Source organism: Anabaena sp. AL93 (genome assembly GCF_001672085.1).
In the GTDB taxonomy this organism is placed as follows: Bacteria; Cyanobacteriota; Cyanobacteriia; order Cyanobacteriales; family Nostocaceae; genus Dolichospermum; species Dolichospermum heterosporum.
The window spans coordinates 1-56,640 of the sequence record NZ_LJOU01000018.1 but is presented as its reverse complement, the minus strand read 5'-3'; the positions used below and the strand labels follow the sequence as shown (position 1 = coordinate 56,640).

Genomic DNA, 56,640 nt, shown 5'->3' with positions numbered 1-56,640 from the left:
ATAAAGAGTAACACCGCTGGAGTGGGCATCGTAACAGATGGAACTGATCAAGGTACTAAATTTTTACGCCGTCGATTTGATAGTGACAAGTGTGAATATATTGTTGATATTGAGGTTTACTCTCAACCAGATGCTTTGTCTAGTTTAAAGCTGAACACAGTTGATGATGATATTACTACTTCTAGTAGGCTGCTAATGTTATCGGAGCGTGTTGAGAATGTTTTCTTTGAAATTCATAGCCACATAAGAGATATTGACGGATTTCATCCAGATGAAGCACTTGATGAGGTATGCAAAATCCTATATGTAAAATTATATGACGAGGAAATGACAAAACCTAATGAAGTCTATCGTTTACAGAAGGTTTTATATGGCTCAACTGAGGAATTTGCCGCAGTCATTAGAGGCTTATATATGGAGGCAACTGAATACGATACACGAGTCTTTAGCCTTAAAATTCCAGCTTATCAACGTTCACGTGGGGTATTTAATACAAAATTACGCCTTTCTAGTCCAGCTTTAGTAAAAATTGTAGAAGTTCTTCAAAATTACGATATTAGCCATTCTGACACCGATGTTAAGGGGCGTGCATTTCAAAAAGTTATAAATCCTGTCATACGTGCTGGTATGGGTCAATATTTCACACCTGACCCAGTAGTACGATTCATGGTTAATATAACTCGTCCCCAGATTTCTGATTTGATACTTGATCCATTTTGTGGATCTGCCCATTTCTTGACAGCTTGTTTGCAGTTCGTAAGAAGCCAAAATAGATCTGGCGCAGAAAAATCTTTACATGAATTTGCTTTTGGCAAGTTACATGGTATTGAAAAAAGTGACCGAATGGTTCGCGTTGCGATGACTGATATGCGACTTCAAGGTGACGGGCATAGCAATATCAGATGTACAGATGCGCTATTAGAATTTTCAAATTATCCTGATTTAAAATCAAGTTCATTTGACCTGATCTTGACTAATCCGCCATTTGGCTCAGTGCTTGGATCAGATGCCATTTCTCAAATAGGAGAATCTTGTCTTTCTAAAGGGAGAAAGACCTGTCAATTAGAAGTTTTAGGAATTGAGAGAAGCATTAAATTTTTAAGACCAAGTGGGCGAATTGGAATCGTTTTACCTGATGGAATTTTTGCTAATCGGAGTTCTAAATATGTTCGTGACTGGTTGCAAGAGGAGGCTAAAATACGTGCTGTTATAAGTCTTCCTGTTGAGACATTCTCTCCATTTGGAGCAAACATTAAAACCAGCATTCTTATTGCTCGTAAGTGGCGTAAAGATGAAAAGAAAAATCAAGACTATTCTATTTTTATAGCTCGAATTGATGATGTTGGATATGACGCATCTGGACGAGCTAGAAATACTTCAGATTTTGGCAAGGTGGTTGAAGAATATGAATACTTTCTCTTAAAAGAAGGATGGTAAGTTATGTGGATTGGAAAAGCTTCGATATCTGATTTTCAGAAAAAATCTTGTTGGAAAGTTGAGTTTTTTTGTAATGAAGGAACTAGTATTTCTAATAGCATATTTGAATTGGTATCGCTTCAAGAAATTGTAACTGAGCGTAAGGAAACATTGAATCCTCAAGCAAGTCCAGACAAGCTTTTAAATTATATAGGGCTTGAAAACGTTCAATCCTTAACAGGGGATCTAATTGACTTTCGTTCAAAATATGGAAAAGAGATTCGTTCAAGATCAAAGGTTTTCCAAAAGGGGGATATTCTTTACGGTAGGCTTAGACCATATTTGAATAAGGTGTATTTAGTTGAGGAATTCATTTCGGAAGGAATTTGCTCAGGTGAATTTTATGTTTTAAAGCCGAATACCAATAAGGTTTTACCAAATTTTTTAAGGGCTATTCTTGCATCACAATATGTTCAACAGTATGTTCAGAACCTACAAACTGGGTCTGCACTCCCTCGTCTTCAACTTCAAGATTTACTAGAAATAGAGATACCCTTACCTCTGATCGAAATACAGCAAGAGTATGAAGAGTTTTTAATTCAAGAAAACTCGTACAGACGAAAATTATCAATTGAATTATCTGAACTTCCGCAAAAAATTGTAGATACTGTTGTTCATGCTCTTGAACATGGTGAAAAACCATGTAAGGTTTTAGTAGAAAAACTATAAAATCAACCTAAGTTTCTCTCGATACTCTGGATATTTTTCTCTGATTGAGCTAATAATTTCTACCTTGTTAAGTCCTTTGGTTTGTATTCCTAAATCTTGTGCAATAGCCTTCCACTCGTTTAATAAATATTGATTAGCTTCTTCATCAGGATAATTTCTGTGAGTAAACGAAATATAAGCATTGTCCTTTAGATTCATCCGCTAAAATATTCATTGATTTAGCTTCAATTCGTAATAGCTCGCCAGTTCGTGTGTCCGAATCCCAATCAGAATCTTTTAAGACACAGGCAAAGTCATTGTAGCCATGATCGGAAAACCAACCCAATTCATAAGCATAGGACTCAGGATCAACTGTTGACAAAACTTTGTTGGTGTGGAAACCCCAGAGAGCTTCCAGAAGAGAACCCATTCCGCTGCCCCTTCTACCTCCTCTCGTTTTTAGGAGAAAACGAGACATTTGATTGATTCGCTTACACGCCATAGGAGTTGCTTTTATGATTGCAATGGCGGCATTCTCAGGTGTCACTATAAACTCACTCGTAATTTAGCAGTAGTATTTTACAACAAAAGTGTTAAGTAGACGTGAACCTGAGATATAAGATATAAGATATAAGTAAGTACGATTCGTTCTGGAGAAACTCAGTTTTTTGGGCGGATTTCAGGCTTTAGTAGAGTAACTCTTATATTGTATGCCTATGCCATAGAGGTGACTTTCTAGCTTAGGCATCCAGGTAGCTTGGAGAGAAAAAAATTATAGGCGATCGCCTATGGTAATGGAGTGGGCGATCGCTCTCATCATTAGTATAATCCCCCACTCAAAACAAACTCAACTGCTTTCCCACATCACCTTGAGGCTCAACAACCGAAAGTAACTCATCTCGTTTTTTAGCCATCAACTCCAAATAATACCCACTGGAATAGCTTTCAGAATTAGTCAGTCCCCGAACTCCTTGATAAAACGTCACAACATCCCCAGTAAGTAGGTTGGCGTTGAAAATTGTCGTTATGGCAAGGCAAAAGGCAAGAGGCAAGAGGCAAGAGTGAAGAGGGTTTAGGCGATTTTACATTTCTTTACACAGTTTGGTTTTATTGTGTTCACCTACTTATTACCCAGAACCAAAAGAGCCTTTTCACCCTTCTTAATTTTCCGAGTAACCTGTAACTGTTCCACAGGAAAATCACCAGAACGAATAACCTTGGTTAATTCTTTGAGTCTGAGTCGTTCCCTGGTGAGATAATCGAGAATACTTAATCCCACTCGTTGCGTATTTGGAGATGTCTACTTTATCTGTATTTATCCTGTTTATCCTTTCATCTTTTTTGTCTGAATCAGGATGTCCAGGATTTAAGGATTTACAGGATTTAATTACGATTATGTGCATCTTCATCCAGAATTGGTATAAGCTGAGAAACATTTAATTTGCATAATTAAAACAGGCAGGATGCCTGTTCCACAAGAGTTTTAGTTGTGAGCAATATACAATCTAAATGTCCAACAGCTTATTCATCCTGTTCATCCTTTAATCCTGGTTATCCTGATTCTGACATTTTTATTTATGGTTTCTTCGCTTTTTGAGATTTTGTTTTATTATGGGCAACTAACTGGGGATATTGATCTTGCATTTCTAAAAGTTCGGGAACAGTCACAAATTCATAACCCTGTTTCCGAAACCTGCTAATGATTTCTGGTAAGGCTTTGACAGTGTGAGAGCGATCGCCACCACCATCGTGCATTAACACAATACCCCCTGGTTTAGCTTCCCTAAAGATGTTATTAATTAGTCTTGGCACACCCGGACGTGAATAGTCCATAGAATCAGACGACCACATAATAACAGCATATTTATTACTTTTAGCATAAGCCGCTACTCCATTCCTCATGTTTCCTCCTGGTGGACGAAACAGACTGGTTTTTATACCAGTAGTCTTATAAATTATGTCTGTTGTATTAGCAACTTCGTAAGCTGCTGTCTGTGCATTCATGTGATGATACCAATGATGCCAAGTATGATTAGCAATAATATGACCATCTGTAACTACCCGTTTTGTTAAATCTGGATAGTTTTTGACATTTTGTCCAACAACAAAAAATGTTCCCTTAATATTATTTTTCTTGAGAATATCTAATACTTTGGCGGTGCTACTAGGCCAAGGTCCGTCATCAAACGTTAGGGCAATAACTTTGTTTCCTGGGGGAAGTTTAGCCTCGCTAATGACAATCCCTTGAAAGTTAGATGGTACATCAGTGGAAACCCCTTTGGCTTGTGCTTCTTGTTGCCAAGTGGTAAGCATTTCTGTTTTAAATTCCTCTAACCGCTGCTGAGTTTTCACATTAGCTGCAATATCTTTATTTTTAACAATTACACCTTGACTTTGAGCATCAGAGATTTTCGCTTTGAATAAAATCATCAAAGCAATGCTTAAAGTGCCAGTTAGTCCAAGTATTGCAATTAATATTCCCTGCTTTCCAAAAAAAGACTTATTATTTTCCACAGTGTAACTCCTTCAAGGGACGAGCAACCATTGATGGCAGTGATAGCTCTGACGGTAGGTTATAACACATTTTTCTAAAAATTGAGGTAGTTTACCATACTCTGAAGTATGATGTCCTTGGTATTCATGTATATTCTGCTGATTGAACTCATGATTCACTATTAAAGAAAAAATAATTTTTTCCTCAATGCCATGAGTAGTTAGATGATAATTAACTGAAGATAGTTTCTCATTTATGAACGAGATTTAGTAGTTACATTAGCTACTAATCTAACCTTGAGTGGATATACTTTTATCATAGATTGATAACTTTTCCATAATAGTGGATTTAGCAGAAAAAATTAACATTTGTTCTGTTAAGTTGATTTTTTCCAAATCACTAATATCACTCCAGTGACAATCAAACCTAGTCCAAAAACACGGGTTAGAGAAATAGGTTCTTTTAAAACAAAGTAACCTAGTAATACAGAAAATATATAACCAATGGATACAGCAGGGGCAGCAACGCTGAGATTGATTCTGGTTAGGAGTAATATATAGGTTACTGCACCAATACCATAACAGGTTAATCCTAATAAAACTTCTGGTATGGTGATCATGTTGAGAATGAGATTAATAATGTTTCCTATATGAACTTTACCTAATTTAATCGCCCCCATTTTCAAAAAAAATTGTCCTGCTACACTAATAAGAACTGATATTAGCAGTAAACTAAATTCTGGTATTGACACTGATATTGCCTTAATTTTATTGATAACGGTGATTGGTGGGATGAAATACAATGGAGGGCGCAGACCCTGCGCCCCTAGGTTTTTGAGATTTAAAACTATTGAATAGTATTATTTTTTTTAAGTCAACATTTTAGTTTTTTGTAAAGCCTCCACTTTCTTTTAATGTATAAAGAGGACGACCTTTCACTTCTTCATATATTCTGCCAATATATTCACCTAAAATACCAATACAAACTAATTGGACTGAACCCAAGAAAAACATGGAAATTGTAATTAATGTGTAACCAATTAAGTGAGAGACTGGGGCAAAGATTCGCCAATAAAGGACTAATACTATCATAATCATAGCAATCGTAGCTGAGATAATACCTAAGTAGGTTGCCAGTCGTAAGGGAACTGTAGAGAAAGAGATAATACCATCAATTGCCAGGGATAAAGATTTACCAAAAGTATATTTTACATCTCCTGCAAACCGAGGGTTTCTTTCAAAAAGTACAGAGGTTTGTCGAAAACCTACCCAAGCACGTAACCCGCGAACATAACGGTTGCGTTCTGGCATAGAATTCAAGATATCTACTACTTGTCTATCCATTAAGCAAAAATCGCCTGTATCTACAGGAATATCAACTTTAGCCAAGCGTCGAAGCAGACGATAAAAAAGGTATGCCGTTAAGCGTTTTAGCCAACCTTCCTTTTGACGGGATATGCGTTGAGCGTATACTACTTGGTATTCTTGATGCCATTTTTCGATCATTGTTAAAATTAATTCTGGTGGATCTTGAAGATCGGCATCCATAACAATGATACATTTACCTTGGACAAAGTTCAAACCGGCGGTAACGGCGATTTGATGCCCAAAATTCCGGGCGAGACTGAGGTAATGGACTCGATGATCACGGTGATGTAATTCGCGCATCATACTCAAAGAGCGATCGCGGCTACCATCATCAATTAAAATTAATTCCACATCACCGTCTAACTGTTCCATAACATCATGTAAACGGCGATACATCTCCATAATATTTTCTTCTTCGTTATAAATGGGGATAACTAGGGAGTAGATGGGCTGATTGATCATGATAAAATTTATTGAAAATTTAATTGCCTGAAAATAAAAATATAATGAATTATTCCTCTTATCTAAAAATCAATAAAGACTATATCATACTATTAACCATCTGGTTAATAGGATTAATGATAGATAGAACATGGTTTTTCTTAGATGAATCTATTCCAGCTTATGATCAAAGCGCACATTTAACGGGAGCATTACATCATTATCGGATTTTTCAAAACTTAAATATCTTATCAGGTGATTGGTGGTTATCTCTATGGCAATTAACCCCTAGTTATCGCGCTCCTTTTGTATATATTTGTACTGTACCCTTTTTAGTATTGTTTGGTAAGGGTCATGATCAAGCAAGTTTAGTCAATTTGGTATATACAGCGGTAATTATTTTATCAGTATATCATTTAGGGAATTATTTATTTCAAAACCGAAAAATTGGCATCACAGCCAGCATATTTTGCTTGTTATTTCCTATTATGGGAATTATCCGCACAGATTATTTATTAGATTATGGTTTAACGGCTATTGTCATAGCTACTTTCACAGTTTTAACAATTTGGAAAGATAGTTATAGTGGGTTTTTATCATGGATATTAACTCTCTTACTAGGGATAGGAATAGGGTTAATCATGTTATCTAAACCCACAGGTTTTATTTTTATTCTCATTCCTAGTATCTGCACATTAATTATTTTTATCAGCAAACGTAAATTTATTAAACTAATTCAAACAGGATTATCTTTAATTTTAGCTTGGTTGATTGCTGGTTCTTGGTATAGTGTAAATTGGTTAACTATTATTACTTCTGCCTTAAATGCTAATCATGTGGGAATAGGAGAAGGTGATCCATCTGCAACAACAATTGCTGGTTGGTTATATTATCCGCAAGCTATTCCTGAAACAGTTGGTTTTCCGATATTATTTGTAAGTATTGGTATTTTCTTAATTTATCTGTTTAAACGTCGGGTTACTCAAAATGTATTGCCAGATAATTTATCAAAATCCGCGTTAACTTGGTTATTTATTTCTCTAATTAGTAGTTATATAATTTGTTCCTTGGGGACAAATAAAGATATTAGATTTATTCTGCCTTGTTTTCCGGTAATTAGTTTAATTTTGGCTTACTTCTTTAACTTGATTGACAATATCTGGTTTAATAAATTAAGATTAGCAACTTTTGTATTAAGTGGGATAATTTTACTCAATAATTTATTCCCCTTACCCCTAATTCAAGCATGGGGAGGAAAACATTTACCAAATGATGAGAGTAAAAAATATCCCCTTGCGGAATTAATGGAGAAAATCAATCAAACTACTCCATATTTAAGAACAACTTTGGGAGTAATTCCAGTTTCTACACCCCAAGTTAATGAATTTACTTTAGATTATTTCGGGACATTAGCTGATTTTCGCATTTATGGAAGAAAATTAACTATGAAATTATCTCAGGTAAATCAGGATTTACAGTATTTATCGTGGTATGTCACCAAAGATAATGAACCAGATGAACCAGGAGAAAAGGGAGAAACCAAACGCAAATTAAAATCTTTAGTAGAATCTGATCCTGAGTTAAAATTACAGAATGATTGGGTATTACCTCATGGTGATAAATTACGATTATATCATCGCAAAAATCCTCATGTAGTTGTTGAAAAATTAAATGTTGATAATAAGCCACTTGCTTTAGAAAAAGTAATAATTGCTAATGAAGTAATTACAAATCAAAATAACTCAGTTACCTATGAAATTACAGGTTCATGGGATGAATTGCAAAATGGTTTGTTACTGTTGAAATGGCAAAATGGACAATCAGCTTGGTATCATGATCATGCGATCGCACTGGGTAATTTATATTGTGGTATAAAATGTCATCCTCAAGGAAATTTTCGAGTAATTGAGAATCTCGCTACATTTATTCCCCAGGAATTACCGCTAGGAAAATATCAACTATCCGCACTATATTTAGATAAAATTAATGGCAAAATTACACCTTTAAATATTCCTAATATAATTGTTAATGTTACAGATACAGGAAAACTAGAAAAAACACCACCTTTAGATTTAGTTTCCCGAATGTCACAATTGGCAGTAGACTTACAACAGGGAAAATTAGATAATATCTTTGTGCAAATAGATAATTTTAATCAATATGATCCTACTCAAGATTATTTAAAACAAATTGAATTTGCCGCTAATTATTACCTAGAGAATGAACCAAATAATCTGAATTGGCGTTATACTTTGGTTTTATCACAACTTTTACAGCGCAAAGCACCGGAATTAATTCAGAATTTAACAGAATTAACTAAATATGATCGTCACAATCCCTATACTTGGCTTTATTTAGCATTTGTTTATTTGTATGACTTTCAACCCAAACAAGCCGAAAAGCAGTTGATAATAGCAGAAAAATTAAAACCAGATATACCAGAATTAAAGACTTTAAAAACAGTTACAAATATCATGAAATTTCTCCCATTAATTCATTTATAAAATATGAGTCATAAACAATGGTTTTTAGGTTTATTGGTAGCATCTTTAATTTTATCGCTAATAGGTTTGGGTAATTTACCTTTACGAGATTGGGATGAAGGTACTTATGCTATAGTTGCCAGGGAAATTTATCGCACTGGTAACTGGATTTATCCGACTATCCAAGGAGATCCTTTTTTATTAAAACCACCTTTGATGCAATGGTTTATTGCTGTTTGCTATCATATCGGAGGAGTGCAAGAATTTACTACCAGATTTCCGGGAGCATTTTTAACAGCTTTAGGAGTACCTTTACTTTATTTAATTGGACGTTTAGCTTTTATAAAAAATTTACCAGCTTTATTTTCAGCTTTGGTTTATTTAACATTATTGCCTGTAGTCCGTCATGGTAGACTAGCAATGTTAGATGGAATGACTGTTTCCTTTTTCTTGTTATTGTTATTTTGCATTCTCAAAGCCCGTCATGATAGAAAATATGCTGTTGGTATCGGATTTTGTTTGGGTTTAATTACTCTGACAAAGGGAATGTTAGTAGTAGTTTTAGCAGTAATAGCAGGTTTATTTATCATTGCTAATAAACAATTAGCTATATTAAAAAATCCATTTCTATGGATAGGAATGTTATTAGGTAATTTACCGGCTATTGCTTGGTATTTTGCCCAATGGCAACATTATGGTAATATTTTCTTAGAAGTGCATTTTCAATCCCAAGCTTTTGACAGACTGGGAAAAGCTGTGGAAGGTAATACTGGTCCGATTTGGTATTATTTACTGGAAGTGATCAAATATGGTTTTCCCTGGTTGTTATTTTTGCCAGGAGGTTTATATTTAAGTTGGAAAAATCGTCATACTGCTTGGGGTTGTTTAACTCTCATTGGTACAATTGTTTATTTTGCCATAGTTTCTTTAATGAGTACCAAATTACCCTGGTATATTATGCCCATATATCCATTTTTAGCTTTAGCAATTGGGGCTAATTTAAGTTACATTTGGCAGGAGGAGAAGTTTAAAACCAGATTTTTGACGGGATTTTTTGCATTTTTAGTTATTGTCGGTTTAGCAGGTTGCATTTATTTTAGTATATTCGATAAACAGCCATTGTTAATTGTAATGAGTGTTGTTTTAGCAATGACTATGGGGATGACATCATGGTTCGTTAATCAGCATAACCGTCAATTTATCCCGGTTTTATTTGCGGGAATGTATTTAGTTTTAGGAATGTTGATGAGTTCTCAATCGTGGATATGGGAGTTAAATGAAAAATTCCCTGTTCTACCAGTGGCAGCGTTAATTAGAGATAATGTGCCACCTGGAACACAAATTTATACTTCTTTTCCTGATAGTCGTCCTAGTTTAGATTTTTATAGTGATTGTAAAATTATTCCTATATCTATGGCAGATTTAAAAGATAAGTTTGCTGATAAATCTTATTTATTATTGGGTCAGGATACTTTGCAGAAAATTAATTTAAATCAAATTAAGGTTATGGGAGAAGCTAATGGTTTTAAATTGGTAGATACAAATTAATGCTAATTAATATACAGGTAGGACTTGCTGAAAAACAGTGTACACACAAGTTATCGAATCACCATTATTCCTCGAATTACCCCACCCTAACCCTCCCCTTTACAAGGGGAGGGAACTAATTTTTCCGGTTTCCCCCCAAAGCATCGGGGGATTAAGGGGGGTAATTTAACTTGTGTGTACACGATAGCCTTTATAAAGGGAGGATTAGGGAGGGGTAAAACATTTGATAAGTAATTGGACAAAAATATTTACAGTCATTGCGAGCGAAGGGAAGCAATCACAACCCTTGGAATTGCTTCATTTCACTTCGTTCCCTATGGCTAACGCCACGCTGCGCTTACGCAATGACATTGTGTAATTAATTCTGTCTCACTACTTACAGCAATCATGACTTTTCAAACACCCTCTAAATGTCTTGGCTGGTGCGCCTATTTTTTCTGAAAATATTGCTGCGTATTCGCCATCAAATTCGCTTGTCTGTAATAGTACGGGATAAAATCGGAAATTTTTCTAAATTTTCAGCAATTACCGCCATAATCAAAGACTTTGAGAAAGCTTTAGACAGATTATGATGGAAGTTTAGGGCTTGATGAAAAAGGTGATAATCACTCATGACTACCGAAAACAATCTAGCCATTGTGGACTGGGAACCCCATCATCCACCTGCTGACTTAATATTTGATGATGGTGAAGTCTTGGAATCAAATAGACACCGGATTGCGATGAATGTCCTCATTCGGTCATTGCAGCAGCTTTGGTCTGACCGCAATGATTATTTTACTGGGGGCAATATGTTTATTTACTACAGCAGTAGCCAAATTCGTAATCGTGAGTTTCGCGGTCCCGATTTTTTTGCTGTTCTCAATGTTGATGGTAGTAACCCTCGACAAGGTTGGGTAGTTTGGGAAGAAAATGGTCGCTATCCTGATGTGATTGTGGAATTAATGTCACGGTCTACATCAGGAATAGATAAGGGAATTAAAAAAGACCTTTATGAACAGACTTTCCATACCTCCGATTATTTTGTCTATGACCCATTTGATGCTAATTCTTTACAAGGATGGCATTTAGATCATGAACAACAGTATCAGCCATTAAGACCAAATGAAAATGGTTGGCTATGGTGTAGACGTTTGGGTTTATGGTTGGGAACTTGGGAAGGAACTATAGATAGGGAAACTGCGATTTGGGTGCGGTTTTATGATGTTGCGGGCAATCTAGTTTTATTACCAGAGGAGGCAGCTAAATCACGAGAGGAGGAAGCTCAAGCAAAAGCAGCTAGGTTAGCTGCCAGATTACGAGAATTAGGTGAAAATCCAGATATGTTGTAATCGTTAGGTTTCCCAAATCCCCGACTTCTCAAGACAAATCACAATTTCTGGAGACGATTACAACAGAAGTCGGGGATCTTAATTTTTGTCTAGTCAGTCCAATTAACTAGAAGCACTAGTATAAAAACGGAGAGCAAACCGCCAAAACTGGGTAGAAATGAAAAACAATATCAAAGCTAATAATCCTGCACCCAGCAACCAGGTAAGTTGAATTTGACCTAACATAGTTTGGGCGGGAACTGTAGTTAAAAAAGCTACTGGTACTATGAAAGTGAAGAAGAAGCGATAGGCAGCCGGATAACCTGTAATTGGGTATCTTCCAGCCTCTAAAAACCCTCTTAATACTTCAGTAATATTATATATCTTTACAAACCAAATACTAGTTGCTCCTAGTATAAACCACAGGCTATAAAGAATAACTAAACCACAAGTTAACGGAAAGATACTCAATAAGTATTTATCAATACCTAAGTTAAGTTTTGTACCAGCATAGACAATGATCAATAGTCCAAAGATTAAATCTGGTATTCCCCAGGGGGAAATGGTATGAAGAGATAACCAAAACTGACTACGAATAGGTTTTAATAATACGAAGTCTAAAGTCCCTTCTTGGACATGACGCACAATCCGATTTAAGTTGGGAGCGAGAAAGGTGGCAGCAAAGCCTTGTAATAGTGTGAAAATTCCTAAAACTACTAAAGCTGATTCCCATGACCAACCCGAAAAAGTGTAACCTGTACGGTAGAACAGGAATAAACTAAAGATACCACCCACTAAATTGCCTAAGCTACTAATAGCATAAATGATAAAATTGATACGATATTCCATTTCTGCGGAAATGGCAGCACTCCAAAATAATCTCAACACTTTTAAATATCTTGGCATTTTTCGTCTCTACCCCAATAGGTAAGTAGGTTGGCGTTGAAAATTGTGGTTATACTGAAAACGGTTAATAGTTTAACCAAATACGAAACCCCTCTGGTAAACCTCTCCAGTATTAAATGTTATTCCTTTTCCCTCTCCTCTTAGGAGAGGGTTAGGGAGAGGTGCAAAGGAGAGGCTTTGAACTTGTTCTTTGTATGATAAAAAAGTCCAGCTTCTAGCCGTTTTGAGTATATAGCAAGGCAAGAGGCAAGATTGAAGAAGCTTTAGGCGATTTTACGTTTCTTTACACAGTTTGGTTTTATTGTGTTCACCTACTTAAATATAGGACTCCTATTTGATTTTTGATAGCTTGCGTGGCGTAGCCATACAAAACTCGGTACACCTTCATATTCTCAAATCCTCTTGCATGATTGCCTCTTGCCTTCCTACGCAGGAAAATATGGCTAACGCCACGCTATGCCTGATGCCTCCGGCACGCTACCGCGAACGGCACACTACGTGAACGCTATCAGGAATCAAACCGGAGTCCTATATAAAGTAACTTTATATGAACTTAATATTATTTTTTATTTTTATAAATTTATGAACGCTAAAATGTTGAATGCAACTTCTTAAGCAAATCCGATTTTATGCACTTTAATTTACCGGAACTAATTAAATCGTTGGGTTATTTTGGAGTATGGGGAATTATCTTTGCTGAATCTGGTTTATTGATTGGCTTTTTTCTGCCCGGTGATAGTTTATTATTTACAGCGGGATTTGTTGCTTCTCAGAACTTGCTGAATATTTGGGTGCTGATTTTTGGTGCGTTTGTTTGTGCTGTATTGGGTGATAATGTCGGTTATTTTACTGGACATAAATTTGGGAGAAAGTTATTTGATAAGGATGATTCTTGGTTATTTCATAAAAAACATATTGTGAAAACTCAAGATTTTTATGAAAAGCATGGTAAAAAAACAATTGTTTTAGCTAGATTTATGCCAATCGTTAGAACTTTTGCACCGATTGTAGCAGGTGTTGGAGCTATGCACTATCGGTCTTTTATGTCTTATAACTTAATTGGTGGCTTTGTTTGGACATTTGGTATTACTTTGTTAGGGTTTTTCTTAGGAAAATCTTTACCAGCGGAACAATTAGATAAGTATCTATTACCAATAATTGGCTTAATTGTTGTTGTTTCTTTATTACCTTCGATTATTCATGTAATTAAGGAAAACAGAGCTAATAAAGGATAAAATATTTTGTTTTGATTACAGTTTACCAATCTCTATTCCCAAATGTACCCAAAAACTGGTAGCGTCAAACAAGGAAAATATTTTTTGTGGATGTTACGATTTGAAAACACGTTCTAATTATTGGCAACTTTTACCCTATATCCGCACCCAATGGCAACCTATTGCTAAGGGTTTTGTAGGGATTTTGGGATATGTACTGGCAACTTTAACCCTGATTAATGTCGCGGGTAAGTTGGCAGTTCCCTTCGGGAATGGTAATGTATTAGCGATCGCTCAATTAGCCGGAATCAGTGCTGCTATCTTTCTTGTGCGCGGCTTTTTTCAGTCTGTACAAGATTTATACATGGCTAAGGCAGCGTTAAGAATCGCTTTTTATCTCCGGCAACAGGTTTATACTCATTTACAAAAACTCAATCTCAGCTATTTTGAAACTGCTAAAGCTGGAGATTTATCTTATCGTCTCACGGAAGATGTTGACAGGGTTGGAGAAGTTATTAATAAGCTTTTTCATGATTTTACTCCCTGTGCTTTACAGTTAATTGCTATTCCCATTTACATGATTTATTTAAATTGGCAACTTACCCTAGCGACGGTAATTGTTGCGCCAATTATGGGAATTTTAATTGGTTGGTTTGGGGAACGTTTACGGAAATATTCTCTCAAAAGTCAAAGTCGTATTTCTGATTTATCAGCTATTTTAACGGAAGTTTTTAGCGGGATTCGATTAATTCAAGCTTTTGCTGCGGAAAAATACGAAATTGATAGATTTAGTCATGAAGCAGAACGCAGTTTTAAAGCTAAATATTCTGTAGAAAGATTAAAAGCTATTCAAATTCCCATTGTGGGTTTTTTAGAAGCTCTCAGTGCGTTATCTTTGTTAATGGTAGGAACTTGGCAAATATCTCAACGTAATTTAACTGTCGGTGAATTTTTTAGTTATTTAACAGCAGCAGCTTTGTTAATTGATCCTATTGGTCATACTACTAATAATTATAATGAATTTAAACAAGGTGAGGCATCGGTTGATCGAGTTTTTGAGTTATTAGCAATTCAACCAACGGTATTAGAAAAACCCAATGCTATTACCCTTCCTGCTGTCAATGGTAAAGTTGAATATTGCAATATTACTTTTGCCTATAAGTCAGGAGAACCTGTATTAAATAATATTAGTTTATTAGTCATGCCCGGTCAAGCCATTGCCTTGGTTGGTGCTTCTGGGGCTGGGAAAACTACTTTTGTGAATCTATTACCTCGATTTTATGATCCTGAATTTGGGGACATTTTTATAGATGGCATAAATATCCGAGATGTAACATTAAATAGTTTAAGAAAACAGATTGGGATTGTTCCCCAAGAAACAATTATGTTTTCGGGAACTATTGCCCAAAATATCGCTTTCGGACAAAATGATTTTGATATGAATGCAGTAGAAGAATCTGCAAAAATCGCCAATGCTCATCAATTTATTCAGCAACTACCAGAAGGTTATCATACTTGGGTAGGAGAGCGAGGTGTGAATTTATCCGGGGGACAAAGACAACGAATTGCGATCGCTCGTGCTGTCCTTCTTAACCCGCAAATATTGATACTTGATGAAGCCACATCAGCGTTAGATTCAGAATCAGAAGCTTTGGTACAAGAGGCTTTGGAGAGATTAATGGCAAATCGTACGGTGTTAATTATTGCCCATAGATTGTCAACGGTGCGGAAGTGCGATCGCATTTTGGTGTTAGAAAAAGGGCAAATTGTGGAGTCGGGAAATCATGAGGAATTATTAGCTTTAGAAGGGAGATATGCCCGGTATTATGCTCAACAATAAGATCCATAAGATCCCCGACTTCTTAGAGAAGTCGGGGATCTGAAATTCTCGCAAGGGAGACGCTACTGCAACCGCTATAATCCAATAATATGCTCATAGTTTAATCCCCAGCGTTCTTTCTCAGATAGATCAGTTGTCATCGCTTTATCATAAGTTTAAATTATCCTAAACTAAGAATACTTTTGATATTTATAACTTATAGCAATTTGCCTTTAGATTTTCTTAATAATTAATTGAGAATCTTTTCTATTTATCAACGAGGTTGCAATACTTTCCGCGATTTGCTATAATTTCAGAGAATTTCATAATTGGGTTACTATTGTCAATTTTGGATCTTTCAAAAGATGTTAGTCTCAAACCCTTTATTGACAGTGGTTTTAGAAATCAATCTCCCAGGCTGATACAAAACTTTACAAAATTAATAGCTGTTTCTTCAACAATTTTAGCCATGAATTTGCTCAGAAATGATCTAATTTGAGTAATAGTAAAAATTTACTATTGACAAATTGACGAAAACGTGATAATTAACCTGTCAATATTATTAATTTTAGTGTTAAATCAACATGAATTACCTTAACTTCGATATATGTAAGGGTTTAGCAGTGCTAAACCCTTACATATATCGCATCAATTACAGAATGGTTTAACGCTAAAATGCGTTTGGGAGTTGTGGCAGCATTTTTCATAAAGTTTCAGTATTTATTTCTAAGTAATAGAATCACGTAAATCATTAAGAGTAATCATCAACGTCATTGGTTCAAGAGGAGACAAAATAAAACCTAAAGCCAAATAAAAATCCTTAGCTTCTTCAGAAATAGCATGAACAATAATTCCTCTAATACCAATTGTATCAGCAGCTTGAACAACCCTTAGCGCCGCATCACGAAATAAAGCCCGTCCTAAACCTTGACTTTGATAAGAACTATCTATTGCTAATCTTGCTAAAATTACTACCGGAATGGGGTCAGGCATATTTCGCCGAAATTTACCTAAGGCTGATTGTACACTAATCGCTCCAGAAGCCAGGGCATAATACCCAACTACTCTATTGTCAACGCAAAGAACAAAAGTTCTAGTTGCACCACTGATTTGATTGGTATAAGCTCGACGTTTTAACCAATCATCAAGAGAAGCAATTCCACAGGAAAAATCAGAGCAGGAGTGGTGACTAGAGAGAGTTTCAGGTGGTGTTAAACTCATTCTTTATCCCAAGGTGGAGTTGTCTGCATGGTTTTGCGTAAACGCTCATTAGGTTGGGGTGGTGCATCTAGTAAGGCGATAAATTCTGCATAAGCCTCTGGACTAGCCCAAAAAATAGTCCGTTCCAGCAAAGTTTCCTCCGCAGCATTCCGCGCTGCTGCCAAAATAAAATCAGTTCTATTTTTACCTAACACTTTGGCGGCCATATCTATCAAATCACGTTCCTCTGGCTTAATGCGTAAATTTAAGGTGTTACGCACAGTTATATTTTTTGTTTTATTGGTCATGGTGGATTTTTTTTGGGCGTAATTATTGATTAAATCATTTTAGCATATTGTAATGACAATGACATTACAATATTTGCTGAAAAAATCGCTATTTCTGGTAATAATTATAGCTATAGCCATTAAGTAGAGATGTTCCGCCGGAACGTCCTAACTACCCTGTCTGCGGCTATACAGCACTTCCTGATGTTATGAGGTACGGTTTTTTATCGCCAAATCCGTAGGGGCGCAGGGTCTGCGCCCTCCATTGCATTTCATGAGAGCGAGAATTGCTATAAGTTACAATAGTAGCAGAGCTAATGAATGGAAGTAGACCTAAAAGATGTCTAATAAACTATATAATAGCGATTTGCAATTATGGATTGAGCAAACAATTCAACAATTACGAAATCGTGAATTTGCGTCCCTGGATATTGAGAATTTAATTGAGGAGTTAGTTGATTTGGGTAAGTCAGAGAAGAATACACTCAGAAGTAATCTGAAAATCTTATTAGCTCACTTACTCAAATTAAAAATTCAGCATCATGTACCTGACTCCATGAAAACAAGTTGGTATAGTTCAGTTGTGGAACATCGTCAACGAGTTCTTGATAATCTCGAAGATACTCCATCTCTGAAAAGTTTTTTAATAGAAGCAGTAGAAAAAGCCTATCCTGATGGGCGTAAATTGGCAATTAAAGAGGGCAAACTGGCTAAATTCGGAGTTCGTGTACCGGAGGAGAGTGAGTATCCTATAATTTGTCCTTTTGGGATAGAGGAAATTCTTGATGAGGATTTTTATGGGATACCACTTTTAAAACATCCTCTTAGACAGGGAATAAATTCCCTGGATTTTTTATAAAATCAAACAATATAATTTAATTATTTTGCCAAAATAACTCACTTCCCATGACAAAAAAAATATTAACTGGACTAAGTTCAAAAACTTACGAACACCCATTTGATCGCAAAGCTTTAGCCTCTTTACAAAGTATGCCCGGTATCTCTCCTTTGCTCAAAAAAGTCAACGAATATGGTATTGATCGTTTACTGAGATTACAAAGTATTGCTAGTGAAATCAGAGTCACACCGCGGAATTTTCCCCAACTATATCAACCATTATTAGAAGCTTGCCAAATTCTTGATGTGACAACTATTCCTGAATTGTATTTGTTTCGAGGTACAGGGCATATTCAAACCTATATTATTGGCGTAGAAAAACCTATTATTGGTATCAATATTGAAGCAATGGAATGGTTGAATTATGATGAATTACTGTTTATTTTTGGATACGAAATTGCTCGAATTAAGAGTCAACATATGATTTATCATCAAATATCAATTGTCATGCCGGCGTTAAAAATGTGGTTAAGCAGTACCACATTAGGATTAGGCGGATTGATAGCTGGTGGTGTAGAATTGGCGTTATATAATTGGGTAATGATGGCAAAGTTCACTGCTGACCGGGCCGGTTTATTAGCTTGTCAAGATATTGATATTGCCACTACCGCACTGATGAAACTGGCAGGTTTACCAGAAGAGTATTTAACTCCTAATGTGATCGAAGATTTTCTCATTCAATCCCGCGAGTTTGCATCTAGTAGTGTTGATAATCTAGATCAAGTTACGAAAATATTAAGTTATTCGGAATCTAGTCTTTCTTGGTTAGTAATGCGAACTGGTGAATTATTAAAATGGGTTGATTCAAGAGAATACGATCATGTACTTCAAGGAGAAAATGTCAATACTCCAAAAGAAGAAGAGGAAGGAGACGAAAAAGAAGGATGGAATTTTTTGACTTCTTGGTAATTTAATAGGCGATCGCCTTTAATCCTGATTCAGACAATCGCTTTTTATATCTTACCTAATCTTTCCACAAGGCAATACCACCCAATAAACCTGTGATATTGCGGATCAATTTCACATCTGATTGAAAATCCGTAGGGGTGCAAGGCCTGCACCCTCTCCTCATCGGACTGCTAATAACCACCATATATCTTTTTCCCAACCATAACTAATTGAACACCAGATTGATTTATATTTGCTAATCTAGAAGTGGTGTAAATACAGCAATTTTCGCTCTAATGAAATACAATGGAGGGCGCAAGCCCTGCGCCCCTACGGATTTGGGGATAAAAAACTGTACCTCATAACATTAGAAAGTGCTGTATTGCTGATGGTAGTGCATTTTTCTATTAAAACTATTATTTGAGCAACAATTATGACGACGTTTCACCCTAACAGCCTGCGTTCTTACAGCCAAGAAGATGTACAGCAAATTCTGCAATTAGCGATCGCTCGTCAAGTAGACGATAATGATCAGGAATTTTCCTATCAGCAAATCCTGGAAATCGCCACAGAGTTACAAATATCACCCGATATCCTCCAACAAGCGGAACGGGATTGGTTAGGTAAGCAAAACGAAGTTGAACAGCGTAAAGCTTTTAATCTTTATCGCCAAAGTAAATTTAAAAAACGTTTAGGCAATTACGCAATCATCAATATTTTTTTCCTGGGTATGGATTTAATTAGTGGCGGTATTTCTTGGTCACTTTATATCTTACTAGGTTGCGGATTAGCCATATCCTTAGATATTTGGAATACTTTTCAAACCAAAGGTGAAGATTACGAAATCGCCTTTCAAAGATGGAATCGCAACCATCAAATTAAACAAACAATCAATACAGTTTTAAATAGGTGGTTTAAGGTATTTAGTCCTTAAGAGTTACCAGATTGATCAATTTTTCCTTTGAGTTCGTATGCTTGCATGATGTTTTTCATGAGACTCTGTTTTTGTATTATCTCGCGTTGAGCAAAATTCAATCTCTAAATTTGGGTTTAAATTATGATAACTACACTCATTGAACGAGAAGCAGAACCAATTTTAATTAGCGACCTCACTTGGAGAGAATTTAAAGCTGTTGAACAGCTAATTGAGCGCCCAGGGTTAAGGTTATCCTTTTTAGATGGAGTCTTGGAGATTCGGAAAATGCCAGGGAAAAAACACGAAACTATCAAAAAACGTATTGCTTCTTTAGTAGAAATTTATTTGGAATTTTTGGAATTAGATTTTACTCCTACTGGTTCTGTCACCCTAGAAAATGAATTTGAAAAGGTTAAAAAAGAAGGTGATGAATCTTATGAATTAGGAGCAAATAGAAAACATCCTGATTTAGTAATTGAGGTGGTTGTTAGTAGTGGAGGAATTAATAAACTGGAAGCATACAAACGGTTACAAATTCCTGAAGTTTGGTTTTGGATGAATGATGAATTATTGTTTTATAGTTTAGGAAATGAGGGATATGAAGCTGTTAGTAAATCGCAACTTTTACCGAGTTTAGATGTAGATTTATTGATGCGTTGTATTAATATAGAAAATCATGCTCAAGCGCTGCGGGAATTTCGAGCAGGGATAAAAATAACAGGATAGAACAAAAATTGTAGGAACTTCTACTTTCATTTTTATGAAATTTGTCTGATTTGAGCTAAAGCTATTTCTCCAAAAATTGGCTCAACGGTATGATTACGTATTTCATCCCGGCGTTTTTTAGCTTCTGTGTTCCAATTCTTTTGGATATTTTCATCAATATCAGATTCTAGACTTTCAATTAGTTTTTCTACTAAAAATACTCTGGTATAACTGGGTAAAGACAAGGCTTCCTGAATTAATTCTTCAACTGATAGCATAATTATTTATATTCTCTGTAAATTGAATTGAGAATAGGAACAAACAAAGACTTTATTCACAAACTATTTTATCATTCTTTCTGTGGAAATGTCAGATTGACGATGACAGTGTTTCTACATTATTTCGTTTTGACTAAATTGCATCGCGTATTTCTCTATTACAACCATTTTATTTAAACTGACTATAGATTTATTTTGAGCAGTAGTCAATTATTACTGTATTGAGTATAATTTATTTTATTAACCGCTTCTATCAAATATCAAAAGGTAATCACCCATGTCTGACGATTCCCAGCGTAATTCTGCTGTCAATTCGGCTGCGACAACCAACATTCACCACGTCAATTTACAAGATTTACCTTTCAGTACAGCACGTAGATTATATAAAGGCGGTGTTCGTCCTGGTGAACCTATTAGAACTAGGATTCAAGCCCAAGAAATGTTGGATAAAATTCCCCCTTCTCAACGTGCGGGTATAGATAGTCAAACTGCCGCTAATAATGCCAAAGATTACCTATCTGATAAGCACGCTAGTCACATTAAACCCCACAGTAAGGGAGGTTCTAATGATCCGAATAATATCAGATGGGAGAATGGTAAGGATAATATGGCTCGTGGTGATAAAACCATGACAAGTCAGGAGCAAATGAGATTAAATGCTAAATACCACTTTGATAACTTAACTGGTGCTGTTAAAGCAGGGTTGCAAGCTGCACCAATGGGGGCGGCTGTGGGTGCAGTTACAACTGTACCTTTTTCACTTCTAACTCATGGGCTGCGTGTAGTTCGAGGTGAAATTTCTGCACAGGAAGCAGCTACAGCAACATTAAAAGATACTGCTATGGGTGGTGCAGTTGGGGGTGTAACAGCATTTACGACAGCAACATTAGCTGCGGCTTGTCCACCAATAGCGATCGCATTAACCACAGTAGCACCTTTATTAGCTGTTCTTGGTGCTGGAGGTATGGCTGTTGAGTTTTTCAGAATCTTAGATGATCATAAACAGGCTGTAAAAACCTATTATGAATCTTTAACTCGGCAAGAATTAGGAAGATTACAAGAAATTGAAAATGAACTGATTTATGAACATCAGAAAAATCTAGAATTTTTGGCAGAAGCAAAAGCAATTAATCAAGAAATTACAAATCGTCCAACTGCACCAGGAATAGAAGGGGCTATGCAACGGTTACGTGAATCAGTGGCTATTGCTCAATCTTTAGGACTTACATCAGCAGATAGTAAGTTATTGCCTAATTCTCAACCTGTTTACCTTCCTCCTAGTCACTAAATAATAAATCAGGAATTCTATGATTTTCATACTACCTTTTTTAGTTAGTGCTGTAAGTGTTGCCGTTGGTGGTTTTATTGGTGTTTTGACTACTCATACTGCTGGAGAAAAGGATAGACAAGCTGCAAAACATCACAGACAAGTTGCAAATGAATTAGTTGAGAAATACGCGAATATAAAAAAACAATACTATGAACTTGCTGATGAAAGTCAGAAACAAATTGACGATTTAACTCGACAGATTGCATTAGGTGAAATAGAAAAAGACTGTTTGCGTTTAGCACTGAGATTGCAACAGAGTTTGATTTATTTGATGTGGGAAATTGATAAAGAACCAACAGCAGAAATTTTAAATCAGTTTAAACTAGCAGTAGAACAAACTAATTATGTTCTCTACCAATTAAATGAGGAATTAATTATTGTTCCTAGTGATTACTATCAACGTATTTCTGGAGTTGTTCCAAAACCAGAACGAAGATTACCACAAAGATTTAGTTTTATTAATAATCCAGAATTGGAGGATATATATAATAGAATTTACAATAGTGGTAATAGACTCTTACAGTATCTAAATGAGACTCGTAATAGACGTATTAAAGAATGTGATATTATTAAAAAGCTGCAAAATTTTGAGGATAATATCACAAAAGCTTTGTATGATTTATCGCAATACAAAAGTCAGGCAGGCTTAATTTCGAGATTAACAGATATTTTGGATAAAATTAACAAATCTGCTCAAGATACAGCTTATCTATGTAATGTAGACATTAGAGGATGGGATCTAGAATTTGAACAATTGAAAGCTAAAATATTTCAATATCAAAAAAATCATGATGCAGCTAAAACTAAGACTAAAAGTAACTAAAGTAATTAATTTTTGCAGGTATTAACAACACTAATCAATAGAGGATTGATCAAAAAATCTATGATTTTCATACTACCTTTTGTATTTGGTGCTTTAGGTCTAGCTGTTGGTACTGTTGCAGGTGCTTTTACTTCTCATGCTGCTGGAGAAAAGGATAGACAATCTGCGAAACATCACAGACAAGTGGCAAACGAATTAACAGATAAATATACAAATTTAGAGAAAAAATATTATAAATTTGTTGAGGAAAGTAAAAAGCAAATTAAGGAGTTAACGAAACAGAATTCATTAAGTGAAGTAGAGAAAGATTGTTTGCGGATGGTATTACTATTACAGCAAAACCTTATTTACTTAATGTGGGAGATTGATAGAGAACCTACAACAGATACTTTAAACAAATTTCAAGCAGCAGTAGAACAAACTAACCAAGTTCTTGAGCAACTACACGAGGAGTTAATTATCGTTCCAAATGACTACTATGAGAGTCTTTTAAAAGCCATAGAAGCACAAAATATAAGAGAAAAAACACTAATTAAGGAAGCAAAAATAAATGATATTTTTTGTAAAACTATTCTCAGTGTTGATTTAGGTAGAAGTGCTATAAAAACCTGTGTGAGTCGTGAACCTGGTAATGTGGCTTTCATTCCTTCTCCTGTGAAGCAAATGTCAATAAAACAAATTCGTGGCTTGGTGATGGAAGCCAAAGGAACTGATCCATTAATGAATTTGTGGATAGAATATCAAGATATTGGTTATGCTGTTGGTCAATTAGCAGAAGACTTTGGTGCAAATCTCGGTATTGGCCAATCTATATTAGAGGACGCACTTATCAAAGTGTTATCATCTGCTGGCTACTTTAAGCTTAAAGATGAAATTGCTGTTGTCCTGAGTTTACCTTTCGTTTCCTTAGAGCAGTTTGAAGATGAGAAAGCGCATTTGAATAGGTTGTTAATTGGCCTCCATGTAATGAATTTTAGAGGTGAATTAGTGTCCTTGAATATTACTAAGGTATGGGTAATACCAAATGCCTATGGTAGTTTACTATGGTCAGAAACTCAACCTAATAAAGCAACAGCAGTTCCCGACTTTACAAAAATACCACTAGCAGTTGTTGATATTGGACATCAAAGTATTCACATGATTATGGTAGATAATTTCCGTTTTGTTAAATATCTTTCTAAGAGTGAAGACTTCGGAATGAGCAAGTTTTATGAATTGATAGCATATGAAATAGGAGGTGCTGATAGTCAGTCTTTAGCATTTCTTTCTGCGGTTAATAAACCTAAAGGGGAACGTTTCTACCGTCCTAAAGGCTCTAGCACTCCCGCTAATTTAGATGATTTTCTCCCCAATCTGACAGAGCAGTTTTCACGGGAAATTTGCTCTCGTGTGTTAGCGTGGTTGCCAGAGCGGGTAAATGATGTGATTATTACAGGTGGTGGTGGAGAGTTTTTCTGGGAAGATATCCAACGTCTCCTCAAAGAAGCTAAAATCAACGCCTATTTAGCTGCACCTTCCCGACAAGCTAATGCTATAGGGCAGTATATTTATGGAGAAGTGCAATTTATGAGTGCTGCTAGGTCAGAAAATTAATATTTTAATAGTTGAAATAAACACAAAATACCAGCCGACAATCTATGACTATTACTAGAGAGCAGTTTGAATCAAAAATACTAGAACTTGCAGACAACTTATATTTACCCCTCTTCCCATAAGAAAACCGCCTGTAAGTGCAGAAAATAACAACAAGCGGTTTTCTCAGATATTTAGGAAGTTAATGAAGTTAATTAGCTACTAGAACCAGAAGCGGCCAATTCTGCTAACCGTTCTTGTTGATCTTGCGATATACAAGATTGAATCACAGTCTCTATATCACCTTCCAAAACAGGATTAAGGGTAAAATTTTGACCTAAACGATGGTCAGTCACCCGGCTATCTTTATAATTGTAAGTACGAATTTTTTCCGAACGAGAACCTGTACCCACTTGCGATCGCCGCATGGAAGTCACAGCATCTTGTTGTTCTCGCAATTTCAACTCATACAACTTAGCCCGGAGAATTTGCATCGCCCGTTCTTTATTCTGCAACTGACTCCGTTCTTCAGTACAGAAAATCCGAATCCCCGTAGGTTTGTGGAACAAATCAGCGGCTGTTTCCACCTTATTCACGTTTTGTCCACCCGCACCACCAGAACGCGCCGTACTCATTTCAATATCTTTCGGGTCAATATGGATTTCCACCTCATCCACTTCTGGCATAATCGCTATAGTCGCCGTAGAAGTGTGAACCCTACCTCCCGATTCCGTTGCTGGTACACGCTGAACACGATGTACACCTGATTCAAACTTCAGCTTACTATAAACACTATCACCTTGAATTTCTAGAATTACTTCTTTAAACCCGCCCATTTCCCCCAAGGACTCGCTGACCAGCTTCACCTTCCAACCTTGGACATCAGCATAGCGGGAATACATCCGCAGTAAATCCCCAGCCCAGATACTAGCTTCATCACCACCAGTACCAGCGCGGATTTCCAACATAATGTTTTTATCATCGTTGGGGTCACGGGGTAGCAGCAACACCTTTAAGCGGCTTTCCAAATATCCTAGCTTTTCTTCCAGTTCACTAACTTCCATTGCTGCCATTTGATGCAACTCTAGATCGCTATTGGACTCTTTGAGGATCTGACGCGCCCCTACCAATTCATCCTGGACTGTTTTCCAAGTTTCATAGGTATTAACTACCTCTTCCAAAGAAGAACGAGACTTAGCAATTTTTTGATACTCATCGGGATTACTAGCAGTATCAGGATCGGCTAAACGGCGTGTTAATTCATGAAAAGTTTGTTCAACAGATTTAAGTTTCTCCAGTAAGTATGATTCTGCCATGATGACTATAAATGCTCCTAAAAAATAACAAGTTGGCTCAAGCATTAAATGACAAGCGACCCAGCACTATGCAGGGTCGTCTGTGGCTTCCGCCACACTATCAACAGCTACAGCCAACCAGCTACTTTTGATTATCGTCGCCAGTTTGAGTGCTGGACATACCATATTTACGCAGGAAGCGTTCTACACGACCTTCCGTATCAATCATTTTCTGAGTACCAGTGTAGAAAGGGTGATTTCCAGACCAAACATCTACGTGGAGTTCGGGCTTAGTAGCACCAATGGTCATAACTACTTGACCATTACAGTAGACTTTAGCATCTGGATACCATTTGGGATGAATATCAGGTTTAGCCATTGTTTTTTTGTGGGGAATCTATATAAATTTAGAACTGAGGATAGGCAACTAGGGACTGGAGACTGGGTAAAAAGTTTCTTTTTTCTGACTCCTGACTCCTGACTCCTATCTTAACGTTTCGAGTATTGAGGTGCTTTACGAGCTTTGTGTAAACCGTATTTCTTCCGTTCTTTAGCTCGTGGATCACGAGTTAAATAGCCTTCAGTTTTCAGCGGTGAACGGTTATCTGGGTCAAGTTGACATAAAGCACGGGCAACACCTAGACGAATAGAATCTGCTTGTCCAGTTAAGCCACCACCTTCAGCTTTCACCACGATGTCGTATTCGCTTTCCAATCCCAAGGTTTCCAAAGGTGCTTTAATCGCGCCTAAGTAGTTAGGATTGAATTGGAAATACAAATCTCCATCTTTACCGTTAACAGTCATTTTCCCTTCACCGGGAACTAGACGAACTCTAGCGACAGAGGCTTTCCGACGACCAGTACCCCAATAAACAGCACGTCCGCTAGTAATTTCTGCTACCTGCATTAGTTTTCTCCAGGAATTGTACTAATTGTGATTTCTTTGGGTTGTTGTGCTGCATGAGGATGAGTTGGGCCTGCATACACTTTCAGTTTGGTAAATAACTGTTTACCCAAACTATTTTTAGGTAACATACCCTTAATAGCGTGTTCGAGAATTCTTTCTGGTAATCGCTGTTGTAACTTGGCGAAAGTTTCGGTTTTCATACCGCCGGGACGACCAGAATGGCGACGGTAAAGCTTTTGAGTGCGCTTTTTACCTGTAACTGCCACTTTCTCAGCATTGATAATAATCACAAAATCCCCTGTATCTAAATGGGGAGTATATTCAGCTTTTCTTTTACCTCTGAGGATCATAGCGACTTCACTCGCTAGACGACCCAGACGTTTATCTGTCGCGTCTACTAAGTACCAATCACGCTCAAGAGATGCTTGAGGGGGAAGGTAGGTTTTACTACTCATTTTGTTTGTCCTTTGTCATTGCCTTGTCAAAATTCAAGGCGATAGCTTAATCATCTTAATCACACAAATCATGAAAATCATAGTTTAGACATTGATTATTCATGACTAGGTATGGTTGGGTGTCATACCAAATTTTTGGCGGAAAGGGAAAATCGGGATAACCGACTCTCAACAAGCATAACCCGTGAGCAGGTGCAGAATATTTCACTTCTTCTCGGCGTTCCTGTTGCCAGATATCAGTGAAGTCATCTAGAGTCCGCTGACCAGAACCTACTTGTACTACCATTCCGATTAATAGCCGCACCATGCCATATAAAAATCCATCAGCCTGAATTTCAATATGGATAAATGATCCACTCCGACGACATTCTACTGCTTGCACTTCTACCCAGGAATGCGATCGCGCTGACCCAGCCCGTTCAAAAGCAGATAAATGGTGTTTTCCCAGCAGTGGTTTTAAGGCAGACCTAATTAAGGCTTCATCTAAAGGGGCATAATAATAATGCCAACTGAAAGGCTGCGCGAATAAATTCGGTAACTCCTCAGTGTAGATAGTGTAGCGATATCGTCGGTAAATCGCGCTAAAACGAGCGTGCCAACTTTCACTTACACCTGCTGATGCCCTAATTAATATACCTGGGGGCAAGTAGCCATTGAGAACTTTTGCCCACCTATGAGCAGGAATTAAACTTGCGGCTTGAAAATGAGCTACTTGAGCGGCAGCATGGACTCCAGAATCAGTTCGACCTGCTCCGTGTAGTGTCACATGATACCCTAGCACAGTGGCTATAGCTGTTTCTATCTCTTCTTGAACAGTTCGCTGTCCTTTTTGTCTTTGCCAGCCGTGAAAATGAGTACCTATATACTGAATGACTAAGGCTACTCGCTGAGTCTGATTTTGCTGGCGGCTTTCTAACATAGTTGTTTATCAGTTGTCAATTGTCAGTTGTCAGTTGTCAGTTGTTTTTTATTTGCTACTGACCAATGACCCATGACCAATGACTAATAACCAATAACTTTAAACTAGTTCAATAATCGCCATTTCCGCATGATCACCGCGACGGGGGACAGTATGCAGAATGCGAGTATAACCACCTTGACGGTTAGCATACCGAGTAGGAGCTTGCTCGAATAGTGCATGAACCAGGGCTGTGTCGTAGATATAACCTAACGCTTTTCGACGTGATGCTAAAGAGCCATCTTTAGCTAGGGTAATCATTTTATCTACTTCACTGCGGACAACTTTAGCTCTGATTAAAGTTGTAGTAATTCGACCATGACGTACCAATTCTGTTGTTAAAGCTCTGAGAAGAGCTTTACGTTGATCCGCTGGTTTACTAAGTTTTTTGACTCGGCAACGATGACGCATAACAATGCACTAATGAAGTTTCATTTATTGGGTTTTGATTTAGCTAGGCTTAGAGCTTCTTTCTTGAGGTAAAGTAATACCTAAGCGACGCTGTAAAGCTTCCACTACTTCTTCCGCTGACTTTTGACCAAAGTTTTTGATTTCTAAAAGGTCTTCTTGGGTGTAATCCAATAAGTCGGCTACGGAATTTACTTGGGCGCGTTTTAGACAGTTATAAGCTCTAACAGATAACTGTAACTCTTCAATGGGAATTTGTGCGGTGGGATCATCGGGGATATCGGAACCTGTGTCTGTTGGTTCTAAGGAGATATCTTTTAATGGGTTAAATAAATCTACCAAAATTCCAGCAGCAGATGATAGTGCTTCTTGAGGAGAAATACTACCATTAGTCCATACTTCCAAAAGAAGTCTATCTTTCAAAAAGCCATCGTCACGAGTTTCTTCAACACTATAGTTGACCTTTCGTACGGGCATAAACACTGAGTCAATTTGGAGAAAATCCAAAGATGTGGCTTCTTCTCTGCCTCGTTCTACAGTCCGGTAGCCTTTGCCTCGCTCAATCCGAAATTCCATTTCCAGTTTTCCACCCTCGGCGATGGTGGCGATATACTGGGTTGGGTCAATCACTTCTACTTCACTAGGTAAATCGAAATGTGCCACAGTTACTGTTGCTGGTCCGTTAACGAGTAACCGACCAATTTGGGGTTGAGAAGAATAACTCTTGAGAATGACATCCTTCATTCGCATGAGCATTTCCAGTACGTCTTCCCTTACCCCTGGAACTGTCGCAAACTCATGACTGACACCAGCAATTCTCACTGCTGTGACTGATGTTCCTTCTAAGTTAGAAAGTAAAACCCGCCGCAACGCGTTGCCAACAGTTGTCCCTTGACCGCGATCTAGGGGTTCTAGAACGAACTTACTGTAATAGCTCCGACTTTCCTCAGCATTAGACTCTACACATTCAATTTGAAACTGCGCCACGGAGTAGCCTCCCTCACTTCGTAAAGTCAAAATTCAAAATTCAAAAGTCAACAGTCAACAGTCAAAAGTTGACAGTTAACTGTTAGAGGAGAAAAGCTTAAACTCGACGGCGCTTGGGTGGACGGCAACCGTTGTGGGGAATTGGGGTAATATCCCGAATGAGTGTAATTTCTAATCCTGCACCTTGAAGCGCCCGAATCGCGGTTTCTCTACCTGCACCAGGACCACTCACCATAACTTCGATTTGCCGCATTCCTTGGTCTGTGGCTCGTCTAGCTGCGCTTTCAGCAGCGGTTTGCGCGGCAAAGGGTGTTCCCTTTTTTGCCCCTTTAAATCCACTAGAACCAGCACTTGCCCAGGAGATAACATCTCCATTTTGATCGGTAATTGTGACAATGCTATTGTTGAAGGTAGACTGAATGTAGGCAACCCCATTGGGTACGTTCCGTTTCTGCTTTTTGCTCCCGGATTTTTTTGTTGGTTGTCTGGCCATATTTCTTTAGTGAATTTAAGGTACAACTTGCTAATTGCAGCAAGTTTAGAGAAATTATTTACCAGGGGCTTTCTTCTTACCAGCCACTGTCTGTCTTCTACCACGTCTGGTTCTAGCGTTGGTACGGGTTCTTTGTCCACGCACTGGTAAGCCCATGCGGTGTCTCCGACCTCTGTAACAGCCAATATCAACTAAACGCTTAATATTTAGTCCTTCTAAACGACGTAAATCTCCTTCAACTTGATAGTTGCTTTCGATTTCTCCTCTGAGGGCTGCCACATCAGCATCGGACAGTTCTTTGACGCGGGTATCTGGGTTAACACCAGTCGCTGCGAGAATTTGATGTGATCTAGTTAAGCCAATTCCGTAAATGTATGTTAGACCGATTTCGATACGCTTATCGCGTGGAAGGTCTACTCCGGAAATCCGTGCCACAATGAATCTCTCCCTATTGTTTTCGTAGTTGCAGTTAGCAAAGCGCGATAGTTTTTTCTTGTCCGGTTAATTGTCGCGGTTTTAACTTTGCTTTGATAGATAGTTTCTATCCTTGGCGTTGTTTGTGTTTGGGATTTTCACAAATCACCATCACGCGACCACGACGCTTGATCACGCTGCACTTTTCGCAAATTTTCTTAACTGAGGCTCTGACTTTCATAAGACCTTGTGGTACGTGGGAAACTCAGTCACAAAGCGTGCTGAGAGGGATGGTTCGACATGGCTCACCAGCCACGAATCGTGCGGTTTTAACCGCCTTGAATATTTTGTCATTACCGCCTTGGAATCAAGAAATTCGGGGTACTTTTGTGATGTACTTTCAACGGGACAATTACCGATTCAAATTTCCCAACTCTGTACGCATAATGTTTTGCTCCAAAGAGCCTCCCATTTTTGGGGTAATGTTAGCTGATGCCTACGGCACGCTGCGCGAACGTCAATGTTTTAAGAGCTTTTTAGACTTGCAACACTGTTTCAGTGACTTTAAAACTGTTTAATTGCAAATGACAGAGCAGGGAACTAGTGAGGCAGCGCGGTCTTGGGGGTTTCCCCCATGAGCGACTGCTGAACCCCGAAGGGGCTACGCATTCGGTGGGTGTCGTGACTCAAAAAACGTAGTCAGTTAAGACTTAGACTGGTCAGTACAGCTTGCAATTTCTTACAAGCTCAGTCCTTTTTAGGGCTGAGTTACTAACGCCTTTTAAAATTGACTCCAAATAGTAAATTATAGCATTTCTAGAAGAAATATTTCAGTTATGTAACTAGAAAAAGACCAATTGATTTATGGTAGGATTTTCTAAATACAGCAGATTGCAGGTGAACTAAGTACAAAATTTCAACCAAAAACCAAGCATCAAGGGTTTTTAGCTCCTGACTCGGTGACTCGGTGACTCGGTGACTCGGTGACTCCTGCTATAGATTTATTTCTTCCGCAGGCGATAGGTGATTCTACCTTTGGTTAAGTCGTAAGGTGTTAATTCAACTTTGACGCGATCGCCAGGTAAAATCTTGATGTAATTACGGCGAATTTTCCCAGAAATGTGTGCTAGGACATTAAAGCCGTTATCTAAGTCAACACGAAACATTGCATTAGGCAACGATTCGGTGACAGTCCCTTCCATTTCGATTAAATCTTGCTTAGACAAGTTTTTTCCTCAACTCAACAATCTCCTATTGTCCTTGTACACTTTCATGGGCATCAAGAACACAATTAGAGAAAATATCAACAGTTTATTAATACATCTTAGCTAAAATTGACTTGTGCCTAGCTTGGAAGATAGGGGCGAGGTAATTAGGGAAGGGAAAATTTTGTTTTTTCTCTCTGCCGACATAGACCGCTACCCCTGAGTTTCTTTAAGCAGCTATGATATTTTTCAAATCGGTAAAAACTTCTTCTTGGGACTGATTACCGTTGACTGTGAGGAGTTTTTGGCGATCGCTGTAATAGTTAATTAAGGGTGCAGTGTCATCACGGTAAACCTCCAAGCGCCGACGAATTACTTCTTCAGTATCATCTTTTCGTCCGCGTCCTAGTAACCGGGTAATAACAGTTTCATCTGGTGCATCCAGATTGACTACTTTTTCACCACCCTGTCCTAGACTTGTGAGTAATGCTACTAGAAACTCTGCTTGTGTAACTTTACGAGGAAAGCCATCTAAAATCCAACCTGTTTTAGCATCTGGTTGTTTCAGGCGTTCTTCAACCATATCTTCTACTAATTTGTCGGGGACTAATTCGCCTTTATCCATAAAACTTTGGGCTTGTATGCCCAAATTTGTTTTGTCTTGAATGGCTTGACGTAAAATGTCACCTGTAGAAATATGGGGAATCTGCAAAAATGCAGCCAAGGTTTGAGCTTGAGTTCCTTTACCAGCACCCGGTGGTCCCAAGAAGATTAATCGCGTCACTATTGTTTCACCATTCCTTCATATCGCTGAGAGATAACGTAAGTTTGGATTTGTTTAGCAGTATCAATTGCCACACCAACTAAAATCAACAAAGATGTCGCACCCAAACCTTTAAATGTGGGAACTTTTAAGGCACTTTCTACGGCTGTGGGAATAATTGCCACTAAACCTAAAAAGATAGCCCCTAAAAAAGTCAGTCGGTTTGTGACCTTTTCGATATACTCACTAGTAGCTTTTCCAGGACGAATACCGGGAATACTAGAACCCATTTTTTTCAAATTCTGAGCCACGTCTACAGGGTTGAGAATCAACGAAGAATAGAAGTAACTGAAGAAAACAATGGAAGTTAAGTAAACGAGGGCATATACCCAAGGTGCAGAACCACCGGGACTTAAATAGGTATTAACAATGTTTGCTAATTCGGGATTTTTAGTGAAATTGGCGACTAAAAGTGGCAAACTCAGGATGGCGGCTGCGAAAATAATCGGCATTACTCCGCCAGAATTAAGCCGTAAGGGCAAATAACTCCGCTGTTCTGCTAAAACTCTTCTGCCTACTTGACGACGAGCAGAAATAATAGGGATGCGGCGCATTCCTTCCTGTACGAACACAATACCCACGATTGTGAACATAAAAACTAGTACAAGGACGATGACACGCCCAACAATTTCCCGTCCACCAACTTGTACCAAGTCAATGGTATCGCCCAGAGATTTGGGTAAAGAAGCCACAATGTTGACAAAAATCAACAAAGATGCCCCATTGCCAATCCCCCGTTCAGTAATCAGTTCCGATGCCCACATAACGAACATTGAACCAGCAGTAAGGGCGATCGCAGTTTCTGCGACAAATATTGGGCCTGGGTTGAGAGCAAATTGTTGGAGGAATAATGCCGAAAAAGCTACACTTTGAATAATTGCCCAAACTACTGTCACATAGCGGGTAATTTGTGATATTTTCCGCCGACCTGCTTCCCCTTCATTTTTCTGTAAATTTTCTAAAGATGGCAGAGCAGCAGTGAGCAATTGGATGATAATGGAGGCATTAATAAAGGGCAAAATCCCCAAAGCAAAGATCCCCAAAGTAGAGAGTCCCCGCCCAGAGAATATATCCAATAAACCGAAGATGGAATTGTTGCCCGATATAGCCTCAGCAAACTTAGGTCTATCAATTCCTGGAACAGGCAAAAATATCCCCAGGCGAACCAAAATTAAAATACCGACGGTTACAAGCAGCCTACCTCTCAGTCCGGCTGCTTGCGCCATCTGCATAAAAGTTTCTTGAGCCGTTGGGGCTTTGTCTCGACTGATCATAGAGTTTTACCTTTGAAGTCCTAACTATGATTTACGTGATTCATGATGACGAAGATGATTAAGGTATCTTGTGAACAATAACCTCTTCCCCCCAATCACGAGGTTATCGGCAGTCCTTACCCCTCATCTTTTATACAGTTTCACAACTCCCACCGGCAGCCTCAATTTTAATCCGAGCTTGACCTGTGAAAGCAGCAGCTTTTACCTGAAGAGGAACATTCAATTCTCCATTACCCAAAATTTTCAATTCACCTTTAACAGTGGTTAAGATACCCGCCGCTTTTAAGGATTCCAATGTTACTTCTGAGTTAGCAGGCAAGTTAGCTAATTTCTCTACATTAATCGTAGTGTAAATTCTCCGGTTAATGAGGGGGAAGCCCTTGAGTTTAGGTATCCGGCGGTACAATGGCTGTTGACCACCTTCAAAACCTGGTCTTGTGCCACTACCGGAACGGGATTTTTGACCCCGCATCCCTAGACCAGCACTAGCACCTTGTCCAGCAGAAATACCTCTACCTACACGCTTACGGCGTTTTTTAGAGCCTTTTTGGGGCTTAACATCATTAAGTCTCATTTTGATTTGGGATTTTAGATTTTAGATTTTGGATTTTAGATTGAGAATCTGATACAAAGGGTGACTAAATATAGAGTTTCTCAATGGCGATACCGCGATCTTCAGCAACTTCACTTAATGTCCGCAGGGTAGATAGAGCATTAACTGCGGCTCTGGCATTGTTCAAAGGGTTATTTGAACCTAGTTGTTTGGCAAGAATATTCCGTATTCCTGCTAACTCTAGTACAGTCCGTACAGCACCCCCGGCAATTACCCCTGTACCTGGTGCGGCTGGGCGCATCATGACTTTAGCTCCGCCACCGATACCATCAATGGGGTGAGGAATGGAATTGGATTTGGTGATAGGGATATCAATTAGATGTTTTTTACCATCAGCGACACCTTTTTTAACTGCACCAATTACATCTGATGCCTTACCAACTCCGACTCCCACTTGTCCTCGTTCATTACCGACGACGACAATGGCACGAAAGCTGAGTTTTTTACCACCTTTGACGACTTTACTCACCCGGCGGATTTGGATAACTCGCTCTTGCCAGGTGGTTTCTTCTTTTTTTGTACGGCTTGCTTTACGACGACCGGTTACCATAATCAATGCTCTCTTTTAGTTGTCAGTTGTCAGTTGTCAGTTGTCAGTTGTCAGTTGCTACTGACTATTGACTACTGACGGACTTAGAAATCTAGACCAGCTTCGCGTGCCGCCTCAGCCAGTGCTTTAATGCGACCATGATAAAGGTTGCCACCACGGTCAAAAACGACTTTAGTGATGCCTTTTTCTAGGGCGCGTACAGCTACCAATTTACCAACTTGCACTGATGCGTCACAGTTAGCACCAGAAACTACGTTAGATTTCAATTCTGGTTCTACGGTTGATGCGGCAACTATAGTTTCTTGCTTGGTATCATCAATTACCTGAGCATAAATATGCTCATTGGATCGAAATATAGCCAAACGTGGACGTTCTGGAGAACCTTTGACTTTGCCCCGAACGCGCCGATGACGACGTTGTTTTGATTCTTTGCGTGTAAGTTTCATGTTTACTTCTTACCACCCTTACCAGTCTTACCAGCTTTGCGTCTGACCACTTCACCTGCATAGCGAATACCTTTACCTTTGTAAGGTTCAGGGGGACGGACTGCACGAATTTTAGCTGCTGTATTTCCTACAATTTCTTTGTCATAACCGCTGACTATGACATTAGTAGTACCTTCTACTGCAAATTGAATTCCTTCTGGTGGTTCAATTTGCACTTTATGGCTATAACCCATATTTAAAACTAGGTTACGGCCTTCAAGTTGGGCGCGATAACCAACCCCTTGGATTTCCAAGCGACGTTGAAAACCCTGGGATACTCCCTCCACCATATTGGCCACCAAGGTGCGGCTCAGACCGTGCATTTGTCTGGAGGTGCGGGTTTCATCACGACGAGTAACTAGCAATGTTTCTCCATCTAAGGAGAGTATGACATTGTTAGGTAGTTGACGGGAAAGTTCACCTTTAGGACCTTTCACCACTACTTTGACACCATCAATCGCCACTTGCACTTTGGCGGGAATGGTAATTGGACGTTTACCAATACGAGACATGATTTTTTGTTCTTTGTCAGTTGTTTTTTGTCAGTTGTCAGTTGTTGGTTGTTTTGCCACTGACCAATGACCAATGACCAATGACGACTACCAAACGTGGCAAAGCACTTCACCGCCTAGATTTTGGCGGCGTGCTTCGCGGTCAGTCATAATCCCACTGGATGTAGAAATAATGGCAATACCGATACCGCCTAGCACTCTTGGTAATTCTTTTCTATTGGAGTAAACACGCAAACCTGGTTTACTCACTCGTTTTAGGGCAGTGATTAGGGGTTGGCGATTTTTACCTTTGTATTTCAGGGAAATAACTAGGTTTCGCTTAATTCCTTCTCCTGCTTCTTCAACTTCCGCAATGAAGCCTTCTTCTCGCAGTACCTTGGCAATACTACGAGTCATCTTTGTAGCTGGTACTTGCGTAGTTTGATGCCTTGCCATATTGGCATTGCGGATGCGCGTCAGCATATCTGCAATTGTGTCGTTAGCCGCCATCGTTCCCTCTTTAGATGAACTTATTGATCGCGAAAGGGCATTCCCATTTCCTTAAGTAAGGCGCGGCCCTCTTCGTCGGTTTTTGCCGTGGTGATGATAGAAATATCTAAACCCCGGACTTGATCGATTCTGTCATATTCCACTTCTGGAAAAATTAGCTGTTCGCGCACACCCAGAGTGTAGTTGCCACGGCCGTCAAAGCTTTTGGGGCTGACACCGCGAAAGTCTCTGATTCTGGGTAGTGTCAGGTTAATCAGACGATCTAAAAAAGCGTACATCCGTTCGCCTCTTAGTGTCACCATAATCCCGACGGGCATACCTTGACGAATTTTAAAGCCGGCGATCGCTTTCTTTGCCCGTGTTACCACAGGTTTTTGTCCAGTAATCAGGGCTATTTCGCTGATGGATGCCTCTAGTGATTTAGCGTTTTGAGCAGCTTCTCCCAAACCTCTGTTGATAGTTACCTTAATCACCTTCGGCACTTGATGCACGTTGGTGTATTGAAACTGATTAATTAATTTGGGAGTAATTGTCTCTTGATATACAGTTTTGAGTCGTGTTATGGCCATAGTGTTTGTCCTGTTATTCCCTGGTCTTGGTCAGGGAAAGTTCTTTCTCAGTTGTCAGTTGTCAGTTGTCAGTTGTTGTTTACTAATGACGAATGACTAATAACTATTTATCAAGAATCTCACCTGTTTTTTTGAGCATTCTCACTTTCTTGCCTTCGGCGGTGAAAGTGTAGCAGACACGACTAGCAACGTTTTGCTTGGTGGAATAGAGCATCACATTGGAGCTATGAATGGGGTACTCCTGGGTGACTATTTGCCCTGATTCGCCTTCCTGCTGGGGTTTCACGTGCTTGGTTTTAATGTTGACACCTTTGACAAGAACTTTGCTCAGTTGTGGTAGTGCTTTAATCACTTCACCAACTTTACCTTTATCTTTGCCAGCGATGACTTGCACAGTATCACCAGTTTTGACGTGCATTTTATGAAAAACTTTGGGTTGTGGGCGCTTTGCCATTACAGCACCTCCGGAGCCAGAGAAACAATTTTAGTAAAGTTTTTATCGCGCAGTTCTCGAGCTACGGGTCCAAATACCCGTGTACCTCTGGGATTACCTTCTTTGTTGATAATCACTGCGGCATTATCGTCAAAACGGATGCACATACCGCTATCACGACTTATTGCTTTACGTGTTCGTACGATTACTGCTTCTACAACATCAGACTTTTTGACAGCCATGTTGGGTGAAGACTCTTTGACAACAGCGATAATTCTATCGCCTACGCCACCATAACGGCGGTTACCTGCACCTAATACGCGGATGCACATTAGTTTTTTAGCACCGCTATTATCTGCGACATTCAGATAAGATTGGGGTTGAATCACAACTGGTCTCTCTTTTGGGGTCGTTGTAAGTTAATACAACTGTTTACTATGTAGCTTTGGTGTTCAGAATTTCTGCAACTTGCCAACGCTTGGTTTTGCTCAGGGGTCTGGTTTCTTGAATCCGCACGCGATCGCCTGTTTTACAGGTATTTTCTTCGTCGTGAACTTTATAGCGGCGGGTTTGAACTACGATTTTGCCGTACTTGGGGTGAGGAGCGCGGTTTTCTATGGCTACTACCACAGTTTTTTGCATTTTATCGCTCACTACCAAGCCAACTCGTTCTTTGACTGCCATAATTTCCTACTTTTGCTCTTGGTCTGAAAGACTTGCTGCCCGTTTCCGTTCTCCTTCTACTGTCAGCAATTGGGAGAGACGATGGCGTGCGTGTTTGAACTGGTGAGGCTTTTCTAGTTGTCTTGTGGCTTTTTGCAAGCGCAACTGGAACAATTGTCTCTTAACGGCGACAATTTCCTCGGCCAGTCTTTCGTCATTTAATTCTCTAGCTTCCGCAATCTTGGGAAGAGGCATAACCTACTCCTGCTCCTGTGGTTGAGAGCGCACAATAAATTTGGTCTTAATTGGTAACTTAGCGTCAGCCAATCGCATAGCTTCGCGGGCAATTTCTTCAGTAACGCCGCCAATTTCAAACATGATCCGGCCTGGCTTGACTACGGCTACCCAAAATTCTGGGTTACCTTTACCAGAACCCATCCGGGTTTCAGCAGGACGCATGGTGATTGGTTTGTCAGGGAAAATCCGAATCCAGATTTTGCCACCCCGGCGAATATACCGAGTCATTGCCCGACGGGAAGCCTCGATTTGCCGTGAGGTAATCCAAGATGGTTCTTGGGCTTGGAGTCCAAAATCCCCAAAGTTGAGGGTACTGCCTCGGCTGGCAAGACCTTCCATGCGTCCGCGTTGTTGTTTGCGGAATTTAGTTCTTCTAGGACTTAACATGATTTGTCAGTTGTCGGTTGTCAGTTGTCAGTTGTCAGTTGTCAGTTTTTTTGCCACTGACTATTGAGCATTGACTAGGATTCATTGGAGCGGTCTTCAAACTGTTGACGACGACGTTGTTGTTGTCGGCGACGAGGTTCACGGTCCCGATCTCCCCGGTCGCGGTCACGGTCACGTTCTCTGGCGGGTTGGGCGGGAGCTTGTTCCTGACCAGGAATAATTTCTCCTTTAAATACCCAAACTTTAATGCCGAGAATCCCGTAAATTGTCTTAGCTGTGCAGCCAGAATAGTCAATGTCAGCGCGTAAGGTGTGGAGAGGAACTCGACCTTCACGAGTCCACTCAGAGCGGGCGATTTCTGCACCGTTGAGCCGACCACCGACTTGAACTTTGATTCCTTGTACACCTGCTCTTTGAGCGCGTTGAATTGCTTGACGCACAACTCGGCGGAAGGAAACCCGACGTTCTAATTGTTGAGCAATGTATTCGGCAATCAGGTAAGCATCAGCATCAACTCGTTGGACTTCAACAACGTTAATGCGAATTTGGCGATTACCACCCAAAGCTCCTTGTAGTCCAAGACGCAATGATTCAATACCTTGACCACCCCGACCTACAACCACACCTGGTCTAGCTGTACGAACTTCTAGGTCAATTTGATCCGCTTTACGCTCGATTCTCACTTCGGAAATACCGGCGTTATTTTGAGCGTATCTACCTAGTTTTTGTTCAATGTATTGACGGAGTTTGTAGTCTTCCTGTAGAAGTTCTGGATAACGGTCAGGTTCTGCAAACCAACGGGATTGGTGTTCTTGAGTTATACCCAGTCGAAAGCCGACTGGATGAATTTTCTGTCCCACAAAAGCTTCCTCTAAAATTTCTTACTGTACGCAATTTTTTTGTGCCTGTATGGCTGTTTACTCAGCAGTAGCGCCAGCGGAAACAGCAACAGTGATATGACACGTTGGTTTGCGAATTTGGTAAGCTCGACCTTGCGCTCTGGGTTGAAACCGTTTTAGCACAGGTCCTTGGTCAGCATAGGCTTGACTAATCACCAAACTGGCTCTGTCCAAACCAGCATTATGCTCTGCGTTAGCTGCGGCACTTCTGAGAACCTTTAAGATAGGGTCACAAGCACCATAGGGCATAAATTCGAGAATAATTAGTGCTTCTCTGTATGAACGCCCGCGAATTTGGTCAAGTACACGGCGCACTTTATAGGGAGAAATGCGGATATAACGGGCGATCGCCTTAACTTCAGTAGTGTCAGTTGCCATTTTCATAACTTACTCTATGTTTGTCAGTTGTCTATTGTCAGCGGTTGTCAGTTGCAAGAGGACTAAATGACCACTGACTACTGACTAATGACTATCTCCCTGATTTTTTGTCACTTTTTCCATGACCTCTGTAGGTACGGGTAGGAGCAAATTCTCCTAACTTATGTCCTACCATTTGTTCATTGACAAATACAGGAACGTGCTGCCGTCCATTATGAACAGCGATAGTATGACCTACCATCAAGGGCAAAATGGTCGAAGCTCTCGACCAAGTTTTAACCACTTGTTTTTCATCTTTTGCGTTTAACTTCTCAATTTTCTTGAGCAGATGGTCAGCAACAAAAGGACCTTTTTTTAAAGAACGACCCATAGTTCAATTTTGGATTTTGGATTTACCTATTTTGGATTTCGGATTTTGGATTTTGGATAAATTATCTATGGATTAATTAGTTGAACATTTAATGCCCATTAATAGCCTCCCATCTAAAATCCAAAATTTAAAATCTAAAATTCTAAGACTGACGGCCACCACGACCACGTTTAGATGATTTGCGGCGACGACGGATAATCAACTTAGTGCTGGCTTTTTTGCGCTTACGTGTCTTCGCCCCTAACGTAGGTTTACCCCAAGGTGTTACAGGACCGGATCTACCGATAGGCGCTCTACCTTCACCACCACCATGTGGGTGATCCACTGGGTTCATGGCACTACCTCTAACCTTGGGACGACGGCCTTTCCAGCGATTTCGTCCAGCTTTACCAGCACTGAGGTTTCTTGCGTCTGTATTACCGACTTGTCCAATGGTGGCGTAGCAATCACGCCGAATCAACCGGACTTCACCTGAAGGTAACTTCAATGTCACATAGTTGCCTTCTTTAGCCACAACTTGTGCTACTGCACCGGCAGCACGGACAATTTGACCACCTTTACCTGGGGTCATTTCGACGTTGTGAACACCAGTACCCAAGGGAATATTCGATAAAGGTAAGGCATTACCATCTTCGATGGGTGACTCAGGGCCAGCAATGATCTTTGTGCCTACAGTCATGCCATTTGGCTGCAAGATGTAACGTTTTTCGCCATCTTCATACAACAACAAAGCGATCCGCGCATTCCGGTTAGGATCGTATTCAATGGCTGTAACTGTAGCCGGGATATTCCGCTTATCTCGCTTAAAGTCAATAATGCGGTAAAGTTGTTTGTGTCCGCCACCCCGACGACGGCTGGTTATCCGCCCTTGATTGTTCCGACCTTTGGGACGATGAACTGATTCAGTTAATGATTTTTCTGGTTCAGTTTTCGTAATTTCGGCAAAGTCAGAGATGATTACTTGGCGAGTACTGGGGGTATAAGGGCGATAAGAACGAGTACCCATAGTTCAGTTTTGGAGTTTTGATTTTTGATTTTGGAGTCAGGATTTTTTGATTTCAATTTCCGATTTTTAATTGTTGTTTGGCATTTTCTTGATTTATTAGCCCAATCTAAAATCTAAAATCTAAAATCTAAAATTTTTAGACTTCTGGGAAGAGAACTTTTCTGATTTTTTCTTCGTCCCCAGGAGCAACAGTAACAATAGCTCGCTTGTATTGGGGTTTGTATCCAATAAATCTACCTACCCGTTTTTGTTTGCGGGGTGGGTTAGCGGTATTGATTTTGACGACCTTAACTGCAAATAGGTCTTCAATTGCGGCTCTAATTTGTGGTTTGGTGGCTTTAGGAATTACTTCAAATGTGTATTTGTTTTGTTCCATGAGCATGGTCGCTTTTTCGGTGAGAATGGGGCGACGCACTAAATCCGGTAGATCACGGGTGGCAACTACTTTAGGCACTGTAGACCTCCTGGATCTTCTCTAGGGTTGATGATGTGACGATAATTTTGTCAGCATGGAGCAAATCGTAAACGTTTAACTGGTCGGCAGGAATCAGTTTTAAGTTTTCGATATTGCGAGCTGATAAAAGCACGTTTTCTGCAATTTCAGACAAAATCAATAGTGCTTTTTGTTCTGGTTCAGCGCCCCATCTAGCTAATGCTGCTACGAGATCCTTGGTTTTAGGACGCTGTAATTCGTTGCTAAATTCTTCAACAACAATTAAATCTTCAGCACGACTAATAAAGGCTGTCCGCAATGCCAATCGGCGTTCTTTGCGGTTCATTTTTAGGTCGAAGTCTCTGGGTTTTGGTCCAAAGATCACACCGCCTCCACGCCACAATGGTGAACGGATAGAACCAGCACGGGCGCGACCTGTGCCTTTTTGCCGCCAAGGTTTACGACCACCACCGCGAACTTCTGCACGAGTCTTGGTGCTGGCAGTTCCCTGGCGAGAATTGGTCATTTGTCTGACTAGGGCGCGGTGTACGATATGCGCCGCTGTTGTTTCTTTGGCAACTCGTAAGTCGAAGTTTGTCTCTCCAACTTGCTCTCCTTGCCAATTTTTAATTACACTCTCTACCATCTTTGTGTCCTTTGTCAGTTGTCTTTTGTCAGTTGCCAGTTGTCGGTTGTCTTTTTTTGTCACTAACCAATGACTACTAAGCAATGACTAAATGACTATTTTTTACCAACTATAGTTGCAGGAACGACGCTGACTAAGGCTCCTGGTTTGCCAGGAATAGCTCCTTTAATCAGGATTAAGTTGCGTTCTGCATCTACTCGTACTACTGTCAATTTGCGAATTGTGACACGAGTACCGCCTAAACGTCCTGCCATCCTTTTACCGGGATAAACACGACCTGGGGTTGTACCAGCACCGATAGAACCTGGCGCTCTATGGTTTTTGGAACCGTGTGACATGGGACCGCGACCAAAGTTGTTCCGCTTTTGGTTGCCGGCAAAACCGCGACCAATACTCGTACCAACTACATCTACAATTTCGCCTGCACTAAAAATATCTGCTTTAATTTCTTGACCTAAAGCATAATCACCAGCGCTATCGGTGCGATACTCATTCAGATGACGGACTGCTGGAGCGGATGATTTAGCCAAATGTCCCAACAGTGGTTTGTTCAGTGCCTTGGGTTTGACTTCGCCATAACCAACTTGAATGGCAGAGTAACCGTCGGTCTGTTTCGTTTTAACTTGCGTAACGGTGCATGGACCGGCTTTGACGACGGTAACAGGAATAGAGACTCCTGCTTCATCAAAGATTTGGGTCATGCCCAGTTTGGTGCCGAGAATACCTACAGACACAGTTACTGGTTCTCCTTTCGTTTTATTTTTTTGGGCTAAACCTGGAAGTCGAATGGGGACAGGTTTTGCTACTGTCGCTTGAGTGTAAACTTTACCTCTAAAATTTGGACTGGCGTTAGACAGTGCAAATTCCTGGCGACGCAACAGTTTTTGTCCCTTTTGCTTTAGTGAATTTGTTTATTTTCACTTACTCAATCACAATAACAGGAATAACTGCCTACTCTATTGAGAAGGGATTACTTCTGGAATTCAATGCGAGGCTTGATGGCTTTGCGCTGTGTGCAGCAATGCTTTCGTCCAAGCAGTTGCTTTGGCACTCTACCGTTGTAGCAGGACTTAAGTGGTTATTGACCCTCAGTATCCTTTTCCTTAGTCTTAACATCATGCCATGAAACCAACATTATTGCTAAGGAACTACTTATTTTCATGCCCTAAACTATTGTCTAAGGTTTTGCCTAATTTTTTTAGGATTTACGGGAGTGATTTGGTGTGGGAGCTTAAATATGACTTTGGCTCTTTATTTGACCTGAAAGCTTTTTTAGTTTAGCAGTCTCTTATGAAGTGAGCCAGTTTTATTCTTTTGGGGAAACTAACTAGAAACTCAGATGCTAGGACTAACTAGGAAGTCTAAATAAGAAAGATGGCTATCTAATTATACTATTCGGTCACAATCTAATAATATAAACTATTCGTTAATTTTTGTCTAGTATTTTTTTGCTTTGTTATGGGATGCTGAGGTGTGGGTAAGGAAAATCACCCATGTTCCGGCTGTGAATTTTCAAAATTGTTGAAAATATGCAGGTTCATTTAACTTAATCTACCACTAGAGAGTGAATAATAGAGATATCTAAGTGGGATAGGAAGAAAATATATGGCACTAATTACCACTGGCAACGGTTTCATCCGCAATTTGGAGAAATTTGGGGCGTTGGGTGTTTATGTTCCTCTGGAGGGGGGCTATGAAGGTCGGTATCTGCGCCGATTACGGGCGGCTGGCTATGTTGGCCTCCATATTACTGCAAGAGGACTGGGTGATGTGGCTGCATATCTGACGCAAGTTCATGGTGTCAGACCACCACATTTAGGCAAAAGAAGCAATAGTAGTGGTGCGGCTGTGGGTGATGTATATTATTTACCACCAATGATCAGTTCCCATTTGGCACAATTACCTCCTAAGTCTAAGGGGTTGGTGTTGTGGATTATTGAGGGATATATTCTTTCTGATCAGGAAGTTGAGTATTTGATGGATTTGCCTAAGTTAGAACCAAGGGTTAAAGTGGTAATTGAGAGAGGTGGCGATCGCACTTTCCGCTGGACTCCTTTGGAAAAGACACTGTTAGCTAGTTAAGCAAATTGTCAGGGTGGGGAAAACCCCGCCCCTACTATGCAATTATTTCTAATTCTGTATTTCCTGTTGTACCCAAGTACGGAAAGATTTACTAGCTTGCACTTCATCTATTTGGCAATCTTGCAAAAATTGATAAAGTTTTTCTTTGGTGATTATAGAAAATGTGGGACTTTTTTCTCCTTCAACATATTGATGATTTTGAAGTTGATAAAATAGCACTATTTCACCGTTATAACGCCAAAATTCTGGTACTCCCATGCTGGCATAAAACTGGAGTTTATTGATGTCAGTATGAGTAATATCTACTTCTACAATCAAGTCTGGTGGTGGATCTTCGTTTAAATCAACTTTTTTTCCAACTACTTGAGGTTGATTTTGAATGTAATAACAGTTGTCAGGTTCAGCACTTCTTTGTAAATCATCACGATTTAAGGTGGTTGAACCCATTGTTTTAATTTTTAATCCACTTTCTTCTACCAAAATGCGGATGAATAGTTCAATTAATCTGGTAGCACTTTCATGTTCTTCTAATGGCATGGTAATTTCTAATGTCCCTTGATCATAGATAAGTCGAGAAGAACGACTTTGCCCTAATGCTGCTAAAATTTGCTGATAATTTTGCCAACTGATATTGTGGAAAACTACTCGCTGTTCTGCGGGGGTAGTTTCTGGGGTAATATTGTTTGGTTTAGTGATTGTACTAACCATAGTTGCCCTTAAATTTAGCTTAATAGTTATTATAATATATTACGTAAAAGCGAGAACTGAGTGAATTTAAATTTGTCTACTCCCTTACAATTAATTGGACGTTCTGTAGAGTTTCAGCGGATTATTGAAATCCTGGCAAAAGATGGTGATTTGTTAATTACTGGAGTTCCTGGTAGTGGGAGACGCACTTTAGTGAGAGGTGCAGCACAGGAGGTGAATACAGTTATCTTGGAAATAGACTGCATTCGCGCTACGGAAGCGGAGAGATTTGTACAACTATTAGCAGAAGCGATTAGTCAAAACTGGGAAGCGGGAAAAATTCAAAATTGGTTGAATGAAAATACATCTGAATTTTTTACTTTTAATTCGGAAACTCAACTAAAACTAATTCGTTCTTTGGAACAAGAACAACTATGGGAAGCATTCGCCAATTTGTTAGACTTATTGGAAATAATGGCGGTTGATTTAAATCAAAGAATATTACTGATTTTACAAAGTTTTCCCCATATTCGTTCTTGGGATCGTCATGGTTTATGGGAAACTACATTTAGGAAAGAAGTTAAGGCTTATCCTCATGTTAGTTATGTATTAATAGCCACGATTGCAGAATCTAGTCAACATCCAGATGATACTAATTATCCGCTAGAAACTATTCAATTAGCACCTTTAGCTAAGGACGTTGTAGCCTTGTGGGCGAGAGAAATATTACATACGCAAGGTTTCACTTTTGATTGTCATAGTCAAGCCTTACAGCTATTTCTAGAGGCGGTACAGGGACATATTGGCGATGGGATGGCGATTATTCGGCGGTTATCTGCGTCCCGTTGTGCAGATGGTTTAATTCGGGAGGAAGATGTTCAAAAGGCTATTGCAGGATTATTGAGAGATTTATCTATGACTTATGAATCTTTGCTGATGTTGTTACCTGCAAATCAGGTACATTTATTGGAATCTTTGGCTATTGATCCTACTGATAAACCTCAGAGTAAGGAGTATATTCAAAAGCATGGACTTTCACGGGGTGGGAGTCTACAAGGGGCGTTAACTGGGTTACAGCATAAGGGTTTGATTTATGATGCTGAACATGGTTATCGTTTAGCTATGCCTTTGTTAGCTTTGTGGTTGCGGGAACGGTTGAGTTAATTTTGTTTCGCGCAAAGACGCTAAGGTGCAAAGGCGCGAAGGAAGAAGGTTATAATTCTGGTAAAAATTCAGGTTCTAATATTTGTGTGATTTCATAATGACAATTTTCTGGAAAGGTTTCATAGGGGAGGTTTGTTTCTTTGACTGCTAAGTTAATTCCGTCTTGATAACTTAATGAAAAGGCTTCTTCTAAATAGGATTTTAAGCCAGGGGAAACGCATCTTATCAATAAGGACTATTTAATCTCAATAATGACCCAAAAATTCGCATTAACGTCTACTTATTGACAATGATTTAAACCATCACGATGACTCTGAAAAAATCAATCAAACGATAAATACCGATTCCTACGTTTATACACAAAAATGGTGTTTTGTCAAGATAATTTAGATGCGTTTCCCCTCGATTTTAAGCTGGGACTATCTGCTAATATTCGGTTGATTTGAGTCCGTTGTTCTCGAATTGTTGCTAACCAACTATTACTACGATTTTCTGGTTGATATTGCCATTTTAGTAAATGTCCTAATAAGAAGGCTAAACGGTTGGTTAATTCTCTTCTTTCTTGTCTTCCCAATGTTTCTATTTCTTCAATTAAGTTGAGTTTATCTAGTGTTTCCCATTTTTCTTCTTTGAGTAGTTGTGCTTGTGTTTTTGTCCAGCTATCAAAATCAGAATTGTACAGTGTATTCATGGTTTTTACCTGTAAATTACTATATATTATTTAATTGTCAGAATCAGGATATCCAGGATGTAAATTTGTCTGAATCAGGATTTCCAGGATTTGAGGATTTTCAGGATGTGAATTTGTCTGAATCAGGATTTCCAGGATTTGAGGATTTTCAGGATGTGAATTTGTCTGAATCAGGATTTCCAGGATTTGAGGATTTTCAGGATGTGAATTTGTCTGAATCAGGATTTCCAGGATTTGAGGATTTTCAGGATAGGAATTTGTCTGAATCAGGATTTCCAGGATTTAAGGATTTTTAGGATCTGAATTTGTCTGAATCAGGATGTTTAGGATTTAAGGATTTTCAGGATGTGAATTTGTCTGAATCAGGATGTTTAGGATTTAAGGATTTTCAGGATGTGAATTTGTCTGAATCAGGATACTCAGGATTTTAGGATTTTTAGGATATTAAGAATATGAATGAGATGAAGATAATGAAATCCTGTTCATCCTTAAATCCTGGATATCCTGATTCATACATTTTCCCTAAAAGTCCTGTTAATCCTTTAATTCGCTAAATCCGTGTTCAGATTTTCAGGATATTAAGAATATGAATGAGATGAAGATAATGAAATCCTGTTCATCCTTAAATCCTGGATATCCTGATTCAGACATTTTCCCTAAAAGTCCTGTTAATCCTTTAATTCGCTAAATCCGTGTTCAGATTTTCAGGATATGAAGAATATGAAGAAGATGAAGATAATGAAATCCTGTTCATCTTTAAATCCTGGATATCCTGATTCAGACATTTTCCCTAAAACCGTCCATTTCCCTGAACAATATGCTTCACTGTTGTTAAAGTTTCTAAACTAATAAACCCCCTGCGATGTCCTTTTTGATTGGACATTCCTAAAAATACAGCCTCTCCCCGTGAGGAGTGACGGGAAAAACGCGGGGAAGCATTAATGTAGGTAGAGGCGCTATTTACTCCTAATGCAAATTGACGACTTTCTTGATAAGATTCGGTGACAATACTATCAGCATGACTGCTACTATATTGATTAATCCAAGCGATCGCACTTTCTAAACTATCTACTAACTTAAAAGCTACTGTTTTGGTTAAATACGGTGTTCCCCATTCTTCATCTTTGGCTAATTGCAATTGGGGAAATGCTGCAACTAGTTCTGCATCTCCTTTAAGTTGAAAACCTTTTTCTTTCAAGCTACTCCACAGCACTGACAAGGAAGATGGTAAGGCTTGACGATGCACTAAAACTTTTTCAATGGCATTGACTTGATCTGGTTCGCTTTCATGGCTATCCATAATCATCCAGCGAATCATTTCTAAGCTACTGTTCACTGACCAATACAGATAACAATTACCCATTGCTGATTTTAACACTGGGCAGGTTGCTTGTCTGACTACCTGTTGAATTAAACTGGAACGTCCGTAGGGAATAACTAAACTTAAATACTGATCTTGGGTAACTAAATCTCGCACTGAAGCACCATGTTCAGCCGTGATTAATTCTACACAACCTGCGGGTAATCCGACTTTAGTAATGGCTGTTTGCAAGGCGTTAGCGATCGCTGTATTGGAGTTACTAGCTTCCGTACTACCTTTAAGAATAATACTATTGCCAGTTTTTATGCAAAAACCAGCAGCGATCGCCCCCAAATCCGGGAAAGCCTCATAAATAAAGGCAATTACCCCCAAAGGCATCAATTGAGTATAACTTTGAGAGTCTTCCTGTTGATAATCAGCAGTTCTCACCCGGCGCAAAGGATCAGATAATTCCCCCAATCGTTGCAGAATCTTAATAGTATTCTCCAACCTAGAGGGGGTTAGCTTCAACCAGTCCAAAATTAATTCGGGAACTGCCATTTCTCGACTTGCTTCTAAATCTAGAGTATTAGCTTCGAGAATTTCATCAAAATCGCTTTCTATCGCTTGTGCCATTGCTAACACAGCGCGACTCCTATCTGTCCCCTTAGTCGTTCCCAATTTTAAGGAAGCCTGAAAAGCGCGGTTAGCACTTGTCATAGGTTCGGGGTAATCATCAATCACTTCACCTGTCATGGAGTTAACGTCTGTAAGTAAGCCAGACCATTAGTGCTGGCAGAATTACCAATAGCAATGCTACAATTGCCCAAGCTATGATGTTGGAACTATTAGCCAATCGTAGAGCTAATGGTAGCCATATAATCACTAACACAAAAATAATGCTGAGTGCTATTGGTAAATAGTTTTGTCCTAATCGGGGTTGAACAATTTGCCAATTATTGCCTTTCCAGCGCCAAGCACGCTTGTAAGGATAAGTAGTAGAAAGTTGCTCTAATACATATCCATTGTCTTCGACAACAAAAATTTGCTGACAGCGATCGCATCCAAACGCTTCTGTGAGTGTAATGGGAATTAACTGTCCATTGCGACGGCAAGGACAAATGTATTCCGTATTTAAGTCAATTTTATCTGGTTTTTGAGGTTGCACAAGCGAGATAAATAACTTGGGCGGTTTCTTACATTATTCCCTAATTTTCCTGAAAATCAGTATGGGAAACCTTGAAATTGCGTCTAATAATGTAGCTGGGAAAGTTTTCTCACAAACTCCGAAAAAATCCATCATTTACAAATTTAGTGGTGATGGAAAATCTTTAGTGTTATTTTAACATATCTACTTTAACTAGAAAGCGGGTGATGGGATTCGAACCCACGACATCAACCTTGGCAAGGTTGCGCTCTACCACTGAGCTACACCCGCGAGACTCACCAATAAACTTATTATTCCAGATATATTCAGCTTTGTCAACCCCTTAGCTAAACTTTTTTTTCAGTTGTCAGTGGCAAGAATTTTTAACCAATTACCCATTACCTATTACCCATTACCCATCACCCAATTAACCTGCTAAATTCGGGCGTAATTGCCGCATGAGACTAGCCATTTCTATAGCATTCATAGCGTACTCCCAACCATGATTACTCTTGATGCCGGCTCGTTCTAGGGCTTGCTGCATGGTATCTGTGGTTAAAATGCCGAAAATTACAGGTACACCTGTTTGGAAACTAGCCGCAGCAACACCTTTAGAAACTTCTGACGATACATAATCAAAATGCGGTGTTTGTCCTTTAATGACTGCGCCGAGGCAAATTATGGCATCATAACGGCCAGACATTGCTAACTGACGGGCTACATTGGCAACTTCAAAACTACCAGGAACCCATACATAATCTACTTGCTGTCCTTCGGGGTCAGGATCTATACCATGACGCTTCAAGCAGTCTTTACATCCTTCTACTAATTTTAAGGTGACAAGATCATTGAAGCGAGCGATGATCAATGCAAAGCGCAAAGACTCGGTGTGCTGAAAATTTCCTTCAAAAACTGCCATAACTGCCCCTAAATAAATTTAGAATAACTGCTTTACCAATATACTTTTCTGCAATGAAAATATAAGAGCAGGAAAGCACAATCAGGAAAAAGTCGTTTAGAAAACAATCAATACCTTCGCAAAATTGAAAAAAGCCTGATTAGTAGTAGGTTGGGTTGACGTAAGGAAACCCGACAAATGCTTTTGGTTGCGCTGTTGCTTAACCCAACCTACAAAAAATGGCGAAGATATTGAAAAAATAAAGTTTTTTCTTTTTGACTCTTTACCTTAGCTTTTCTGCTCCTAAAAGTGTGTATGGTATGCGCTAGTGAATATTTAAAGCATTCAACTAAACCACAAAAAAGTTTAATATACCAACTAACACGACTAAAGCCGCCCAAATTGCTGAACCAACCCAGAGTAGTTTTTTAGATTCTACCCAGTTTTGAGGAGTAGCGTAAACAACAGGTACACCAATCACAAGCACGAAGGAGAACAGGACTAATGATATTAAAGCGATTTGAAATACTATGCTCATTTTGTTTTTCCCAACATAACTAAATCTTAGTTTTTCCGGAACTGCTGCTGTATAAACAGTTTAGGGTTTTCAGTGAACCTTATGAACTCATAGGGCATCGCCTGATCAATTAATATTTTACGTCTGGTTTGTAACAGTTGCTCACTTCTGATCTTCCAATCTGTTTTTTTCTTTCGGGGATTGGGAAAATGATTAAGATAGAAATTATCTTCTCTGTCACCTGTTACCTGTCCCCTGTCACCTTTAATATATGGATTTAATTCTTTGTCACACAACTGCGGATTTTGATGCTTTGGGGGCAGCGGTAGGGTTAACTTGTCTCAAACCAGGCAGTAAAATTGTCTTGACTGGGGGCGCACATCCTCCTGTAAGGGACTTTTTAGCGTTACACCGTGATGAGTATCCGTTGATTGAAAGACGTTCCGTAAATCCTGAAAATATTCGCTCTTTAATGGTTGTGGATACTCAAAAGCGCGATCGCCTTGGTAAAGCCGCTATCTGGTTCGATTTACCCAATGTCCAAGAAATCATCGTTTACGATCATCATTTTGGACAAGATAGAGACATTCCCAGCACCCAATTATATATTGACGAAGTGGGGGCGACAACTACCTTAATGGTAGAAGAATTGCAAAAAAATAATATTTCTTTAAATTCTGCCCAAGCAACTGTAATGGCTTTAGGTATTCATGTTGATACAGGTTCGTTAACTTATCAACAATCTACAGCCAGAGATGCTTCAGCTTTAGCTTGGTTAATGCAGCAAGGGGCAAATTTATCAGTTATTTCTACTTATCGTGATCCTGGTTTATCACCACAATTACAACAATTATTAAGTACAGCTTTAGAGAATTTACAATATCTTTGTTTGCGGGGATATACTATTGCTTGGGTGACACTAAAAACAGATGGTTTTGTCCCCGGTTTATCAGGTTTAGCTTCCGAAATTATTGACTTAACAGAAACCGATGCTGTACTGTTAGCAAATGAATATTCTTTAGATGAAAATGATTTCCGCTTAACAGTAATTGGGAGAACGCAAATTCCCCAAACAAATCTTAATTCCTTATTTCAACCTCATGGTGGTGGTGGACATTCTCAAGCCGCATCTTTTAATCTTCGCACTACAGATTCCCAACCAATTTTACAACAATTATTAGATGGTTTAAAAGCCCAAATTCCCCATCCTCCCACAGCTAGAGATTTGATGTCTTCTCCAGTGCGGACAATTCGCCCTGATACTACTATAGCCGAAGCCCAGCGGATTTTATTACGTTATGGACATTCAGGTTTATCTGTAGTGAATAGCCAAGATTTATTAATTGGAATTATTTCCCGTCGGGATTTAGATATTGCTTTACATCATGGGTTTAGTCATGCACCAGTTAAAGGTTATATGACAAGTAATTTAAAGACAATTACCCCTGATACTTCTTTACCAGAAATTGAGTCTTTAATGGTGACTTATGATATTGGTAGATTACCAGTATTAGATCATGGGCAATTAGTTGGTATTGTCACCCGCACCGATATTTTAAGAGAATTACACCAACTAACGATTCAAAATATAGAATTAACAACTGATAATTATTCTCGAAATTTAGGACTCAATACTGAATTAGAAAAACGTCTCACTCCTCAGCTTTGGCGATTACTCAGTACCGCATCCCAAGAAGCAGAAAAACGCGGTTGGCATCTTTATTTAGTGGGTGGTGCAGTCCGAGATTTACTATTAGCAGAAACAGAAACTCGCAGTTTGACAATTAATGATATTGATTTAGTTGTTGATGGTTTTCATAAAACCGCAGATGTGGGTGCAGGTGTAGAATTAGCTAAAGCCTTACAGCAAATTTATCAAAATGCGAGATTAGAAATTCATGGTGCTTTTCAAACTGCGGCTTTATTATGGCATAAAGATTTAGTATTAGACTCATTATGGGTAGATATTGCCACAGCAAGAACCGAGTTTTATCCTTATCCAGCAGCAAATCCAGAAGTTGAGGCTAGTTCCATTCGGCAAGATTTATATCGGCGAGATTTTACAATTAATGCAATGGCTTTGCGGTTAACTTCTCCCCGCGCTGGTGAATTATTAGATTTCTTTGGTGGTTTTATAGACTTACAAAATCAGCAAGTTCGGATTTTACACCCTAATAGTTTTATTGAAGATCCAACTCGGATTTATCGCGGAGTACGGTTTGCAGTGCGGTTTGGATTTTCCCTAGAACCACAAACAGAAGCCTATATTCGTTATGCTATAAATAGTGGAGTTTATGATCGAACAAGTCAAGAAAATAGTAAAACTCCGGCTTTGCAAACTCGACTAAAAACTGAATTAAAATATATATTAGCAGCACCTTATTGGCAATCAGCTTTAGAATTATTGGATAATTTGGGGGCTTTACAATGTATTCATCCTACTTTAAAATTAGATGTGGAACTTTCTCGACAATTAAATTTATTAAAACACTGTTTAAGAAAATTTGACAAAAAACAAACTTTAATAAATTGGCAAATGCGTCTAGAAGTATTAATTGCCTATTTACAACCGGAATATCGAGGGAAAGTCGCTAAAAATCTGCAATTAACTGATGATAGTATTATTAGATTAGAGAAATTATCTCAAATTCAAGCTGAGGTAATTACGTTATTACCAACTTTTGAAAAACCTAGTCAAACTCTCTATTTACTCAGGAAATATGATTTGCAAACTTTAATCTTAATTGCTTTACAAAGTTCCGGCAAAATCAGAAGACGGATTTGGCAATATTTAACAACCTGGGGAAATATTCAACCGCTATTAAATGGAAATGATTTAAAACAATTGGGTTATAAACCTAGTCCCCAATATAAGCAAATGCTTGATGATTTATTGACTGCAACTGTAGATGGTATAATTAAGGATAAAGCAGAAGCACAAGAATTTTTAGCCAAGCATTATCCTGGGTAATTGATATTAAAAATATGAGGTTGATATGCAAATTCAAACATCCAGCAAATATTACACTCCAGAAGAATATTTAGAACTAGAAGAAAAATCAGAATTTAAAAACGAATATATAGATGGGGAAATTATACCTATGACTGGTGGAACTACAAATCATAATGAAATTTCAGGTAATTTTTATCTACATTTTAAATTAAAAATGCGGAATCAAAATTACAAGATTTATATGGGTGATGTTAAATTATGGCTAGAACGTTATCAAATCTATACTTATCCAGATATTATGGTAATTCAAGGAGAACCAATATATCAAGGAACTGGAACTACTCAAGTAACAAATCCGTTAATGATTGTCGAAGTGTTATCTAAATCAACTATAAATTATGATAAAACCGACAAATTTAGATTTTATCGTTCTCTTCCTGAATTAAAAGAATATATTATGATTAACCAATATGAATATTTTATTGAACAATTTGCTAAAAATGCAGAAGGACAATGGGTATTAACTGAATATGAATCAGTAAATGATATATTGTCTTTAAAATCAATAGATTTTCAAATTACCTTCAGTGATATTTATGAAGGTGTAAATTTCCAGTAGGTTTGGTTGACGTATCTTAGAGGTTGTTTGAAAACTTTTTCGTGTGGGATCTGACACCCGCAGATCCCCCTAAATCCCCCTTTTTAAGGGGGACTTTGAGGAATTTAGCCCCCCTTTGTAAGGGGGGTTGGGGGGATCTCGATTAATTCTGATACTTTTCAAACATCCTCTTACCCAACATCATATTATTGTCTGATAGCGTAGCTATATCAGGATTTACAGAATTTAAAAACAATATTAATTTACTGATAACATCCATGTTAGAAATGCTAAAATTGGCTCAACTGGTGGCAATGGATATTCAGTAATATCAATAGTGACTGAATTACCCTCCAGTTTTAAAAATTTCCAAGTAGTTCCACTGGTGACAGAACCGAAGATTATGGGAATGTTGACATTATTAGCAGCATTAAATTTTTGGGCAGCTACCATTTCTGCAATACACTGACCTAAACCACCATTAAGATTTTCTTTTTTTGCTTCTATAATTATAACTACTGGAGCTTGAATTTCTAATTGGCTTAGTGATTTACTAATCAGAAAGTCACAAATACCATTGAGTCCAATACTAGGATCAACGGTAAAATCTTCTCCAGAAAAGAGGCTAATTTGACGATCTAATAATCGTCGAACTGCTGTTAATACAGGGCTAATAATCCATTCAGAACGAGCTTTTTCACTACCTCGTGCAAGTACCAATGGTAAACCTTCTTCTAGTTCTTGACGTAGCAAATCATCAGGTTTTACAACAGGCACATCTGGAAAAAACCGTCCTCCTTCATGGATGGCGATCGCTAAATCCTGACGGACTTTTTTTAGTGTAAAATCACTGTAGGGCATAGTTATAATTAATTTTTGCTACAAAAACAGAGTTTAGTTCCGTAGGTTGGGTTGTGGAACGTAAACGTATCCCTGCGGGACACTGCGTGAACGCGGAGCAATCGGAACGAAACCCAACATCATATTATTAAAACATATTATTAAAACTTTTGTTGGGTTGCGCGATTCCTGCGGAGCGCTTCGCTATCGCTTAACCCAACCTACATTTGATTTTAGATTAAATTGTATCAGGATCTATATTTAACTCCCGCAATTTTGCTGCTAAACGTTCTGCGGTTTCTTCAGGGGTAAAAACTAGCTTTCCTTCTGGTGTGAAATAGCGCAATAATCCCTCATGAATTCCCAAATATAAATCTAATTGTTCACTCCATAAATGTCCTTTTTCATTTGCTTCTAGAGGTTGATATTTTCCATCTAATAAATGAAATCCTGCAAATTCTAGTGTATAAGGATCAAACCAAAAATAATCCGGTGTGCGGAAAGTATTTTGATAAAGTTCTTTTTTGTATTCTCTATCTGTATTCGCTGTAGTTGGTGAGAGAATTTCTAAAATTACATTGGGATATTTACCGTCTTCATTCCAAACTACCCAACTTTTCCGAGTTTTGCGTTCTGTTCCTAGCACAACAAAGAAATCAGGACCTCGGAAATATTCTGATTTTTTCTGATTAGGACTATAGTAAATGGTGAGATTTCCCGCAGCATAGAAATCAGTTTTATCTTTCCACAACCATTCTAGACATTTGAAAAGGAGAATTATTTGTCTTAAATGTAGTTCTGTTTCCACGGGAGGTTCATCACTATATAAATCACTGGGGGGAAAAATCACATCTTGAGAGATGTTTTCTTTAAGTTCTAATTCTTGAGTAATCATCATAATATGACACCAAGTCGTTATTTATTGATTATAACATTAATTGTCTGAATCAGGATTTACAGGATTAAAAGATTAACAGGATGTGATATTCATTAATCCTGAAAATCCTTAAATCCTGGATATCCTGATTCTGACATGATTATATTCATTAATCCTGAAAATCCTTAAATCCTGGATATCCTGATTCTGACATGATTATATTCATTAATCCTGAAAATCCTTAAATCCTGGATATCCTGATTCTGACATGATTATATTCATTAATCCTGAAAATCCTTAAATCCTGGATATCCTGATTCTGACATGATTATATTC

68 protein-coding genes, 1 tRNA gene and 2 pseudogenes (1 of these 71 only partly in view) are annotated in these 56,640 nt (G+C 38.8%); 20 read left to right on the top strand and 51 right to left on the bottom strand.

What is annotated here, in order from left to right:
* Nucleotides 1-1,437: the 3' portion of an N-6 DNA methylase gene (locus AN486_RS06920; RefSeq protein WP_168634940.1), read on the top strand. The gene continues 315 nt to the left of window position 1, outside the view; the window shows 1,437 of its 1,752 coding nt (coding positions 316-1,752); the start codon falls outside the window, past its left edge; its stop codon occupies nt 1,435-1,437.
* Between the two features lie 3 nt (nt 1,438-1,440).
* Nucleotides 1,441-2,145: a restriction endonuclease subunit S gene (locus AN486_RS06915; protein WP_168634939.1), complete on the top strand. Its 705-nt coding sequence runs from the start codon at nt 1,441-1,443 to the stop codon at nt 2,143-2,145.
* A 145-nt stretch (nt 2,146-2,290) separates the two neighbouring features.
* On the opposite strand, the gene AN486_RS06910 is transcribed toward AN486_RS06915, so the two are convergent.
* The 6 genes from AN486_RS06910 to AN486_RS06885 all read right to left on the bottom strand — a co-directional run bounded on the left by AN486_RS06910 (nt 2,291) and on the right by AN486_RS06885 (nt 6,444).
* Complete coding sequence (locus tag AN486_RS06910) at nt 2,291-2,671, bottom strand: hypothetical protein (protein ID WP_290599843.1); 381 nt, start codon at nt 2,669-2,671, stop codon at nt 2,291-2,293.
* Between the two features lie 289 nt (nt 2,672-2,960).
* Entirely contained in the window at nt 2,961-3,176 is a 216-nt protein-coding gene (locus AN486_RS06905) for a hypothetical protein (protein ID WP_290599842.1), read from the bottom strand.
* 68 nt (nt 3,177-3,244) lie between these two features.
* Nucleotides 3,245-3,403: a hypothetical protein gene (locus AN486_RS06900; RefSeq protein WP_290599841.1), complete on the bottom strand. Its 159-nt coding sequence runs from the start codon at nt 3,401-3,403 to the stop codon at nt 3,245-3,247.
* Nucleotides 3,404-3,699: 296 nt separating this feature from the next.
* Entirely contained in the window at nt 3,700-4,638 is a 939-nt protein-coding gene (locus AN486_RS06895; protein WP_053538432.1) for a polysaccharide deacetylase family protein, read from the bottom strand.
* A gap of 356 nt (nt 4,639-4,994) precedes the next feature.
* On the bottom strand, nt 4,995-5,369 hold the full coding sequence (locus tag AN486_RS06890; RefSeq protein ID WP_027402067.1) for an EamA family transporter: 375 nt from the start codon (nt 5,367-5,369) through the stop codon (nt 4,995-4,997).
* 130 nt (nt 5,370-5,499) lie between these two features.
* Nucleotides 5,500-6,444, bottom strand: a complete 945-nt coding sequence (locus tag AN486_RS06885; protein ID WP_027402068.1) for a glycosyltransferase family 2 protein — start codon at nt 6,442-6,444, stop codon at nt 5,500-5,502.
* A 47-nt stretch (nt 6,445-6,491) separates the two neighbouring features.
* On the opposite strand from AN486_RS06885, the gene AN486_RS06880 reads away from it, so the two are divergent.
* The 4 genes from AN486_RS06880 to AN486_RS06865 all read left to right on the top strand — a co-directional run bounded on the left by AN486_RS06880 (nt 6,492) and on the right by AN486_RS06865 (nt 11,788).
* A complete protein-coding gene (locus AN486_RS06880) occupies nt 6,492-8,930 on the top strand; it encodes a hypothetical protein (RefSeq protein WP_053538433.1) in 2,439 nt (812 codons plus the stop codon).
* A 33-nt stretch (nt 8,931-8,963) separates the two neighbouring features.
* The gene (locus AN486_RS06875) at nt 8,964-10,457 is read left to right on the top strand and encodes a glycosyltransferase family 39 protein (protein WP_290599849.1); all 1,494 of its coding nucleotides are present in this window, start codon (nt 8,964-8,966) and stop codon (nt 10,455-10,457) included.
* A 410-nt stretch (nt 10,458-10,867) separates the two neighbouring features.
* Nucleotides 10,868-11,029: a hypothetical protein gene (locus AN486_RS06870; protein WP_199924393.1), complete on the top strand. Its 162-nt coding sequence runs from the start codon at nt 10,868-10,870 to the stop codon at nt 11,027-11,029.
* A gap of 39 nt (nt 11,030-11,068) precedes the next feature.
* The gene (locus tag AN486_RS06865; protein WP_290599838.1) at nt 11,069-11,788 is read left to right on the top strand and encodes a Uma2 family endonuclease; all 720 of its coding nucleotides are present in this window, start codon (nt 11,069-11,071) and stop codon (nt 11,786-11,788) included.
* A 102-nt stretch (nt 11,789-11,890) separates the two neighbouring features.
* On the opposite strand, the gene AN486_RS06860 is transcribed toward AN486_RS06865, so the two are convergent.
* Nucleotides 11,891-12,673: an ABC transporter permease gene (locus AN486_RS06860; RefSeq protein WP_039201961.1), complete on the bottom strand. Its 783-nt coding sequence runs from the start codon at nt 12,671-12,673 to the stop codon at nt 11,891-11,893.
* 629 nt (nt 12,674-13,302) lie between these two features.
* Here AN486_RS06860 and AN486_RS06855 point away from each other — a divergent pair.
* Both AN486_RS06855 and AN486_RS06850 read left to right on the top strand, forming a co-directional pair.
* A complete protein-coding gene (locus AN486_RS06855) occupies nt 13,303-13,908 on the top strand; it encodes a VTT domain-containing protein (RefSeq protein WP_039201960.1) in 606 nt (201 codons plus the stop codon).
* Between the two features lie 100 nt (nt 13,909-14,008).
* On the top strand, nt 14,009-15,727 hold the full coding sequence (locus AN486_RS06850; RefSeq protein ID WP_053538436.1) for an ABC transporter ATP-binding protein: 1,719 nt from the start codon (nt 14,009-14,011) through the stop codon (nt 15,725-15,727).
* A gap of 705 nt (nt 15,728-16,432) precedes the next feature.
* Here the strand turns inward: AN486_RS06850 and AN486_RS06845 are convergent.
* Both AN486_RS06845 and AN486_RS06840 read right to left on the bottom strand, forming a co-directional pair.
* Nucleotides 16,433-16,927, bottom strand: coding sequence for a GNAT family N-acetyltransferase (locus AN486_RS06845; RefSeq protein WP_168634933.1), 495 nt, complete (start codon nt 16,925-16,927; stop codon nt 16,433-16,435).
* Complete coding sequence (locus tag AN486_RS06840) at nt 16,924-17,214, bottom strand: DUF1778 domain-containing protein (protein ID WP_053538439.1); 291 nt, start codon at nt 17,212-17,214, stop codon at nt 16,924-16,926. Before AN486_RS06840 ends, AN486_RS06845 begins: the two co-directional genes overlap by 4 nt.
* A 319-nt stretch (nt 17,215-17,533) precedes the next feature.
* On the opposite strand from AN486_RS06840, the gene AN486_RS06835 reads away from it, so the two are divergent.
* The 4 genes from AN486_RS06835 (at nt 17,534) to AN486_RS06820 (ending at nt 20,620) form a co-directional block, all read left to right on the top strand.
* Complete coding sequence (locus tag AN486_RS06835; RefSeq protein ID WP_053538440.1) at nt 17,534-18,052, top strand: DUF29 domain-containing protein; 519 nt, start codon at nt 17,534-17,536, stop codon at nt 18,050-18,052.
* Between the two features lie 47 nt (nt 18,053-18,099).
* Entirely contained in the window at nt 18,100-18,999 is a 900-nt protein-coding gene (locus tag AN486_RS06830; RefSeq protein WP_053538441.1) for a M48 family metallopeptidase, read from the top strand.
* A 412-nt stretch (nt 19,000-19,411) separates the two neighbouring features.
* Nucleotides 19,412-19,912 (top strand): 2TM domain-containing protein, encoded by a 501-nt coding sequence (locus tag AN486_RS06825; protein ID WP_053538442.1) that lies wholly within the window; start codon nt 19,412-19,414, stop codon nt 19,910-19,912.
* 123 nt (nt 19,913-20,035) lie between these two features.
* The gene (locus AN486_RS06820; protein ID WP_053538443.1) at nt 20,036-20,620 is read left to right on the top strand and encodes a Uma2 family endonuclease; all 585 of its coding nucleotides are present in this window, start codon (nt 20,036-20,038) and stop codon (nt 20,618-20,620) included.
* A gap of 32 nt (nt 20,621-20,652) precedes the next feature.
* Here AN486_RS06820 and AN486_RS06815 read toward each other — a convergent pair whose 3' ends face one another.
* On the bottom strand, nt 20,653-20,877 hold the full coding sequence (locus AN486_RS06815; RefSeq protein ID WP_053538444.1) for an addiction module protein: 225 nt from the start codon (nt 20,875-20,877) through the stop codon (nt 20,653-20,655).
* Between the two features lie 277 nt (nt 20,878-21,154).
* On the opposite strand from AN486_RS06815, the gene AN486_RS06810 reads away from it, so the two are divergent.
* The 3 genes and pseudogenes from AN486_RS06810 to AN486_RS06800 form a co-directional block, all read left to right on the top strand.
* A complete protein-coding gene (locus AN486_RS06810; protein WP_053538445.1) occupies nt 21,155-22,165 on the top strand; it encodes a hypothetical protein in 1,011 nt (336 codons plus the stop codon).
* A 19-nt stretch (nt 22,166-22,184) separates the two neighbouring features.
* Nucleotides 22,185-23,030, top strand: coding sequence for a hypothetical protein (locus AN486_RS06805; RefSeq protein WP_053538446.1), 846 nt, complete (start codon nt 22,185-22,187; stop codon nt 23,028-23,030).
* 564 nt (nt 23,031-23,594) lie between these two features.
* Nucleotides 23,595-24,623, top strand: a pseudogene (locus tag AN486_RS06800) (ParM/StbA family protein); the annotation flags it as partial.
* A 194-nt stretch (nt 24,624-24,817) separates the two neighbouring features.
* Here the strand turns inward: AN486_RS06800 and prfA are convergent.
* The 31 genes from prfA to rplC form a co-directional block, all read right to left on the bottom strand.
* A complete protein-coding gene (prfA, locus tag AN486_RS06795) occupies nt 24,818-25,918 on the bottom strand; it encodes a peptide chain release factor 1 (protein WP_039201072.1) in 1,101 nt (366 codons plus the stop codon).
* A gap of 121 nt (nt 25,919-26,039) precedes the next feature.
* The gene (rpmE, locus tag AN486_RS06790) at nt 26,040-26,276 is read right to left on the bottom strand and encodes a 50S ribosomal protein L31 (RefSeq protein WP_039201059.1); all 237 of its coding nucleotides are present in this window, start codon (nt 26,274-26,276) and stop codon (nt 26,040-26,042) included.
* 110 nt (nt 26,277-26,386) lie between these two features.
* The gene (rpsI, locus tag AN486_RS06785; protein WP_039201058.1) at nt 26,387-26,803 is read right to left on the bottom strand and encodes a 30S ribosomal protein S9; all 417 of its coding nucleotides are present in this window, start codon (nt 26,801-26,803) and stop codon (nt 26,387-26,389) included.
* Nucleotides 26,803-27,258, bottom strand: coding sequence for a 50S ribosomal protein L13 (gene rplM / locus AN486_RS06780; RefSeq protein ID WP_027402083.1), 456 nt, complete (start codon nt 27,256-27,258; stop codon nt 26,803-26,805). Before rplM ends, rpsI begins: the two co-directional genes overlap by 1 nt.
* 55 nt (nt 27,259-27,313) lie before the next feature.
* On the bottom strand, nt 27,314-28,177 hold the full coding sequence (gene truA, locus AN486_RS06775; protein ID WP_174763408.1) for a tRNA pseudouridine(38-40) synthase TruA: 864 nt from the start codon (nt 28,175-28,177) through the stop codon (nt 27,314-27,316).
* Between the two features lie 99 nt (nt 28,178-28,276).
* A complete protein-coding gene (gene rplQ / locus AN486_RS06770; RefSeq protein ID WP_039201057.1) occupies nt 28,277-28,627 on the bottom strand; it encodes a 50S ribosomal protein L17 in 351 nt (116 codons plus the stop codon).
* Between the two features lie 39 nt (nt 28,628-28,666).
* Complete coding sequence (locus AN486_RS06765; RefSeq protein ID WP_027402086.1) at nt 28,667-29,611, bottom strand: DNA-directed RNA polymerase subunit alpha; 945 nt, start codon at nt 29,609-29,611, stop codon at nt 28,667-28,669.
* A 97-nt stretch (nt 29,612-29,708) separates the two neighbouring features.
* Nucleotides 29,709-30,104, bottom strand: a complete 396-nt coding sequence (gene rpsK, locus AN486_RS06760) for a 30S ribosomal protein S11 (protein WP_015079191.1) — start codon at nt 30,102-30,104, stop codon at nt 29,709-29,711.
* A gap of 54 nt (nt 30,105-30,158) precedes the next feature.
* Nucleotides 30,159-30,539 carry a 30S ribosomal protein S13 gene (gene rpsM, locus AN486_RS06755; protein ID WP_027402087.1) on the bottom strand — a complete coding sequence of 127 codons (381 nt, stop codon included), beginning with the start codon at nt 30,537-30,539 and terminating at the stop codon, nt 30,159-30,161.
* A 106-nt stretch (nt 30,540-30,645) separates the two neighbouring features.
* Complete coding sequence (gene rpmJ, locus AN486_RS06750) at nt 30,646-30,759, bottom strand: 50S ribosomal protein L36 (protein ID WP_015079193.1); 114 nt, start codon at nt 30,757-30,759, stop codon at nt 30,646-30,648.
* A gap of 760 nt (nt 30,760-31,519) precedes the next feature.
* Entirely contained in the window at nt 31,520-31,744 is a 225-nt protein-coding gene (infA, locus tag AN486_RS06745) for a translation initiation factor IF-1 (protein ID WP_006276978.1), read from the bottom strand.
* A gap of 208 nt (nt 31,745-31,952) precedes the next feature.
* Nucleotides 31,953-32,507 carry an adenylate kinase gene (locus AN486_RS06740; protein ID WP_027402088.1) on the bottom strand — a complete coding sequence of 185 codons (555 nt, stop codon included), beginning with the start codon at nt 32,505-32,507 and terminating at the stop codon, nt 31,953-31,955.
* Nucleotides 32,507-33,820, bottom strand: a complete 1,314-nt coding sequence (gene secY / locus AN486_RS06735) for a preprotein translocase subunit SecY (protein ID WP_027402089.1) — start codon at nt 33,818-33,820, stop codon at nt 32,507-32,509. Before secY ends, AN486_RS06740 begins: the two co-directional genes overlap by 1 nt.
* Before the next feature lie 130 nt (nt 33,821-33,950).
* On the bottom strand, nt 33,951-34,394 hold the full coding sequence (rplO, locus tag AN486_RS06730) for a 50S ribosomal protein L15 (protein WP_027402090.1): 444 nt from the start codon (nt 34,392-34,394) through the stop codon (nt 33,951-33,953).
* A gap of 64 nt (nt 34,395-34,458) precedes the next feature.
* The gene (gene rpsE / locus AN486_RS06725; RefSeq protein WP_027402091.1) at nt 34,459-34,983 is read right to left on the bottom strand and encodes a 30S ribosomal protein S5; all 525 of its coding nucleotides are present in this window, start codon (nt 34,981-34,983) and stop codon (nt 34,459-34,461) included.
* 83 nt (nt 34,984-35,066) lie between these two features.
* On the bottom strand, nt 35,067-35,429 hold the full coding sequence (gene rplR, locus AN486_RS06720) for a 50S ribosomal protein L18 (RefSeq protein ID WP_027402092.1): 363 nt from the start codon (nt 35,427-35,429) through the stop codon (nt 35,067-35,069).
* 2 nt (nt 35,430-35,431) lie between these two features.
* A complete protein-coding gene (rplF, locus tag AN486_RS06715) occupies nt 35,432-35,980 on the bottom strand; it encodes a 50S ribosomal protein L6 (RefSeq protein ID WP_027402093.1) in 549 nt (182 codons plus the stop codon).
* Between the two features lie 87 nt (nt 35,981-36,067).
* Entirely contained in the window at nt 36,068-36,469 is a 402-nt protein-coding gene (gene rpsH, locus AN486_RS06710) for a 30S ribosomal protein S8 (protein WP_027402094.1), read from the bottom strand.
* A gap of 20 nt (nt 36,470-36,489) precedes the next feature.
* Nucleotides 36,490-37,038, bottom strand: coding sequence for a 50S ribosomal protein L5 (rplE, locus tag AN486_RS06705; protein ID WP_027402095.1), 549 nt, complete (start codon nt 37,036-37,038; stop codon nt 36,490-36,492).
* 103 nt (nt 37,039-37,141) lie between these two features.
* Complete coding sequence (rplX, locus tag AN486_RS06700) at nt 37,142-37,492, bottom strand: 50S ribosomal protein L24 (RefSeq protein WP_027402096.1); 351 nt, start codon at nt 37,490-37,492, stop codon at nt 37,142-37,144.
* Nucleotides 37,492-37,860, bottom strand: a complete 369-nt coding sequence (gene rplN, locus AN486_RS06695) for a 50S ribosomal protein L14 (RefSeq protein WP_027402097.1) — start codon at nt 37,858-37,860, stop codon at nt 37,492-37,494. The genes rplX and rplN overlap by 1 nt, the downstream gene beginning before the upstream one ends.
* Before the next feature lie 46 nt (nt 37,861-37,906).
* Complete coding sequence (gene rpsQ / locus AN486_RS06690; protein ID WP_027402098.1) at nt 37,907-38,155, bottom strand: 30S ribosomal protein S17; 249 nt, start codon at nt 38,153-38,155, stop codon at nt 37,907-37,909.
* Between the two features lie 6 nt (nt 38,156-38,161).
* The gene (gene rpmC / locus AN486_RS06685; RefSeq protein WP_027402099.1) at nt 38,162-38,389 is read right to left on the bottom strand and encodes a 50S ribosomal protein L29; all 228 of its coding nucleotides are present in this window, start codon (nt 38,387-38,389) and stop codon (nt 38,162-38,164) included.
* A 3-nt stretch (nt 38,390-38,392) separates the two neighbouring features.
* Nucleotides 38,393-38,818 carry a 50S ribosomal protein L16 gene (gene rplP, locus AN486_RS06680; RefSeq protein ID WP_027402100.1) on the bottom strand — a complete coding sequence of 142 codons (426 nt, stop codon included), beginning with the start codon at nt 38,816-38,818 and terminating at the stop codon, nt 38,393-38,395.
* 74 nt (nt 38,819-38,892) lie between these two features.
* Nucleotides 38,893-39,678: a 30S ribosomal protein S3 gene (rpsC, locus tag AN486_RS06675; RefSeq protein ID WP_053538449.1), complete on the bottom strand. Its 786-nt coding sequence runs from the start codon at nt 39,676-39,678 to the stop codon at nt 38,893-38,895.
* A gap of 57 nt (nt 39,679-39,735) precedes the next feature.
* Entirely contained in the window at nt 39,736-40,095 is a 360-nt protein-coding gene (gene rplV / locus AN486_RS06670) for a 50S ribosomal protein L22 (RefSeq protein WP_027402102.1), read from the bottom strand.
* Between the two features lie 91 nt (nt 40,096-40,186).
* A complete protein-coding gene (gene rpsS / locus AN486_RS06665; RefSeq protein ID WP_027402103.1) occupies nt 40,187-40,465 on the bottom strand; it encodes a 30S ribosomal protein S19 in 279 nt (92 codons plus the stop codon).
* 142 nt (nt 40,466-40,607) lie between these two features.
* Nucleotides 40,608-41,471: a 50S ribosomal protein L2 gene (rplB, locus tag AN486_RS06660; RefSeq protein ID WP_027402104.1), complete on the bottom strand. Its 864-nt coding sequence runs from the start codon at nt 41,469-41,471 to the stop codon at nt 40,608-40,610.
* A gap of 136 nt (nt 41,472-41,607) precedes the next feature.
* Entirely contained in the window at nt 41,608-41,925 is a 318-nt protein-coding gene (locus tag AN486_RS06655) for a 50S ribosomal protein L23 (protein ID WP_027402105.1), read from the bottom strand.
* Complete coding sequence (gene rplD / locus AN486_RS06650; RefSeq protein WP_290599741.1) at nt 41,918-42,550, bottom strand: 50S ribosomal protein L4; 633 nt, start codon at nt 42,548-42,550, stop codon at nt 41,918-41,920. Before rplD ends, AN486_RS06655 begins: the two co-directional genes overlap by 8 nt.
* 95 nt (nt 42,551-42,645) lie before the next feature.
* A complete protein-coding gene (gene rplC, locus AN486_RS06645) occupies nt 42,646-43,284 on the bottom strand; it encodes a 50S ribosomal protein L3 (protein WP_027402107.1) in 639 nt (212 codons plus the stop codon).
* Between the two features lie 871 nt (nt 43,285-44,155).
* Between rplC and AN486_RS06640 the strand changes: the two genes are divergently transcribed.
* On the top strand, nt 44,156-44,632 hold the full coding sequence (locus tag AN486_RS06640; protein WP_039204347.1) for an NAD(P)H-quinone oxidoreductase subunit N: 477 nt from the start codon (nt 44,156-44,158) through the stop codon (nt 44,630-44,632).
* A 48-nt stretch (nt 44,633-44,680) separates the two neighbouring features.
* Here the strand turns inward: AN486_RS06640 and AN486_RS06635 are convergent, their stop codons facing one another.
* Nucleotides 44,681-45,340 (bottom strand): Uma2 family endonuclease, encoded by a 660-nt coding sequence (locus AN486_RS06635; protein WP_053538450.1) that lies wholly within the window; start codon nt 45,338-45,340, stop codon nt 44,681-44,683.
* A gap of 60 nt (nt 45,341-45,400) precedes the next feature.
* Between AN486_RS06635 and AN486_RS06630 the strand changes: the two genes are divergently transcribed.
* A complete protein-coding gene (locus AN486_RS06630) occupies nt 45,401-46,483 on the top strand; it encodes an ATP-binding protein (RefSeq protein WP_290599738.1) in 1,083 nt (360 codons plus the stop codon).
* A gap of 49 nt (nt 46,484-46,532) precedes the next feature.
* Here AN486_RS06630 and AN486_RS06625 read toward each other — a convergent pair whose 3' ends face one another.
* Complete coding sequence (locus AN486_RS06625; RefSeq protein ID WP_290599736.1) at nt 46,533-46,712, bottom strand: DUF29 family protein; 180 nt, start codon at nt 46,710-46,712, stop codon at nt 46,533-46,535.
* Between the two features lie 177 nt (nt 46,713-46,889).
* Nucleotides 46,890-47,174: pseudogene (locus AN486_RS06620) on the bottom strand (DUF29 domain-containing protein); the annotation flags it as partial.
* A 65-nt stretch (nt 47,175-47,239) separates the two neighbouring features.
* Here AN486_RS06620 and AN486_RS06615 point away from each other — a divergent pair.
* Nucleotides 47,240-47,470 carry a hypothetical protein gene (locus AN486_RS06615; protein ID WP_290599735.1) on the top strand — a complete coding sequence of 77 codons (231 nt, stop codon included), beginning with the start codon at nt 47,240-47,242 and terminating at the stop codon, nt 47,468-47,470.
* A 494-nt stretch (nt 47,471-47,964) separates the two neighbouring features.
* Here the strand turns inward: AN486_RS06615 and AN486_RS06610 are convergent, their stop codons facing one another.
* From AN486_RS06610 to psbZ, 5 genes are all read right to left on the bottom strand, one after another.
* A complete protein-coding gene (locus AN486_RS06610) occupies nt 47,965-49,230 on the bottom strand; it encodes a glutamate-5-semialdehyde dehydrogenase (RefSeq protein ID WP_168465882.1) in 1,266 nt (421 codons plus the stop codon).
* Between the two features lie 4 nt (nt 49,231-49,234).
* A complete protein-coding gene (locus tag AN486_RS06605; protein ID WP_053538457.1) occupies nt 49,235-49,642 on the bottom strand; it encodes a hypothetical protein in 408 nt (135 codons plus the stop codon).
* Nucleotides 49,643-49,840: 198 nt separating this feature from the next.
* A tRNA-Gly gene (locus AN486_RS06600) sits at nt 49,841-49,912 on the bottom strand.
* 136 nt (nt 49,913-50,048) lie between these two features.
* Nucleotides 50,049-50,540 (bottom strand): 6,7-dimethyl-8-ribityllumazine synthase, encoded by a 492-nt coding sequence (gene ribH / locus AN486_RS06595; RefSeq protein WP_096669318.1) that lies wholly within the window; start codon nt 50,538-50,540, stop codon nt 50,049-50,051.
* Between the two features lie 328 nt (nt 50,541-50,868).
* Nucleotides 50,869-51,057 carry a photosystem II reaction center protein PsbZ gene (gene psbZ, locus AN486_RS06590; protein WP_168465880.1) on the bottom strand — a complete coding sequence of 63 codons (189 nt, stop codon included), beginning with the start codon at nt 51,055-51,057 and terminating at the stop codon, nt 50,869-50,871.
* A 250-nt stretch (nt 51,058-51,307) separates the two neighbouring features.
* On the opposite strand from psbZ, the gene AN486_RS06585 reads away from it, so the two are divergent.
* Both AN486_RS06585 and AN486_RS06580 read left to right on the top strand, forming a co-directional pair.
* Nucleotides 51,308-54,007, top strand: coding sequence for a CBS domain-containing protein (locus AN486_RS06585; protein ID WP_290599729.1), 2,700 nt, complete (start codon nt 51,308-51,310; stop codon nt 54,005-54,007).
* Between the two features lie 25 nt (nt 54,008-54,032).
* Complete coding sequence (locus tag AN486_RS06580) at nt 54,033-54,608, top strand: Uma2 family endonuclease (protein WP_290599727.1); 576 nt, start codon at nt 54,033-54,035, stop codon at nt 54,606-54,608.
* A 237-nt stretch (nt 54,609-54,845) separates the two neighbouring features.
* On the opposite strand, the gene AN486_RS06575 is transcribed toward AN486_RS06580, so the two are convergent.
* Both AN486_RS06575 and AN486_RS06570 read right to left on the bottom strand, forming a co-directional pair.
* Complete coding sequence (locus AN486_RS06575; protein ID WP_290599725.1) at nt 54,846-55,448, bottom strand: hypothetical protein; 603 nt, start codon at nt 55,446-55,448, stop codon at nt 54,846-54,848.
* A gap of 217 nt (nt 55,449-55,665) precedes the next feature.
* Complete coding sequence (locus tag AN486_RS06570; RefSeq protein WP_290599723.1) at nt 55,666-56,325, bottom strand: Uma2 family endonuclease; 660 nt, start codon at nt 56,323-56,325, stop codon at nt 55,666-55,668.
* Nucleotides 56,326-56,640: the final 315 nt, after the last annotated feature.

Excerpts from the sequence above, each read along its gene's own strand:
- AN486_RS06640 (WP_039204347.1), top strand. The coding sequence starts at position 44,156 with ATGGCACTAATTACCACTGGCAACGGTTTCATCCGCAATTTGGAGAAA.
- AN486_RS06840 (WP_053538439.1), bottom strand. The coding sequence starts at position 17,214 with ATGACCAATAAAACAAAAAATATAACTGTGCGTAACACCTTAAATTTA.
- rplO (WP_027402090.1), bottom strand. The coding sequence starts at position 34,394 with ATGAGACTTAATGATGTTAAGCCCCAAAAAGGCTCTAAAAAACGCCGT.
- rpsI (WP_039201058.1), bottom strand. The coding sequence starts at position 26,803 with ATGCAGGTAGCAGAAATTACTAGCGGACGTGCTGTTTATTGGGGTACT.
- rpmC (WP_027402099.1), bottom strand. The coding sequence starts at position 38,389 with ATGCCTCTTCCCAAGATTGCGGAAGCTAGAGAATTAAATGACGAAAGA.
- AN486_RS06820 (WP_053538443.1), top strand. The coding sequence starts at position 20,036 with ATGATAACTACACTCATTGAACGAGAAGCAGAACCAATTTTAATTAGC.
- AN486_RS06880 (WP_053538433.1), top strand. The coding sequence starts at position 6,492 with ATGAATTATTCCTCTTATCTAAAAATCAATAAAGACTATATCATACTA.
- rplP (WP_027402100.1), bottom strand. The coding sequence starts at position 38,818 with ATGTTAAGTCCTAGAAGAACTAAATTCCGCAAACAACAACGCGGACGC.
- rplR (WP_027402092.1), bottom strand. The coding sequence starts at position 35,429 with ATGAAACTTACACGCAAAGAATCAAAACAACGTCGTCATCGGCGCGTT.
- AN486_RS06580 (WP_290599727.1), top strand. The coding sequence starts at position 54,033 with ATGCAAATTCAAACATCCAGCAAATATTACACTCCAGAAGAATATTTA.
- secY (WP_027402089.1), bottom strand. The coding sequence starts at position 33,820 with ATGATCAGTCGAGACAAAGCCCCAACGGCTCAAGAAACTTTTATGCAG.
- rpsS (WP_027402103.1), bottom strand. The coding sequence starts at position 40,465 with ATGGGTCGTTCTTTAAAAAAAGGTCCTTTTGTTGCTGACCATCTGCTC.
- rplM (WP_027402083.1), bottom strand. The coding sequence starts at position 27,258 with ATGAGTAGTAAAACCTACCTTCCCCCTCAAGCATCTCTTGAGCGTGAT.
- rplF (WP_027402093.1), bottom strand. The coding sequence starts at position 35,980 with ATGTCTCGTATTGGTAAACGTCCAATTACCATTCCCGCCAAAGTGCAA.
- AN486_RS06635 (WP_053538450.1), bottom strand. The coding sequence starts at position 45,340 with ATGGTTAGTACAATCACTAAACCAAACAATATTACCCCAGAAACTACC.
- rplD (WP_290599741.1), bottom strand. The coding sequence starts at position 42,550 with ATGGTAGAGAGTGTAATTAAAAATTGGCAAGGAGAGCAAGTTGGAGAG.
- AN486_RS06805 (WP_053538446.1), top strand. The coding sequence starts at position 22,185 with ATGATTTTCATACTACCTTTTTTAGTTAGTGCTGTAAGTGTTGCCGTT.
- AN486_RS06860 (WP_039201961.1), bottom strand. The coding sequence starts at position 12,673 with ATGCCAAGATATTTAAAAGTGTTGAGATTATTTTGGAGTGCTGCCATT.
- rpsE (WP_027402091.1), bottom strand. The coding sequence starts at position 34,983 with ATGGTAACCGGTCGTCGTAAAGCAAGCCGTACAAAAAAAGAAGAAACC.
- truA (WP_174763408.1), bottom strand. The coding sequence starts at position 28,177 with ATGTTAGAAAGCCGCCAGCAAAATCAGACTCAGCGAGTAGCCTTAGTC.
- AN486_RS06575 (WP_290599725.1), bottom strand. The coding sequence starts at position 55,448 with ATGCCCTACAGTGATTTTACACTAAAAAAAGTCCGTCAGGATTTAGCG.
- rplQ (WP_039201057.1), bottom strand. The coding sequence starts at position 28,627 with ATGCGTCATCGTTGCCGAGTCAAAAAACTTAGTAAACCAGCGGATCAA.
- AN486_RS06845 (WP_168634933.1), bottom strand. The coding sequence starts at position 16,927 with ATGAGTTTAACACCACCTGAAACTCTCTCTAGTCACCACTCCTGCTCT.
- AN486_RS06585 (WP_290599729.1), top strand. The coding sequence starts at position 51,308 with ATGGATTTAATTCTTTGTCACACAACTGCGGATTTTGATGCTTTGGGG.
- ribH (WP_096669318.1), bottom strand. The coding sequence starts at position 50,540 with ATGGCAGTTTTTGAAGGAAATTTTCAGCACACCGAGTCTTTGCGCTTT.
- rpsK (WP_015079191.1), bottom strand. The coding sequence starts at position 30,104 with ATGGCCAGACAACCAACAAAAAAATCCGGGAGCAAAAAGCAGAAACGG.
- AN486_RS06610 (WP_168465882.1), bottom strand. The coding sequence starts at position 49,230 with ATGACAGGTGAAGTGATTGATGATTACCCCGAACCTATGACAAGTGCT.
- AN486_RS06570 (WP_290599723.1), bottom strand. The coding sequence starts at position 56,325 with ATGATGATTACTCAAGAATTAGAACTTAAAGAAAACATCTCTCAAGAT.
- rpmE (WP_039201059.1), bottom strand. The coding sequence starts at position 26,276 with ATGGCTAAACCTGATATTCATCCCAAATGGTATCCAGATGCTAAAGTC.
- rpsQ (WP_027402098.1), bottom strand. The coding sequence starts at position 38,155 with ATGGCAGTCAAAGAACGAGTTGGCTTGGTAGTGAGCGATAAAATGCAA.
- AN486_RS06830 (WP_053538441.1), top strand. The coding sequence starts at position 18,100 with ATGACAAAAAAAATATTAACTGGACTAAGTTCAAAAACTTACGAACAC.
- AN486_RS06865 (WP_290599838.1), top strand. The coding sequence starts at position 11,069 with ATGACTACCGAAAACAATCTAGCCATTGTGGACTGGGAACCCCATCAT.
- AN486_RS06815 (WP_053538444.1), bottom strand. The coding sequence starts at position 20,877 with ATGCTATCAGTTGAAGAATTAATTCAGGAAGCCTTGTCTTTACCCAGT.
- AN486_RS06855 (WP_039201960.1), top strand. The coding sequence starts at position 13,303 with ATGCACTTTAATTTACCGGAACTAATTAAATCGTTGGGTTATTTTGGA.
- rpmJ (WP_015079193.1), bottom strand. The coding sequence starts at position 30,759 with ATGAAAGTCAGAGCCTCAGTTAAGAAAATTTGCGAAAAGTGCAGCGTG.
- AN486_RS06870 (WP_199924393.1), top strand. The coding sequence starts at position 10,868 with ATGTCTTGGCTGGTGCGCCTATTTTTTCTGAAAATATTGCTGCGTATT.
- AN486_RS06810 (WP_053538445.1), top strand. The coding sequence starts at position 21,155 with ATGTCTGACGATTCCCAGCGTAATTCTGCTGTCAATTCGGCTGCGACA.
- prfA (WP_039201072.1), bottom strand. The coding sequence starts at position 25,918 with ATGGCAGAATCATACTTACTGGAGAAACTTAAATCTGTTGAACAAACT.
- rplB (WP_027402104.1), bottom strand. The coding sequence starts at position 41,471 with ATGGGTACTCGTTCTTATCGCCCTTATACCCCCAGTACTCGCCAAGTA.
- rplX (WP_027402096.1), bottom strand. The coding sequence starts at position 37,492 with ATGGCAAAGCGCCCACAACCCAAAGTTTTTCATAAAATGCACGTCAAA.
- AN486_RS06835 (WP_053538440.1), top strand. The coding sequence starts at position 17,534 with ATGTCTAATAAACTATATAATAGCGATTTGCAATTATGGATTGAGCAA.
- AN486_RS06915 (WP_168634939.1), top strand. The coding sequence starts at position 1,441 with ATGTGGATTGGAAAAGCTTCGATATCTGATTTTCAGAAAAAATCTTGT.
- rpsH (WP_027402094.1), bottom strand. The coding sequence starts at position 36,469 with ATGGCGGCTAACGACACAATTGCAGATATGCTGACGCGCATCCGCAAT.
- psbZ (WP_168465880.1), bottom strand. The coding sequence starts at position 51,057 with ATGAGCATAGTATTTCAAATCGCTTTAATATCATTAGTCCTGTTCTCC.
- rplE (WP_027402095.1), bottom strand. The coding sequence starts at position 37,038 with ATGGCCATAACACGACTCAAAACTGTATATCAAGAGACAATTACTCCC.
- AN486_RS06825 (WP_053538442.1), top strand. The coding sequence starts at position 19,412 with ATGACGACGTTTCACCCTAACAGCCTGCGTTCTTACAGCCAAGAAGAT.
- rplV (WP_027402102.1), bottom strand. The coding sequence starts at position 40,095 with ATGGCAACTGACACTACTGAAGTTAAGGCGATCGCCCGTTATATCCGC.